Below are 57,671 nucleotides of genomic sequence, written 5' to 3' on the forward strand. Positions count from 1 at the left end.
CGAATGAAAACAAATCAAAAATCTAGAATCATGAATAAATTCAACACAATTATTGGCGCTTTTTTAGTCTTGTTCACCGTTGCCTGCGAAGGTCCCGAAGGCCCTCCAGGATTTGATGGTGCACCAGGTCTACAAGGCCCTCCCGGTGAGGACGGCATTCAAGGTCAGGTCGTAGAGGTAGATGGGGTAAACTTTGGCTACGATGGTGATGCCAATCTGTTTAACACCCTAATTACTTTTGAAGATGTCACTGATTTTGAAGTCTTTGAAGCCGATGCCGTTTTGGTATACCGTTACACTGGAACCATAGAACTGAACGATGGTAGTACCGCTGACGCCTGGAGCCAAATTCCACAAAATTATTTCTTACCAGAAGGCACCATACAATATGTCTTTGAACACACTTTTGTGGATCTGGAGCTATTCATTGATGGAAACTTTGACCTCTCTACCCTGAGTACTGATTTTACAGACAATCAGCTTTTTAGAATTGTTTTTGTACCTAGTGTGTACGCCAACGCTTCTAAAATGGATACTTCAAATATCAATAATGTAATGTCCTCCTTGGGTATTGGGGAAGATCAAGTGAAAAAATTGGAATTGCAGTGATTCCCAGTCCAAACATGATTAAAAGCCTCTTTCCGAAAAAGGGGCTTTTGTTTTTGTGTTATTTTTGAAAGGATACCAGCTAAACCTCGTCTATTCAATAAAAGAGTCGAACAATGGGAAAAAATTTGCTTTTTATTGCCCTTCTGATCTTTGCAGGCTGCAAGGGCACATCACAGGAAAAGAAAAAGGAGTCCAATAAAGAGGTTGCTTATAAAGTGACCAAAACCGATGCGGAATGGAAATCGGAACTTACCGAAGTGGAATATTATGTTTTACGGAAGGCCGCTACGGAAAATCCTTTTACCAGCGATTTGTTGGAAAATAAACAAAAAGGAACCTATGTCTGTGCAGGTTGTAGCACTCCATTGTTCAGGAGCGAACACAAATACAGATCTGGAACAGGCTGGCCCAGCTTCGATCGCGAAATAGAAGGAAATGTGGCTTATGAAGAAGACAATTCATATGGCGTTACCCGTACAGAGGAACATTGCGCTGTGTGTGGCGGGCATTTGGGACACGTTTTTAACGATGGGCCGAAAAAAACCACGGGGAAAAGACACTGCATCAATGGAGCTGCTTTGGATTTTATCCCTGATAAGAATTAATCAATCTACTTCACTTTTATGGATATGAAATACGGCATACAAAAAACAGAGGAAGAATGGAAAAAATCCCTTACTCCTGAAGAATATTACGTTCTGCGACAAAAAGGCACAGAGCGTCCCTTTACAGGACAGTATAATCTCCATTTTGAAAATGGAGACTATTTCTGCAAAGCGTGCAATGCAAAACTGTTTGAAAGCCAGCACAAGTTTGAAAGTGGTTGCGGATGGCCCTCTTTTGACCAAGCTGTTGAAGGTGCCATAGAATATATCCGTGATACCTCACATGGTATGATCCGCACCGAAACTGTCTGTGCCAATTGTGGTGGTCATTTGGGACATGTGTTCAATGATGGCCCCCAAGAGACCACGGGGCAGCGATACTGTATCAATTCCGTGAGTATAGGCTTTGACCCATCCGAAGAATAATGGACTTTCCCAAAAACTTTGTAGCCAGTGCTCTCTTCGAGTTCCATCGTTATAAAACCATGGGCGATAAAACCTTTGCCCAACTTTCCGATGACGATATCCTATGGAAGTACAGTGAAACGGATAACTCCATTGCCATCATCGTAAAACATATGGTAGGGAATATGTTAAGCAGGTGGACCAACTTCCTTACCGAAGACGGTGAGAAAACATGGCGTAATCGGGAAATGGAGTTTGAAGAACCCTATGCCTCAAAAGAAGAAATGGTGGCAGCATGGGATAAAGGATGGCAGTGCCTTTTCAATGCCGTGGAAAGTATAAATTCAAAAAACTTTGAGACCAAGGTCAAAATACGGGACCAAGAGCATACCGTTGTAGAAGCCATAAACCGCCAACTGGCCCACTACGCCAGTCACGTTGGGCAAATAGCCTTTGTGGGCAGAATGATAAAAGGAGAGCAATGGGTCTCACTTTCCATTCCAAAAGGGGGCTCCGAAGCTTTTAACCAAAAGATGTTCGGAAAAAGGCATAGCTGATTTCACAAACAAAGCCAATTTTGGCTTTTTCAAGCTTGGGATTTGGGGATTGAATTCCGTACTTTTGCACCTGCCCGCTCAAAGGCAGGCTTCAAATCTAACAACTAAAATCAAGATCTAATGAGCAAGTTCGATGTAATTGTTCTGGGCAGTGGTCCCGGTGGATATGTTACCGCAATCAGAGCCTCACAGCTAGGATTAAAAACCGCCATTGTGGAAAAGGAAAGTTTGGGAGGTGTATGTCTTAACTGGGGATGTATTCCAACCAAAGCACTTTTAAAGTCTGCCCAAGTTTTTGAGTATTTGAAGCATGCCGAGGATTACGGATTGAGCGCAAAAGAAGTGGATTACGATTTTGGCGCTGTTGTAAAAAGGAGCCGTGGCGTTGCTGATGGCATGAGCAAAGGGGTACAATTTTTAATGAAGAAGAACAAGATTGAGGTCCTGAACGGTTACGGAAAAGTACAGCCGGGCAAAAAAGTTCTAGTAAAGGGAGAACACGGTGACACAGCGGAATATACCGCAGACCATATCATCATTGCTACAGGTGCAAGAAGCAGGGAATTACCCAGCCTTCCACAAGATGGAAAGAAAGTCATTGGATACCGTGAGGCCATGTCATTGGAAAAACAACCCAAAAAAATGATTGTGGTTGGTAGTGGCGCCATTGGTATTGAATTTGCTTATTTCTATAACTCAATGGGTACCGAGGTTACCGTTGTGGAGTATCTTCCCAATATTGTCCCTGTTGAGGATGAGGATGTATCCAAGCAATTGGAACGCAGCTTCAAAAAAGCTGGGGTAAAAATAAAGACGTCTGCCGAGGTGACAAAAGTAGACACCTCTGGCGATGGTGTGAAGGCTACCGTGAAAACTTCCAAAGGTGAAGAAGTATTGGAAGCCGATATAGTCCTTTCTGCTGTTGGCATCAAAACAAACATTGAAAATATTGGCCTTGAGGATGTGGGCATTGCAGTAGACCGAGATAAAATTTTGGTAAACGATTATTACCAGACCAATATCCCCGGATATTATGCCATTGGTGATGTAACTCCAGGACAAGCTTTGGCACACGTAGCCTCTGCGGAAGGTATTCTTTGTGTTGAAAAAATTGCAGGAATGCATGTTGAGCCTCTGGATTACGGCAATATTCCCGGTTGTACCTATTGTATGCCCGAAGTGGCTTCTGTTGGTTTGACCGAGAAACAAGCCAAGGAACAAGGGTATGATATAAAAGTGGGTAAATTTCCGTTTTCTGCCAGTGGGAAAGCAAAAGCATCTGGTAATGCCGATGGGTTTGTGAAAGTAATTTTTGATGCCAAATATGGCGAATGGTTAGGATGTCATATGATCGGTGCAGGGGTTACCGATATGATTGCCGAAGCTGTGGTGGCCAGAAAATTGGAAACCACTGGTCATGAAATCCTTAAAGCTGTTCACCCGCACCCTACCATGAGTGAGGCTGTTATGGAAGCCGTTGCCGCTGCCTATGATGAAGTTATCCACCTATAATCAAGAACATGCTTAAACTTTTTAGGGCAACAGCCATTCTTGAAGGGATTTCTTATTTGGCTTTATTTGGATTGACCATGCCTTTAAAATATTGGGCAGATATCATGGAACCCAACAAAATAGTGGGATATGCCCATGGGGCGCTTTTTATTCTTTATGTGATATTGGCCGTGGTATTTTGTTGGCAACGGAAATGGAGCATTAAACGTTTTGTGATGCTATTTATAGCTTCTTTGCTCCCATTCGGAACCTTCTATGCTGATGAGAAGTATTTAAAAGGTTTAGCCTAAGAAACTCTGTATGGCCAAATCATAGCTTTGGAGTCCGAAACCTAGGATTACCCCCTTGGCTCCTGAAGATATGAACGAAACATGCCTGTATTCCTCCCGTTGATGGGTATTGGATATATGCACCTCAATTACTGGGGTGGTCACCGCTTTTACCGCATCTCCCATACCTACCGATGTATGCGTATAAGCTGCGGCGTTCAGGATAATCCCGTCATACTCAAAACCCACTTCCTGTATTTTGCCAATAAGCTCCCCTTCAATATTGGACTGAAAATATTCCAGTTCCACTTGCGGAAATTTTTGTTGTAATTCGGCAAAATAGTCTTCAAAAGTGGTGGTGCCATACACTTCGGGCTCCCGTTTTCCCAACAGGTTTAGATTGGGCCCATTGATAATCATTAGTTTCATACAGTAAAAGTACCAATAATTTTAAGGCATAAAAAAAGCGGAAGCATAGACTTCCGCTTTTTGTTCTTTTTATGGACTTGGCTTAGTTAAACCTGTAACCAGCTCCAAAAGTAAGGGTGTTGATGTCCACAACATCACCAAAATCTCCTCCTCTGGAAATCTGGAAACCGTATCTGGCTTCCACAAACCAGTTATCATCAATCTGGTATCCACCACCAAAAGCGATATCGAGACCAAACTCACCATCAGGAAGGTCTTCCAACAAATAATTGATCTGTGGACCTGCCTGAATGTTAAAGTTGTTTATTTTGTACTTGGCCATCACAGGAATGTACAATGAGGTTAAATCATCTACAAAACTAAAAAGAACAGAAGGTTCAATATCAAATTCCTCCGATGCTACAAAGTTATAGCTACCACCTAGATAGAATCCAAGCTCGCTATCGCTTATACTTCCGAAAAAGTCATCTCCCGTATCCACTTTAACGGATACATTGTTAAGACCTGCCTTGACCGCGAATCCTTCTTGGCCGTAGGTGTTTGAAACAATTACACTAGTAAAAAATACTGCTAAAACGATTAATTTTCTCACGATGTATAAATTTTAGTTGAGGGGACAAATATAGCAATGCCCCGAGGTTAAGAATAATAGGATATTCAAAATGTTTTTGCTATATGTGTATTGAAATCCTACGTTTTATCACATACAAAAAGAATGGGGAAATACCCCCATTCTCTGTTTGATTGTTTAATATAACGATTTAATTAAAGGCAAATTGTAGTCCAAATCCAAAGGCGCCTACTTCATTGTCCCCATCACTAAGTACAATGGCTGGTCGCCAATCAAAATTGGCCACAAATGGCACTCCATTTATCTTAAAATCCAATCCTAAATGGGGGCGTAATGCAAAAACATTGTCTACGTCATCCACCAAAATAATGCTTGGCCCTGCTCCTGCGTACCAACGCAATCCTCCAGCTCTGGTAAACCCTTTGTGGTAGGAATAGAGCACTGTGATCATTGTGGCACCATCCTCAAAACCCAAATCGGCCTGACCGACATGGTTACTGGTAAAAAAATACTTTCCTGTAGCGCCAATAAAAGTTGCACTATCAACGGCATCAACACCTAGCCCCAATGCTGCCTTATAACTGGTTTGTGCCTTTACGGCAACAGTGCCCAACATAGCTAAAGCTACAACAAATACAAATTTTTTCATTTTTCTGTGTTTAAGTTAATATTAATGGTTCAACTGTATCAGATTTGAGGCTGTGACCAGTTTATTTTTATGCTATCCAAGGTATCAGAAGAGGAACAAAATCCCCAAGGCTACTATAGAGAAATTCCCATCGTTGCTGATATTGATGTATGATACGTTTAGCTCCGTATTTCCAGTAATATTGTATCCTACTGAAGGTCTTACATAAAACCCGCCCTCATTTCCGTCATTGATTCCCACAGCATAGCCCACATCGGCCCCCAACTTAAAATCGTAGGTGGGGTAAAGCCTTAGCGACCCCGTTAAGGGTACAAACTGAAAATCCTCGAACTCGTTCTCCACAGTTACATTGCCTACCGTAACAGTTTTGGTTTCCCCAAAGGCATTAATGAACCCTGAGGCCAAACCAATATCAACAAGTTCCGATACGCTCCAATGGTAAGCCAAATCCAATCCAATGCTGAATTTGGATATTTCCGAAGCATCCCCAACAGGAATACCTGCATTAAACCCTGCTTTAAAACTACTTCTGTCCACATGCTGTGCCATTGCCGAAAATGTCAGTGCAAATAGTCCTAGTGTCAATAAGAATATTCTTTTCATTGTTTTGGTTTTTTATTCAGGATAAAAACGTTTCAATGCCGGATATAGTGCTTTTTGTAATAAAAAACGTATTAAATCCACTGAACGTCTCTACTTGTAACTCAAAACCTTGGCGGAAAATATTCAATCCCATCTACCCATAGACCTCTAATTTGATCAAAGGCCCGTTTCAATTGACCAATCGCCCAATAGCATTCATAATTTTCATTCTTATTGTTTCTATCTTTAACCCATGAACTGGCAACAAGCAATAAAGGATTACCAAAATTATTTGAAGATTGAGCGCGGCCTCAGCAAAAATTCCATTACCAGTTACAGCTTGGATCTTCAAAAAATGGTACGCTATTTTGACGACCATGAAGTAAAAGTATCGCCAATAAGAGTAGATATGGAAACTGTGCAGCAGTTTGTCCATGATGTTGCCAAAACTGTAAATCCACGTTCACAAGCACGTATTATTTCTGGACTGAAAGGTTTTTTCAATTATTTGGTTTTTGAGGATTACAGAAATGATAACCCCATGGATCTTATAGAAACTCCAAAAATAGGCCGCAAACTTCCGGACACTTTATCTGTTGATGAGATCAATGCACTTATTTTGGCCATAGACCTGTCCAAACCCGAAGGAGAACGCAATCGGGCCATTCTGGAAACCCTTTATGGCTGTGGACTCCGGGTTTCTGAGCTGTTGAACTTAAAGCTTTCCGATCTTTATTTTGATGAAGATTTTATAAAGGTTACAGGAAAAGGCAATAAACAACGCTTTGTACCCATAAGCGATGTCAATAAAAAATACATCAACATTTACCAATATGAGGTTAGGGTGCACCTGCCCATCATGAAAGAACACCAAGATTTTCTTTTTTTGAACCGAAGGGGAAAACAGCTCACCCGGGCCATGGTTTTTACCATTACCAAGCGCTTGGCCGAAAAAATAGGGCTAAAAAAAAATATAAGTCCACATACATTTAGACATTCTTTTGCCACACATCTCTTGGAAAATGGAGCAGATTTACGGGCCATTCAGCAAATGTTGGGTCATGAGAGTATCACTACCACCGAGGTATATATGCATGTGAACCGGTCGCATCTGGCCAAGGTCTTGAACCAATACCATCCCAGGAAATAAAATTCAATGGAAGTATTGGTGGCCAATCCGCATCAACTTCCCTTTTTCAATTGATTCTTCAATCCTTGGTTTTGTTTTTTGTAGGGTCTAATAATCAATCGGGCTTCGCGATCAAAACGAATGTAATTATATACCCAATTGATGAATACCACTACCCTATTCCGGAAACCTATCAAGAAATACAAGTGTACAAACATCCAGACAAACCACGCAAAAACCCCTTGAAACCTAAACCTGGGCAAATCCACCACAGCCTTGTTTCGGCCTATGGTGGCCATACTTCCCTTATCCTTGTAGACAAAGGGTTTCATGGGCTTACCTTCAACCAACCTCACCAAATTGTCCCCTAAATTTCTACCCTGTTGTATGGCGGGTTGCGCCATCATGGGATGTCCATTTGGAAAGGCTTTAGTTTCCATTTGGGCTACATCGCCTATGGCGAAAATATTTTCAAACCCATCAACCTGATGAAAGTCATTTACTTTTAAACGGTTACCCCTACCCAATAATTCTTTGGCGTCCAATCCTTTTATACTTACTGCACTCACTCCAGCGGCCCATACCAAAGTAGCTGACTCAAAAACGGTATCGGTGTTGGTGGTAACCATGTTTCCATCATAATCCAAAACCCTAAGGTCCTTCCACACATTTACCCCAAGTTTTTCCAAGAATTGTTCTGCTTTTCTGGAAGCCACTTCACTCATTGCCGGTAAAATACGGTCGCCACTTTGCACCAAGTTTATTTGTGCCCGTCGGGTATCCAAATCAGGATAATCCTTTGGCAAAATCCCTTTTTTTATCTCTGCCAAGGCTCCGGCCAACTCTACTCCTGTTGGGCCTCCACCCACAATCACAAAGCTCATGAGCGCATCCCGTTCGTGCAGATCATCGGTAAGTAAGGCTTGTTCAAAGTTTTCAAGAATAAGACTCCGGAGATTCAAGGACTGTGGAATACTCTTCATGGCCATGCCCTTGGTCTCTATATTTTCATTACCAAAAAAATTGGTCTCTGAACCTGTAGCCACGATCAAATAATCAAACTTGATTTCGCCAATATTGGTCTTTACCCACCTCTTTTTAGTATCTATACCGATTACTTTGGCCAACCGAAAGAAAAAATTAGGGTAGCCTTGCAATACTTTCCTAATGGGGTACGCAATGGAATCCGGCTCCAGTCCTCCTGTTGAAACTTGGTACAATAGAGGTTGAAAATTGTGGTAATTATGTTTGTCCAACAAAATTACCTGCATTTCTTTTTTACTGAGCTTTTTGGCCAGTGCGATGCCCCCAAAACCGCCGCCAATGATTACGACCCTTGGGAAGCTGGATTGTGGAATATTCATTGTAGACATGGCTGTAAATTTACACATTCCGTTAAGGGCAATACCATTTATAGGAGGCTTTTTTTAGTATCTTTAAAACCTGACCAAAAACTTGAAACAATGAAAAAAACGCTACTTCTCAGTATGGCCCTTGTTGCATTTGCCACAAATGCATTTTCACAAAAAGACCAAAAAACCGTATTAAATGGTTTGGATGCAAAAACCCAAAAGTATGGGGATATCGCCCATGAAATATGGGAACTTGCTGAAATGGGCTATCTGGAGGAAAAAAGCTCTGCCTTGCTACAAACCACATTATCCGAAGCTGGTTTCACTATAAAAAAAGGAATCGCTGGTATTCCTACGGCGTTTATGGCCGAATATGGTTCTGGATTCCCCGTAATTGCGGTTTTGGGGGAATATGATGCCCTTCCTGGGCTATCCCAGCAGGCCGTTGCCGAGAAAAAATCTGCCAACAAAGCTGCCGGGCATGCTTGTGGGCACCATCTTTTTGGGACAGCCTCAACAGCTGCAGCCATAGCTGTTAAAGATTGGCTACAGACCAATAAAATACAAGGAACCATCCGTTTTTATGGCTGTCCTGCCGAAGAAGGGGGGTCAGGAAAGGTATACATGGTTCGTGAAGGTGTGTTCAATGATGTGGACGTTGCCTTGCATTGGCATCCAGGAGCACAGAACGCAGCCAGTGCCGGTGCCGCCCTGGCCAACAAATCGGCTAAATTTAGATTCCATGGAATTTCTGCCCATGCTGCCGGTGCACCGGAAAGGGGAAGGTCGGCTCTAGATGGTGTTGAAGCCATGAACAATATGGTAAATATGATGCGGGAACATATTCCACAAGATGCACGGATTCATTATGTAATCACCGATGGCGGAAAAGCACCTAATGTGGTTCCAGACTTCGCCGAAGTGTATTATTATGCCCGACACGGAAAAAGAGATGTGGTCATCGATATTTTTGACCGTATTGTAAAGGCCGCCGAAGGAGCTGCTTTAGGAACAGGTACTACTATGGACTTTGAAATGATTGGAGGCACCCATGAACTTTTGCCCAACCTTGCCATTCAAAAAATCATGTATGATAACTTGACCAAAGTTGGAGGTATTACATATTCGGATGAAGAAAAGGATTTTGCTGAAAAAATTTCCAAATCTTTGGGGGCAACAACTCTGGATATGGAGACCGCAAAAAACATACAACCCTATAAAGAAGAAGCTCGGGCCTACGGCTCTACGGATGTCGGCGATGTGAGCTTTACGGTTCCCACAGCTGGTTTGAGTGCAGCCACTTGGGTTCCCGGAACACCCGCACACAGTTGGCAGGCCGTTGCTGCCGGGGGAACCTCCATAGGCACCAAAGGTATGATGGTTGCAGCAAAGACCCTGACCTTGACCGCCATGGACCTGTTTAAAAATCCAAAAACCATTGAAGCAGCTAAAGTAGAGCTTGTTGAACGACGGGGAAAAGATTTTAAATACATTCCATTGTTGGGTAATAGACCCCCTGCATTGGATTATCGAAAATAGGAGCTTTTTGGAGTAGTGTAACAAAAACTGCTTTATTGCTACAAATAAGCAAATCACTTACCAACCATTGAACAAAGAACTGGAACATCGTTTTGTGACGGAGCTTGAGGACAATCAGAATATTGTTCATAAAGTATGTAGCCTCTATACCAACGATAGGGATTCCCATAATGACCTCTTTCAAGAGATTACCATTCAATTATGGAAAGCCTATCCCAAGTTTAGGGGAGACTCCAAATTCAGCACATGGATGTACCGAGTGGCCCTGAACACGGCCATTACTCTGTACCGAAAATCAAAAAGAAGGGTCCAGACCCAAGATTACGATTCCGTTGTGCATAGAATCAAGGCCGATGCCTATGACGATACAGAGGAACGACAGTTGAAGCTAATGTACGATGCTGTTAGACAACTGGGTGATATTGACAAAGCGTTGGTATTTCTATACCTTGAAGACAAAGATTATTCAGAGATTGCAGAGACCTTGGGAATCACCGAAGTAAATGCAAGGGTTAAAATGAACCGTGTGAAAAATAAATTAAGAACCATATTAAATCCTTAGATTATGGTAGATGAACTGGAGCTCTTGAAAAAAGACTGGCAGAGAAAGGAAGCCCAGCTTCCCAAACTTACCTATGATGAAATCTATAAAATGATATGGAAAAAATCATCTTCCATTGTAAAATGGATCTTTTATATCAGTCTTATTGAATTTGTGTTCTGGGCTGGGCTGAATATCATCTTCAGTGATGCCGAAAGTATGGAAGAGCTCAAGGCTATGCACATCCATACTGCCATAATTGTCTTGAATTTCATCAATTATGGAATCATTTTATATTTCATTTATAAGTTTTACATCAACTATCGCAAAATATCCTTTACCGATTCCTCCAAAAAACTGATGAAGACCATCCTGAGTGTCAAAAGAACTGTTACACAATATGTCTGGTTCAATCTTGCCATATTCACCGTATCCATGATCATCAGCATTTATGGCGTTCTTATTTACGACTCCAAGGGTCAGCAAGTAGTGGATAACGCCATCCAGAATGGGAATACCACTGTTTTTTGGATATTGGTCGTAATCATATCCATAGTACTCATTGCCTTGCTTTTACTACTGATATGGCTATTTTATAGACTGCTCTATGGCATTCTTTTAAAACGACTCAAACAAAATTATAGGGAATTGGAACAATTGGAGGTTTAATCTCCTCGATAGCTATATCTCCTTTTTTGATGTTCTGCTTCATAAGCAGCCAGCTCTTGTTTGGAGATAACCTTCAAAAAAGACGGGTGTTGCTCAATGGCATACTCCAGTTTTTCCAAGATAGAGTCGATGGACTCATTGTCATAATCAATCTCCAGAGGGGGTTTAATCTGCATGGATTGCAAAATCCCTTTCTTTTTTACGCGAAGTCCTTTTTTATCGAACGATCGTCTAAATCCATCGATAACAACGGGTACCACTACGGGTTTGTACCGCTTAATAATATGGGCAGTACCTTTTCGTAGAGGCTTCCAAGGGGTTGTGGTACCTTGGGGAAAAGTAATCACCCATCCATCGTCCAAAGCCTTGGCTATATTGCTTATATCACTGAACTTCACTTGTCGGTTCACATCTTGCCCATCTGCACGCCACGTTCGTTCAATACTAATGGATCCCGCATAGGCCAAAATCTTGGTAAGCAGACTTTTCTTCATGGTTTCCTTAGCAGCAACATAATAGATGTTAAGTTTTGGATTCCAGAGATAACCCAAATTTTTAATGGAATCGTCCCTGCCCTTTAAACTGGCATTAAACACATGGAACATGGCCACAACATCGGCAAAATAGGTCTGGTGATTGCTCACGAAGAGCACATTGGTTTCGGGGAGATCCCGTATGATCTGCGAACCTTCAATCTCAAGCGTATTGAAACCCTTGTAGCGTTGATGTGTCATTGCACCCGCAACTCGAATCAGCCAACGTTTTAAAAACAGGATATGACCAAAAGGATTTCTCTTGAATAGACCCATTAGAATGTTTGTTGTCGGCAAATTTACAAAATAGCGGTCAAAGCACTTGCCGTAAAAGTTCCCTAATCTCGCTCAACATCATGGCTGTGGCTCCCCAAACAGTATAACCGTTTAATTTATAAGCAGGTACACGAATGTTTTTTGCATAAGAAGTGGTTAGCGTTTCCTCTATATGGTTGGCATCGTCCAAAAAATCCTTCAGATATACCTCCACCAAGCGTTCAACTTCACTTTCTTGGGGCACAAAGGGTTCTGGTTGAGGATAGATTCCAACATAAGGCGTTACCATAAAATTACTGGGCGGAATATAAACATTGCTCAATTCCTTAAGCACCTCAACAGCAGTAGGATTTACCCCTACCTCTTCATGGGTTTCCCTAAGAGCGGTAGCCATAAGGTCTTTATCTTGACGTTCTTCCTTACCTCCGGGAAATCCTATTTGGTTGGAATGGACCCCTTCATACGCTTTGCGGAGAATGAGCAATAATCTGGTCTGCTGCTCCGCATCTGGATAAAACAAAGCCATTACCCCCGCCTTTTTCGGGTTTCTTCCCTCAATGGAATTGTTCTTTAACCACTGTACCCTGAGTTCCGGGGACATTTTATAGTGGGATTCTTCCCCGGGTAGGGGAAGATCTTTTATTTTTAGGGCTATTTCACTAAAATCGATAAAATTCATGGTATTGAAATCATCGGCTTTGGCCACAAGTATACTATTATTTTTTCTGGTATCCTGCGGAGGAAATTCTAAAAAAGAAGCCCCCAAAGCCAAAGAAACTACTACCAAGAATGATTCCATCCCTGAAGAAGTTGACAAAATGACGGCTCAAGAGGAGGAAAAGGAAGAAGAAGCTTTTGTACTGGATGAGGAAAATGCCATCGACTTCTTTTTTGGATATGCCAAGAAGCTCAAGAAGAATAGGGTAAAACTTACCACCACAATGGGGAGTTTTACCATAGAACTCTATGACAATGTTCCCTACCACAAGGCAAATTTCATTTACTTGGCACGGAAAAAGTATTTTGATAGCACCCAATTTCATCGTGTGGTGAAGGATTTCATCATACAAGGCGGGAATTCGGATGATAGAAAAACAGCCAGAAAGCGAAGTGAAATTGGCAGATACCTTCTTCCGCCAGATACCCAAAAGGGACATAAACACCATAGAGGCACCATATCCATGCCCAGCAGTGAGCGTGACAACCCCCATAAATTGGCTTCTCCGTATGAGTTCTTTATTGTGGTCACCAATCCAGGATCCTACCATTTGGATGGTTCTTATACCCCTTTTGGCCGGGTGATTGAGGGGATGGATGTCGTGGATGCCATAAACCAAGTTCCTGTGGGTGATGGAGACTGGCCTTGGCAAAACATATATATCCTAAAGGCTGAAGTGCTCTAACCATTTGTTAGAATCGTCAAAAAGGCAAGGCTTATATTTTTAGGTTTATTCCGAATATAATCTGCCTGAACCCACCTGCAAAAATTCCTGAAGTGGCCCTGTTCAAACGTGATGCCCGATACACTCGATCCGTTATGTTCTTTCCGTTCACAAAAACTGTGGCGTCCGTTTTATCACCTATCTTAAAATCGTAGTTGACAAAGGCATCCACTGTGGTAAACGACGGCAATTTTCCTATGGCGCCATCTGCCGATTCCCACTCAAAGTTGTGGAACTCGGTAAATTGTTCGCCCACATAATGCATATTGACACCGCTTGACCATCCTTTCCAATCGTGATTCAGACCGATGCTCATGTTTATTTTGGGCGTGTAGGGTGCCTCAGCATTTGTAATGCCTCCGTCCCCAAAGGTGATAATACTCTTGGTAATGTTCGGAAAATCCGAAGCGTCCAAAGTCTCATCCGTTAACAAAGTATCTCCTCCTCCATTATCGGCATAGACCTCATAGGCATTGCGGTTTGCATTCACTTTTTGGATATATTCATTTTGGGTTGCCGTGCTATGCACCACTTGGGAGAAAAGATCCTTGTCCTCTAACCTACCTTCTTTTACCTTGGAATGCATGTAGGTAAGGTTTCCCAACAAATGGAGTTGATGCCCTCCATCGTTCAAAACTTCGGCATTAAAGGCCATTTCCACTCCTTGTACATTGATCTTACCCAACTCTTGAAACACCTCATTACGTCCCCCGGCATAAAAATTTCGACTGGCATTGTGGAAATAGGTCAATTGCCCATTGATACAATTATCAAAGAGACTGCCACGCCATCCCACTTCCTTGTTCCAACTTAATTCTGGGTCAATGTTTATACTTTGTCCTTCAAGAGGATTGGTCACCACACCATCCTGTTCCACCAAAAAACCAAATACTTTGGACGGAGCGATCATCCCCTTATAAATACTCCAAAAGAATTCTCCATTCTTATATTCATGATTGATAGTGATTCCTGGTAAAAACTGATCATACACATTGGGTTCCCTACCCTCAGTTGTGCCTTGAATAGTTGGATCCTGGGCTTGGGCAATCAAATCCTGACGATACATATCCACATGCTCAAAACGCAAAATGGGAATAACCCCTATTTTGCCAATAGCAAACTCATTACGCACATAACCATTAGCTGACCATAATCGATACCAAAGGTCTTTGGTTACTGTACCATAGCGTGCCCAACGGGTGTTATCAGCCTCCAAGAACACATCTTTAAAGGTTTCCCTGTGCAGGTTGATACTAGCTTCAAAATGACTTGGGGCATTGAATGCTTCCCATACTGTCTTGAAGGTTTCCTTAACTCCGGACACCCTGTAGATCCAACGACTATCGGTAGTACTTTCCAATCCGTTCGCTACACGGCCCACAATAACATAATCCTCATCATCAAAAGATTTTCCGTTTAGATAGCCATATCGTTGGTTAAAAATATCTGAGCCTACATAAGCCTGTACTTCAGAGGCCCTAACCTTGGTCGTGACCTGTCGCCACCAATCCCTTTCAAAATCGGAAGCATACACCTTGGTCGTGAAACTGGTCTTCTCTGTGGGCAACCATTTGTGGATGATATCTACCCCATAACGTCTCATAGTGAACTGATCGGCATCCAAAGGATTTTGTTCGGGGTCGGTTTCAAAAGTAAATGGGGTTTGGGAACTCAAAGACGCTTGGTTGTCCTCAAACTGTCCGCTCACCTTAAAATACAGGGATTGATTTTCGGATAATTTGGCAAAGATCTTGGCATTCAAGTTCAATATCTCCATAGAGGAATTGTCCGTGAATCCATCAAACTTCTTATAAACACCTTCCACCAGTCCACCAATATTGTTCCAAGTGCCTCCGTAGGAGAACAATCCTGATGTATAATTGCGCTGACCTCCCGTGAGCTTTAACCTCAATGTAGGCTTTTGGGGTGGCAGTGCCGTGATATAGTTCACAGCACCGTACATATTATTAGGTCCGTATTTAAGCATGTCTGCCCCCTTGTACACTTCTATGGAAGCGATTCGGTCACTCACAGGATTGTAGTAGGCCCCTGGAGCTATGTAAGGTGCCGGTGCAGATGGCGTACCATCCTCCATAAGCAATATCTTTTTTGATCTTCGCCCCCATGATCCCCTAATACTAATGTTGGGCCTGTTGGATAAGCCCATATCTCCAACAATATTGACTCCGGGAATGGTACGCAATACCTCTTCCGTACTCAATGGGTTGATCCTTTTTAATACAACCGGATTGATCCTAAAATTACTGCCCTTAAACTCTTTTTTGAAGCTTTGTGGCGAAGCGCTCACTATGACCTCATCCAATGTGGTATTGGCCCTGTTCAGCTCCAAGGTTCCCAAATCAGGGTTGGAAGAAGTTATTGTAATCTGCTTTTCTTCATATCCCAAATACTTTATCAGGACGCTTTGTGTTTCCGTATTGACATTGAATTCGAAGAATCCGGTCTCGTTGGTCACACCTCCCAATTGACCATTCTGCAAAATAATTTGAGCCCCGATTAAGGGTTGTAAGTCAGTAGCATCGACCACCCTGCCGCTGAGTTTGGTTTGCGAAAAAGATGAAATACTTATGAATAGAAAGCATAGGAGGGTTCCCAAAAAATGGGATTGCCTTTGTTGCATCATTTACTTTTTTTCAGATTTTTTTGATGGGTCCTTTCACCAATCACTCCCAATCTGTTTAAATCAACCAGTGATAGAATTGGATACTTGAGCTTGAGCTTGTTTTTGATATTCTCCGCACTAAAATCAACAAGATTTAAAAGTGCCGCTATAATGATGAGATTCTTAAAAATGTACTGGCCAACCAACGTTAAATAAAGTGGCCCTTCCCCAAACGCCTGTTCAGGAAAAAAAAGCAAAGGTGCAAAGGTGAATACCATATGCACTAAGGCCAATACAGCCATAGTTCTGCGCCATAGGTTAAAAATTAGGAATACCCCGATAGTTGTTTCCCAAAGGGCCAACAACACTATGGACACTGTATCTGGAATAAGTCCAAACGTAAGCATATGAATGGTACTCTTGGCCAAGCCTTCGGCCGGGCTTAGATCTGGAAAAAACTTCAATGCTCCAAACCACAGATATACTACCCCAATTGAAACCGCCAGGATATTGTGCTTTGTGCTCAGCTTCATAAGATCCCTTAGTTTTTGAATTCGTTCATCAAGGCAGGATCTACCTTTACTTTTTTGTTGGCAAACCGATAGGATACTCCAACATTGATCAAATAGTCTGCAAAAGCGGCATCCCCGTTCCTTGGATTTCCAGTATTCTCCTCAGTTTGTTTGTCGGTCACACTTTGGGGACGATCTCTCCGCACCGCGAAGGGCACATTCAGGTTCAATGAGAAATTATCTTTCATAAAAGCAATTCCTGGATCAATGGAAAGTACGTTCCCCGGTCTTCTAAACCCTTCATTACCCCCGATAAGATCCTTTACAGGTACACCTTCATATCGTGCCCCCAATGAACCGGAAATGGTATTGGAAAAGCTATGGCTCACCCCAGCTCGTATCGAGAATTGGTCCGGAACGGCCATGATGGCCTCATTTTCAAGAATGGGGCTCAAGGTTTCCCGAAACGTTCTGGTTCCGTTGGTTTCTCTAGGGTTGAGCAAATAAAATCCTCCACCATAGGCAAAAAACTTTTCGGCTATCTTTTGGTAAAATTGAAAATCCAAGGTAATCCCAAAACCACCATCACCGGGTTGAATACTTTGATCTACTGGTCTTACTTGTGGACTTCCTTCCGGGCCTACATTATAGAATATATCCGAAGCATTGTAATTTCCTGTGGGCAATTTTACACCCAGTCCCAGGGCCAAGTTTCCGTTTTGGTGCTTTTCCAAATCGAACAACCAATAGCCCACTCCAACCCTAATATCGGCAAGACCCCTAGAATATGTGGTGTTCCTTTCATCCCTGCCGTGTTCATATAATGAGGAACGTGTATTGATTACTGTTGGGATGGTGATGCTAGTGTATAATCTATCCGTTATACCATAGGTAAGGAAAAAATCCCATGAATGGGAATGGTTGATCACTTCGGTTTCGTTGGATACCCTATCTGGTTCTTCTTCTGTACCCCTGAAATGCCTAAAGGATTTAAAATATCTGTAGTTACTCCCTATTTGGATATCGCCGGGCCCGAGCAAATTATTTTCCAAGGTGTTGCCCACGCATGACGAAAAGTGCCGAATGGCTACACATCCTTGTGCTTGGATTTCTTCAGCACTAAAAAAAAGAACAACCATACTGCATATGGCAAAAAATATGTTTTGAGGTTTCATGATGGTGTTTGATTGATTGGTTCAAAAGGCCGACCAAAAGAGGACGGCCTTGAAATTATTTATAAAGACAGCTAAACTTGGAGCCAAAGTAGGGCTATATCCTATACAAGAAGATTAATGCCAATGTAAAAAAGGTTAACAAAGGATTAATCACATTAAGCAAAGACTAATACAAATTAGGATAGGCTTTTCATCCCAAATGAAACTATGACATATTGAATCAAGCTTCTTTGTTATAGATATTGGGCAACCGAATATCAAACCGTACTGCCAATAACCTAAGGGAAATCACCACAAAAATTGCGGCGATGTAGGCATAACTCTCGGGAATGGATAATCGGGTAAATAGAAAGTAACTTGCCCCACCCAAAATACAGGTAGTGGCATATATTTCCTTTCTTCTGAAAATTATGGGAATCTCATTACAGAGCATATCCCGGATAACACCACCAAAACAGGCTGTCATGGTGCCCAAGGCTATACACATTACGGGTAATAATTCTGCTTGTAATCCCTTTTCTATGCCCAGCATAGTGTAGAGTCCAATCCCAATGGTATCAAACAAAAACAGAGATCGTCTTAAATATTTGAGTTGGTTCACAAAAATAATGGCCAATACCACGGTAATGAATATGGTTGAAACATAGGTAAGGTCCCGCATCCATACAACCGGGGTATTACCAATAAGAAGATCCCGAAGGGTACCACCGCCAATTGACGTTACAAATGCAATAATGAGTACCCCAAAAAGGTCCAATTTCTTCTCCATGGCCACTAAAACCCCTGAAATGGCAAAGGCCACTGTTCCCAAGATATCTATTACCTGATAAAACATGCTTACATTTTTTGGGTATAGTAGTTATAATCCTTGATTACGACATCCACAAATTCCAATGGCCTCAAATTGGTTTGGATTTCGGTCACTTCCTTTATTCTTTTGTCCAAAGAAACTATAACATTATGATCTCCGTTCCATTTGGCCTTATCGTACAGTTCTTTAATGGTTTGCATTTCATTATCCTTGAAAACAGTTACTTGCGGAAACCTGGGTTGGTAATCCTCTGGTAATTCGCGCAACAATGTATCCCGTAAAGATACTTTCCTCTTTTCGCTGATAACCGTTGTACCTGCCGCAATATCCCCAATGCGCTGTCCCTTTCCCCTGATCAGTATAGTAAGCACCGCCCCTCCTCCAGATGTAAGGCTTACATCGATTATTCGGAGTACCCATCGGATAAAATAATTGGCAAAGCTGGGCTTGGACCCATCCAATTTTACCACCCTCAAAGACATGATTCCCTTCCCCACGGTTTTACCATTGGAAAAGGTTTCAAAAAGCAGGTAATAGAGAAATGCCGGTAAAGAACATATTAAATAGAATGCCCATTGATCTTCAAAATCCAAATCCAACGAAGCCAACAAAATGAACACCAGTATAGTATAGACCACAATTACGAAACTGTCTATGATATAAGCCAACATCCGTTCCCCCAAGTTAGAGGTGTTTTGGTTGATGGTTATATTTTGGGCTGTTTCTATTTGAAATTGTTCCATATTTTAGTTTCTTTACTTACAAACCAAAAGATTTAATGCGAGAGGCCGCTTTTGTTAAGCAAAATAAGGATAAATGGGCCGCTTTTGAAAATGCCCTCAACAATAAAGGTCGGCTTCATCCTGATGAACTTTCGGATCTTTACATTGAGATTACGGACCATCTGAGCTACGCAAAGACTTTTTACCCTAACAGCAACACACAACTTTATCTTAATTCGCTTGCCTCGCAAGCGCATCAAAAAATCTATAAGACCAAACGGGAATCCAAGAATCGTATTGTAAGCTTTTGGAAAACTGAATTTCCGCACATGTTCCATAGCCATCATCGGGAACTGTTGATTTCTTTTCTGGTATTTGCCTTTTTTGTGGTGGTAGGTGCTTTTTCATCGGCCAATGAAGGTAATTTTGTTCGCTCTATTTTGGGAAATGGTTATGTGAACATGACCTTGGAAAATATAGAAAAGGGGGATCCCATGGCCGTATACAAACAGCAGGGAGAATTTAATATGTTTTTAGGGATTACCATCAACAACATAAAAGTTGCCATTTATGCGTTTGCCTTTGGAATATTTTTGGGAGTAGGCACCCTTATGATTTTACTCCAAAATGGAATAATGTTGGGAAGTTTTCAATATTTCTTTTATGAAAAAGGGCTGTTATGGGAGTCTGCTAGGACCATATGGATCCATGGTACCATAGAAATAGCGGTCATTATCATTGCCGGATGCGCTGGATTGGTTCTGGCCAATGGGATTCTTTTTCCTGGAACCTATACCCGCTTGGAGTCCTTTAAAAGAGGGGTGAAAAATGGACTTAAAATTATGATCAGCACGGTTCCATTTTTTATTGTTGCCGGCTTTTTGGAAGGCTTTGTAACCCGCCATACCGAGATGCCCGATTGGCTGGCCATCCTGATTATTCTTAGCTCTTTGGGGTTGATTATTTACTATTACATTGTATATCCATACCAAATCAAAAGAAAAATAGCTTATGCAGACAAACAACTACATTGAGTTCAAAAAACAACGCGAATTGGGAGAAATCCTCTCCGATTCGTTCAGTTTTATCAGAAGCCAATTCAAGCCCTTTTTTGGAACCATTCTAAAAATAGTGGGGCCTTACTTATTGGTAATGTTGATTTCCATGGGGTTTTATCTGTACACCATTGGTGATATTTTCAATATCACGGCCATAGGTAATGGCGCCATGGACACACTATCCCCTTTTATAATGGTCATTGCCATTTTGGCCTTGCTGCTAAGTTCCATTGCTGCTTATGTATTGGCTCAGGGAACGGTTTTACATTACATCAAATCATACATAGATCATAGGGGCGAACCTGTTTATGAAGAAATCAAGCAGCAAGTATACAGTTCATTTTGGTCCTTGATCGGATTGGGTATTTTGGTGGGACTCTCTGTTGGTGTCGGGTTTATATTTTGCCTTATTCCAGGGATTTACTTGGCGGTTCCCCTATGCCTCTCTTTTGCAATTCTCGTATTCTTAAAAAAAGATGCCATGGATTCCTACCAATATAGTTTTACCCTTGTAAAAGAAAATTGGTGGATCACATTTGCCACTTTAATGGTCGTTTATATTATTGTGGCGGTTGCCTCCTATGCGTTTACTTTGCCATCCGTGATCTATATGTGGATTAAAATGGGGGTCTTTTCAGGTGAAATGGATGCAGAAAACCTGAATATCTTCAACGATCCCGTATACCTAATCCTAAATGTTTTGGGGACTATGGTTCAGTTCCTTATGAACATCATATTTTTGGTGACCACTTGTCTTATCTTTTTCAATCTCAACGAAAAGAAAAATTTTACGGGCACCTACGAGCGTATTGAAAATCTTGGTAAATCTACTGAGGACTAAATGCAACAAAAGTGGCTTTTCGCTTTATTCCTGTTTTCTTGGACAATTGGTTTTGCCCAAAACGATTCCATTGTAAAATTTGATGATTCCAGCAGACAGCCCGTTGCGGTTTCGCAAGAAGAAATTGATGCTTATTTGACGGATAGTGCTTTTGATTATGAGGTAGTGCAGCAAGAAGAAATTGGATGGTGGAACGATATCACCAACTGGTTTTACAATGTCCTCATACAATTTTTCGAATGGCTTTTTGGGGTGGAAAGTGCCGTGGGTTACTTGGCCATATTCCTAAGAATATTGCCATATATCTTGTTGGCCATTTTTTTGTACCTCATCATTCGCTTTTTCCTAAAGGTAAATGTCCGTTCCCTTATCCATAACGAGAAAAATCCCAACACGGTGGTTTTGTCGGAAGAGGAACGCATCATAAAAACAGAGGATATTCAGCAATTGATCAAAAATGCACTTGCAGAGAACAATTACCGCCTTGCCATACGGTATTATTATCTCTTCATTCTAAAATTACTGTCTGAACGTGAACTGATAGATTGGCAGCGTCAGAAAACTAATGACGACTACAGCAATGAGCTCTCCAACAGCCCTTTAAAGGATCATTTCAACAAAGCCACATGGCTGTATGATTATATTTGGTATGGCGAATTCAACATAGACCAAGAGCACTATACCAAGGCAGAGACTGTATTTGCTTCTTTAAAAAAATCAATTCTGGGGAATGCTTAAAAAGGGATGGATTTACATAGCAATCGGTGTTCTGGCCATAGCAGGTATTTTACTCTTGGAGTACAATAAACCCAAGCAGGTAAATTGGTTTCCATCTTTTGTATCCCACCATAAAATCCCTTATGGGACCTATGTCCTGAACGATTTGATGGAAAAAAAATTTCCCGTACAACAGGTCCATGTACCCCCTTTTGAGTTCCTAATTCGAAACGATTCTATAAAAGGCACCTATTTTTTTGTAAATGAAACTGTAAACTTTGAGGAGGCAGAACTGAACGCTCTCTTGGACTGGGCAGATCGTGGAAACACCCTGTTCATTGCTTCCGATAGCTTCGAGGAGCGACTTATGGACACTCTTCATCTAGAGCAGACCAACCTTTATAACAATGGTCAGTTAAAACCTGCTTTCTTTTATGAACTGGTAAATGCCAACCTTGGCAAAAAGGCTATTTCTTTTGAAAAAGACTACTACACCTCATATTTTGATAAGCTTGATACCCTACAAACCATTGTTTTGGGACAAGTTTACGAGCAAGCGGACAGCACACGTGCCATCAGTAAAAATGTGAATGTAATTCAACAAACCTTTGGCCAGGGCAAGATTATATTATCCAGTTTTCCCAAGGCCTTTACCAATTATTTCATCCTAAAGGATGACAATAGGGAATATACCGCCGGGCTTTTGTCTTATTTGGATGTCAATGGACAGGTTTATATGGACAACTTTCACAAATCGGGAAAATCTTTTTACACTTCCCCCATGTATCTTTTCTTGAATACCAAAGAGTTAAAATGGGCTTATTATTTGGCACTTATCGGCGCCCTTATTTATGTGATTTTTGAAGGAAAACGAAAACAAAGGGCCATTCCAGTGGTAACCCCTTTGAAAAACCAGACCCTGGCATTTACTAGAACCATTGCCGATATGTACTATGAAAATGGGGAACAAGATCTTATAACCAAACATAAAATAGCTTATTTTCTGGAGTATATACGTACCAGATTACACATGCCCACAACGGAAAGGAATGACGAATTTTTACGAACCTTGGCGCTGCGAAGCAACAACTCCATAGAGGATATCAGGGAATTGTTTGGATTGATTGACAAATTGGAAACAAAAAATGGGATTACCAATACAGAATTGGAAAACCTGAACCATAAAATAGAAGCATTTAAAGCAAAAATTGATGGAAAATAACGATTTAAACTTTGACAATAGAGTACCCCTTGAAGAGCTCCGCAACACCGTAGGGCAAATAAAACAGGAACTCTCCACCGTAATTGTGGGGCAAAAAGATTTTATTGAACTGCTCATTGTTTCGGTTTTGGCAGATGGCCATGCTTTGATTGAAGGTGTGCCCGGGATTGCAAAGACCATTACCGCCAAACTCTTCGCAAAAACCTTAAAGACCAACTTTAGCCGTATTCAATTTACGCCAGACCTAATGCCCAGTGACATTTTGGGCACCTCGGTGTTCAATGTAAAAACGTCTGAGTTTGAATTCAAGAAAGGACCAATATTTTCCAATGTCGTTCTTATTGATGAAATCAACAGAGCTCCTGCAAAAACCCAAGCGGCCCTGTTCGAAACCATGGAAGAAAGGCAGGCTACCATCGACGGCACCACCTATACTATGGTAGAGCCCTTCATAGTATTGGCTACTCAAAACCCTATAGAGCAAGAGGGCACCTATGCACTTCCCGAGGCACAATTGGACCGTTTCTTATTTAAAATCAAGGTAGACTATCCCAGTGCTGAAGAGGAAGTTTTAATCTTAAAGACCCATCATGAGCGAAAAGGAGAAAAGCCCCAAGACCAAATCAAGGCGGTTTTAACCCCTAAAAAACTAGCCGAGTTTAAAAAGAACATCCATGAAGTTGTCGTGGAACAAAAGATCATGGATTACATAGCACAAATCATTACCAATACAAGAAATCACCCGCATTTGTACCTTGGTGCCTCACCAAGAGCTTCCATTGCTACGCTTACCGCCGCCAAAGCCTTTGCAGCCATATCGGGCCGAGATTTTGTAATTCCGGAAGATGTCAAAAAAGCCTTGGTTCCCGTACTTAACCATAGAGTAATCTTAACCCCTGAACGGGAAATGGAGGGAATGACCACGGAGAATGTGGTAAACATGATTATGGAATCTGTTGAAATTCCACGTTAGCCATGCGATTTCTGAAATCGTTCTACATACACAATAAATTCTTCTGGTACATAGCCCTACTGGCGGCTGGTTTTGTAATCTCTTACTGGATGCCAGTTTTGTATCCCATTATCTGGGTATTGGTGTTCGTATTGATGACTCTTTTCCTGTTGGACATCTACCTTTTGTACAACACGGCCCAAGCCGTAAAGGCTGAACGCGGTCTACCCCAAAAACTATCAAATAGCGATAACAACCTACTTTCAATTCGACTGGATTCCAAATACCCTTTCAAAATTGAAGTCTCTATTATTGATGAGCTACCCAATCAATTCCAAAAAAGGGATTTTGAGCACAAAACCCAATTGGTAAAAGCAAAACCCTACATCTTTGAATATATGGTAAGGCCCGTGGAGCGTGGCGAATATATTTTTGGGAACCTCAACGTATACGCTTCAACCTCCTTGGGAATCATAAAACGAAGATTTGTATTCCTAAAGAATCAAATGGTACCGGTTTACCCCTCCATCATACAAATGCAACAGTACGATTTTTTGGCTTCCAGTAACCATCTAACGGAATTTGGATTAAAAAAAATCAGACGAATAGGGCATACACAGGAATTTGAGCAAATAAAGGAATATATAAAAGGTGATGATATCCGTACCATCAATTGGAAAGCTACCGCAAAGAAAAATCAGTTAATGGTAAACCAATATCAAGATGAGCGTTCACAACCCATTTATTCCATCATAGACACTGGAAGGGTCATGAAGATGCCCTTTAATGGTCTTAGCCTTTTGGATTACGCCATCAATTCCTCTTTGGCTTTTTCCAACGTGGCCTTAAAGCGTAATGACAAAACGGGTTTGCTTACATTTTCCAAAAACATTGAAACCTTTGTCCCTGCTGTCCAGAAAATTACCCACCTCAATACCATTTTGGAGAGTTTGTACAACATTTCAACGGCTTTCTCCGATTCAGATTTTGGATTGCTCTATGCCCAGGTCAAAAGAAAAATAAACCAAAGAAGCCTACTCCTACTTTACACTAATTTTGAACACATATCAGCCTTGAAAAGGCAATTGCCCTATTTGGCGGCCATTGCCAAAAAACATGTATTGGTGGTCATTTTCTTTGAAAACACCGAATTGGAATCTTTAATTGCCACTGATGCTGAAAACCTTCAGGCCATTTATCATAAAACCATTGCAGAAAAATTTTCTTTGGAAAAAAGGCTTATGCAACGGGAGCTTCAACAACATGGTATCCAAACCATTTTGACCAAACCGGAAAGCTTGACCATCAACACCATCAACAAATATTTGGAGATAAAAGCGAGGGGATTGATCTAGTAGGAAACTTTACTTTCCAAAAAATCTGGTGAGAGTACCAGTGAATTTAGTGACAGTGGCATAGATTGTAGAGCCAGAGTCCTAGACTTCTTTTTGAAAACCTGAAAAGATGTTTTTTCCAATTCTACAGCTGCATAACTGCCCCGAAGTCTTCTCTTATCCCTTTTCTTTGAAACCAAATCAATGGTAATGCCCACGGTTACTCCTCCAAGAATAGTGGCCGCCAAATCATCATTATCCCATCCATTCCCGTCCTGCCCGGAATCCACAGCTTCCTTGGCAACACCGATTAAGGTACTACTGGCAACTGCTCCTACAAAAGTCCATACACGGTTACCTTCAGAAATATTTTTTGCGATACCAGCTCCGGCCAGACCAAATAGGCCGCCACCTAAAAAGTGAAGTGCTTTATCCCGCTCAATTTGGCCATAACCATTAGAGACGAGCATAAAAAAGACCAATGTGGGGATTAGTGTTCTCATGCGGGGTAAATGTATGAAAAGTTGCGGATTTATGCCGTTAAACTACTAATACTCTTGCGTAAAATGTTTGGCCTCGTTGAATTCCCTAACGATTTCTTCCATAATCTGGGCTGCTGGCTTAATATCATGTATTAAACCTGATACTTGCCCAATTTCCAATTCGCCTTCTTCCACATCTCCTTCAAACATGCCTCGTTTGGCCCTTGCCCTACCCAATAAAGCTTTAAGTTCGGTAACCGAAGCTCCTTGGGCATACGCTTCTTGAACATCTTGGTAAAACTTGTTCTTCAACAGTCTCACAGGAGCTAACTCCTTTAAGGTCAATTGGGTGTCTCCTTCTTGGGCCTTTACGACCCATTCCTTGAAAAGTTGATGGGAAGATGCCTCTGGACTGGCTACAAAACGACTTCCGATTTGAACACCATCAGCCCCTAAAATCATAGCTGCGAGCATTGCTCTTCCACTGGCAATTCCGCCTGCGGCAATCAGCGGGATTTCTATTTTTTCCTTCACCGAAGGAATCAAAACCATGGTTGTGGTCTCGTCCCTTCCATTATGCCCTCCCGCCTCAAAACCTTCAGCCACTATGGCGTCCACTCCAGCTTCTTGGGCTTTCAACGCAAACTTTACACTACTTACCACATGTACCACGGTTATCCCTTTCTCTTTGAGAAAACTAGTCCATGTCTTGGGATTTCCTGCAGAAGTGAAGACGATTTTCACCCCGCCGTCCACAATAATCTGCATTAACTTGTCTATATCGGGATAGAGCATGGGAACATTGACCCCAAACGGTTTATCCGTTGCCTGCTTGCACTTTTCAATATGCTCTTCCAAAACATCGGGATACATGCTGCCAGCGCCCAAGAGCCCCAAACCACCAGCATTGGAAACCGCAGAGGCCAAGCGCCATCCACTCGCCCAAATCATTCCTGCTTGGATAATGGGATATTCAATTCCGAAAAGTTCAGTGATTCTATTGCGCATTTATAATCTATCAAAAAAAAGCATTGTTGACACATAAGCCATAAAAACTACTCCTGCCAGAGTAATAATCCAATTCCACTCATTTGCAAAAATGCGTGTCAACAAATAAATTATGATTGTAAAAACTCCTATCAGACCAGGAAAAAAAAGATTAGCCAGTCCACCTAATCCCGCTCTATCAAGGTCCGGTGCGGACATGGCAAAAACTGTAAAAACAAAAATCGAAGTACACACTATACCAATATTCCACCATACATCTTCTAGTATACTTTTCAATTTAGGATTCATTCAATCATTTTTTTGATTATGATATCACTCCCGACCCCACTAGTTCATCGTTGATGTACCAAGCCACAAACTGGCCTTCGGTTATAGCGGATTGTTTTTCTTCAAAATCCACATACAATCCTGTATTGGTTTTGTACAAGGTGGCTTTCTGCAAAGGTTGTCTGTACCGTATTCGTGCCATGACCTGCATGGTCCCGTCCACATCCAAGGCCAAATCGGGGCGTACCCAGTGTAATTCGTCCTCTTTTACAAACAAAGTATGACGGTACAATCCGGGATGGGATTTCCCCTGTCCGGTATAAATGATATTTTTATCCACATCGGTTTCAATAACAAACAAAGGTTCCTTGGTACCCCCTACATTAAGCCCTTTTCGTTGACCAATGGTAAAATAATGTGCGCCTTGGTGCTGGCCCACAACTTTTCCATCTGCTTCTGAGTAAACGGGTTTTTCGGCATTGAAGGCCAGTTCTTCCTGTTTGTTCTTAAAATTGGGAACAGAAACCGAAAATTGGGATGCGGTTTGGGGCACTTCAACAATGACACCTGCTTTAGGCTTTAATTTTTGTTGAAGAAATTCCGGCAAATGCACTTTTCCAATAAAACACAATCCTTGTGAATCTTTCTTATCCGCAGTGATCAAATCATTTTCAGTGGCTATCTGTCGAACTTCTGGTTTGGTAAGCTCGCCAATGGGAAACAGTGTTTTTGAGAGTTGCTCCTGAGAAAGCTGACATAAAAAATACGATTGGTCCTTATTAGTATCCTTTCCTGCCAAAAGTTGATACGTTTCAGAGCCATCTTCGTTTATAATGGTTCCTTTGCGACAATAGTGACCCGTGGCCACATAATCTGCACCTAGTTGCAAGGCAATTTTTAGAAAAACATCAAACTTAATTTCCCTGTTGCACAAAACATCTGGATTCGGGGTCCTTCCTTTTTCGTATTCATTGAACATATAATCCACAATACGCTCTTTATACTCGGCACTTAAATCCACTGTCTGAAATGGTATTCCCAGTTTTTCGGCTACAATAAGCGCATCATTGCTATCCTCAACCCAAGGACATTCTTCGGATATGATTACGGAATCATCTACCCAATTCTTCATAAAAAGTCCAATGACCTCGTACCCTTGCTCCTTCAACAAGTAAGCCGACACACTGGAATCCACTCCGCCCGAAAGTCCTATAACTACCTTTTTCATCACCTATAAATAAGATGCAAAATTACAAAATACCAATTAGTAAACCATGAAACAATCAGTAGCTAATTTCTATTAGAACTTACTGAAAATGATACCGATATATTTTTTTGTTAAACTTTTTGTAAAAATTTTTAAACACAATTAATTTATTTTGTTTAACTTTATATTAGTAACATTAAACACTTTTAAACAGCAATCCCATGAAAGCACTAATTAAATGTATTCGATTACCCTTGTTGATTTTTACATTATTGTTCGTGTCCTGTTCGGACGACGATAATGGAACGACCCCTCCTCCCGAGACTACGACAACCATTGTCGATGCCGCCCAAGCCACAGCAGAACTGAGCAGCTTGGTAAGTGCTCTACAAAAAGCCGATGAAAGTGCCAACAATAACTTGGTTAGTGCTTTAAGTGGCGAAGGGCCTTTCACGGTCTTTGCACCTACCAATGCTGCTTTTTCAGATTTGTTGACCCAATTGGATGGTTTTGATTCTTTGGACGATTTTAATTCTGAGCAACTTCAAGACTTGCTCGCTATAATTCTTACGTATCATGTAATTAGCGGAACGGCCGCCACGTCTTCCGATTTAAGTAACGGTCAAACCTTAACCACTTTGCAGGGTGCCACACTCACGGTAAGTACCGAAGGTGGTGTATTCATTGGTGACGCTACCGATACTCCCGCTCAAGTAACTACTGCCGATGTTACCACCAGCAATGGAGTGGTTCACATCATAGACAAGGTTCTTCTTCCACAAACCATTCTAGATGCATTGTCCGATATTCTTTTGGTTCCCATCACCGATTTGGCCATTGGAAATGAAAATCTTGAAAATCTTGTTGCCGCTCTAATTGCTGCGGATGGCGATCTACCGAATGCCTTGCGAGGCAATGGTCCATTCACTGTACTTGCCCCAACCGATGAGGCTTTTGAAACCTTCTTGGATGGTGCGTCTTTGGATGATGTTCCTGTTGAAGTACTTACCCAAATTTTATTAAACCATGTTATTGAAGGTGCTATCTACAGTACAGACCTCACAGGTCTTGGTTCTGGGTATACCTCAACATTGGCCAGAGGTGCACAAGATGCCAATATGAGTATCTTCTTTGATACTTCTGATGGAGTAACTTTCAACGGAGTTTCCTCTGTAGTGATTCCTGATGTAAAAGCGCTCAACGGTGTAGTACATGTAGTTGATGCGGTAATTGATCTGCCCAATATTGTAGATCATGCAGTAGCCAATCCCAACTTAACTTCTTTGGTAGCTGCCCTTACCGATGGAGGAAACACCACCTTCACAGATTTGCTGTCCAATGAAGAAGAGGAATTTACCGTTTTTGCACCAGTCAATGATGCGTTTGCAGCATTTACCAATCCCAATTCCAATGATTTGAATGCCATTCTATCCAATCATGTTGTGGTAGGTGCTTCGGCCTTCTCTTCCGGATTGACCAACTCGTATGTAAACACGGCTGCTGAATTTGACACTGACGAGAACCTAAGTTTGTATATCAATACAGATGATGGTGTTACCTTAAATGGTGTGAGCAACGTAGCCATTGCCGATATTGTGGCCACCAACGGGGTGATACATGCCGTAGATGCAGTTATTGACCTTCCAACAGTAGTAACTTTTGCCGTTGCAGACCCTAATTTCTCCACTTTGGTACAAGCCCTGACTGAGCTTACCCCAAGTGTTGATTTTGTTAGTGTACTATCTGCCCAAGGTGGGGCTGGCGATGATCCATTCACCGTATTTGCTCCAACCAATGATGCCTTTGCTGCTCTTGCGTCCATTCCAGCAGAAGGTGACTTAATTCCTATTTTGCAACATCACGTGGTTGCCGGCGCCAATGTACGCTCTGGAGATTTAACCGATGGTATCATGGCCACAACTCTGGAAGGGGATGATATTACCATTAATTTACCCGGAACCGGAGATAATATAGCCGATGTAACCGATGGTTCAGGAAATACAGGCATTGGTATTGATGCTGTTGATGTACAAGCCATAAACGGTGTAATCCATGTTTTGGACGGGGTACTTGTTCCCGATACCATGAATTAGCATATACAAGTAAGCTGATTACTACAAAAAAGCCCCCAAGGAATTCTTCTTGGGGGCTTTTTATCGATATACGTTTACCGTTCATCGATGACACATCAAAAGGGGTTCTTTTACCATACAAAAACACCCATTTTGACAACTATTAATTTTTTACCCAACAGTAATGCCGCATCTTTGAAGTCCCAAATCTTTCCAAACTATACCTGCAAATGGAAAACTCCCCCAAAGTTCTTGAGGGAGTTTTTTTATTTACTTCTATAACCTTTCGAAGGTCTTAAGGATTTTAAGCTTAAAAGGACATACCATTTATAGGTAACGTCAAGTGATAATTTTCATAGCTATTATCTTTTTCCGGTCCTTTTCTGCTCTTCGGCCTGTTCCATCATTTCGCGCATCTTGCGCTGGAACTTGTTTTCCTTTTTTGGTTTCTTTTTGTTTTCCTGAATCTGCGCGTGGATCTTGTCCTCGTCCAAGATGTAGTTCTTAATGGCCAACATGATAAAGATGGTAATCAGGTTGGAAATAAAGTAATACAAACTCAAACCACTGGCGTAGTTGTTGAAGAAGAACAGCATCATAATGGGAGACAGATACATGATAAATTTCATGTTGGGCATACCCGGTTGTTGTTGCATCTGCATGCTCTGTCCCGTAGTCATCATCATATAGAAAAAGATAGCCACAGATGCCAAAATTGGAAACAAACTCACGTGGTCACCATAAAATGGAATGGTGAACGGCAAATTGAAAATAGTATCGTAGGAAGAAAGATCTTCGGCCCACAAAAATGGCTTTTGACGCAACGCAAAAGAAGTTGGGAAAAACATGAACAAGGCATAGAAAATAGGCAACTGCATCAACGCTGGAATACAACCGCTCATTGGGCTCACTCCCGCCTTGTTGTACAGCTTCATGGTCTCTTGCTGCTTTTTCATGGCGTTGTCCTTGTACTTCTCGTTGATTTCTGTGATCTCAGGCTTCAACACTTTCATTTTAGCTTGTGAGAGATAGGATTTATAGGTAACAGGCGATAATGCCAAACGTACCAAAATGGTCATCACCACAATAGCGATCCCGAACGGAAGGAACGAGCTTAAGAAACCATAAAATGGTGTAAATATATATCGATTGATCCATCCAAAAATTCCCCAACCAAAGGGAATAGAGTCAGCCAAGCCCAAATCTTTATAATCATCCAATACTTTAACATCGGTGGGGCCATAATACCAATGCATGTTCTGCGACAGTTCTCCACCTTGCAGCTCTAGGGGTGCTTTGGTGCTGTATGCCTTAGTGAACATAACATCTTTGCCTTCTTCTTCCACTAGATTTTTGGAACTGAGTTCCGCAGTTTTAAAGTGGTTGTCCGAAGCCAAGATGGAGCTGAAGAAGTGTTGTCGATAAGAAAGCCATTTGATATCCTCTTCGGTTTCTTCATCCAAATCGCTACTCTCGGAAAGTTTACTGATCTTACCATCTTCATGGTTGTACGTCAAACGGGTATAGCGGTTCTCGTACTGTACACTTTTGTTGTGTCGTATTCCATTCATTTCCCAATTGAGGGTAATGGGCCTAGTGCTATTGATAACCCCATTTAACCCTTGGGAACGAATGGTAAAATCCACCAAATAATCATTGGGCTTCATTTCATATCGGTATTCCAAAAAACGATTGTCGGCCACCTTGGCCTTCATGGAAAGTACCTGATTGTCTCCATTTTTGGATAGTGAAGGCTCAAAATACAGGTCTGCCGTATTGAGCACCCTATTGTCATTGGCCGAAAAGTTGAGGGCAAAATTGGCGTTGCCATCCTTTACCAAGTAAACAGGGACGGAGTCGTAGGTGACAAAATTTTTAACCCTTGCCTCTATAATCTGACCACCTTTATTGGCCACCTCCAAGAAAAGTACTTCGTTCTCCAGTTTTGTGGTTCCTTCAGTAGCTTGGGTAAAGCCAAATGCCCCAACGGCGCTCTTGTAATTGGCAACCGCAGTGGAATCGTTTAAATCTACGCTCTGTGCTTGTTGTACCGGGGTTGGGGTTACCTCAACCTGTTCTTCCTGTTTTGCCGCAGCCTCAATCTTTTCTTGCTCTGCTTTCTGTGCTTCCAGCTCTTCTGGTGTAGGCTGATTCTGGTAAAACATAAAAATAAGTATCCCAAAAATCAGTACAAATCCAATAATGGAATTGATATCCAGCTTCTTTTCTTCCATGAAAATTATTTAGTAGAAATCTTCTTTATCGGTATTCAGCTCGCAAATATATGCCCAAAACCGCACTTTATGCCAAACTGGCATTCTTTTGTTTCTGTTTCTGTTCCAGTACGGCCTTTACAAAACCCACGAACAAGGGATGTGGGCTGGCCACCGTACTCTTGTACTCTGGATGATATTGTACACCAATGAACCAAGGGTGCGAAGGTATTTCCACGACCTCCACCAAACCGGTCTTGGGGTTAAACCCAGTAGGTACCAATCCAGCTTCTTCCATCTGCTGTTTGTAGGCGTTGTTAAACTCATAACGGTGACGGTGGCGTTCCGCAATATCCGAAGTGCCATACACCTCATGTACCAAACTACCCTCGGTAAGATGGCAATCCCAGGCACCCAAACGCATGGTCCCGCCCATATCGGTCACGGATTTCTGCTCTTCCATCAAACTTATGACAGGATAAGCCGTTTCCTTATCCATTTCGGTGGAATTGGCACCTGCCATATCCAAAACGTTACGTGCAAATTCTATTACGGCCATCTGCATGCCAAGGCAAATGCCTAAAAATGGCATATCGTTCTCCCGGGCATACCGCACTGCCATCACTTTACCTTCAATACCGCGTTCCCCAAATCCAGGTGCTACCAAAAGACCGTCCAATCCCATCAATTTTTTGTCGATATTCTTGGCAGTAAGATGCTCCGAATGGATGGAACGCACCTCAACCTCAACTTCATTGGTCGCTCCAGCGTGGATAAATGCTTCTTGAATGGATTTATAGGAATCTGGAAGTTCCACGTATTTTCCAATCAACCCAATAACCACTTTGTTTTTTGGATTTTTGTGTCGTTTCAAGAACTCTTTCCACTGATCCAAATTGGGTTCGGTATCTTTTGGTAAAGCCAATTTCTCCAAGGCAACAGTATCCAACCCTTCCTCCTGCATTAAAATGGGAACATCATAAATAGTAGATGCATCAATCGACTGAACTACAGCTTCTTTCTTTACATTACAGAACAGGGCCAATTTTTCTTTGATGTCCTCAGAAATGTTATGCTCGGTACGGCAGACCAAGATATCGGCCTTTATACCACTTTCCATCAAGGTTTTTACGGAGTGCTGTGTGGGCTTGGTCTTCAACTCACCGGCTGCGGACAAGAACGGCACCAAAGTAAGGTGTACCACAATACCGTTGTGCTCACCCAACTCCCAAAGCAGCTGACGTACAGCTTCAATATAAGGTAAGGACTCAATATCCCCCACGGTACCCCCTATCTCGGTGATCACGATATCATAATCGCCACTTTTGCCCAAAATCTGGATACGCTCTTTAATTTCATTGGTAATATGGGGTACCACCTGTACGGTCTTCCCCAAAAACTCCCCTCTTCGCTCCTTCTCGATCACACTTTGGTAAATACGTCCCGTGGTAACGTTATTGGCTTGGGAAGTACGCACGTTCAAAAAACGCTCGTAGTGTCCCAAGTCCAAGTCAGTCTCTGCACCATCATCGGTCACATAACACTCGCCATGCTCGTAAGGATTCAGGGTCCCTGGATCTACGTTGATATAGGGATCTAATTTTTGAATGGTGGTCCGGTAACCCCTGGCCTGTAGCAATTTGGCCAAGGATGCGGCGATGATTCCTTTACCCAAGGATGAAGTTACGCCTCCCGTAACGAAAATGTACTTGGTCTGTGACATATTAATCTTTCTATTACGGGGCGTAAAGGTACAAATTGCAGCTCAGAAATCAGGAGGATTCCTTCGGAAATTCTTTTTGAAGTTTTCTGATGAGCGGTTCCAGGTTGTTGTCCTTGATGGTGAGCATGGTGTTCAGGTAGTTGCCCAGCTTCCCTTCGGGAAAACCTTTTTGCCTGAACCACACCAAATAAGGCAGCGGCAGATCTACCAAATACCGGCCCTTGTACTTGCCAAAGGGCATTCTGTAATGGGCCATTTCCAACAGCTGTTCTCTATCCGGTTGCATTTCCATTTGTAGGGGCAATGTACTATCTTTCCCGGAACAATCACTCCGAAAACATGAAGCGAAGAAATTTTATTGCCACGGCGGCCGCTGGTTCAGCGGGTTTGGCATCGGTTTCCGGCCTTGCGCACGACCAAACGCCACAGAAAGAATTCAAACTGAAGAACAACATCAACCACAGTGTGTGCCAATGGTGCTTTGCCGATATTCCCTTGGAGGATTTCCTAAAGACCCTGAACAGTTTGGGCATCAAGGCCGTTGACCTTATCGGTCCCAAGGATTGGCCCTTATTGAAAAAATACGACATCCACTGCTCCATGTGCAACGGGGCCGAAATAAGCCTTACCGAAGGGTGGAACGACCCCAAATACCACGAACAGCTCATTAAAAATTATACGGAGATGATCCCCAAGGTGGCCGAAGCCGGTTACACCAACCTCATCTGCTTTAGTGGCAACCGCAGGGGCATGAACGATTATGTGGGACTGCAAAACTGTGTGGACGGACTGTCACAGATCATCCCCTTGGCCGAAGAGCACGGGGTGGTCATCCAGATGGAGCTGTTCAACCAGGTGGACCATAAGGATTATATGTGCGACAACTCCCTTTGGGGCGTGGAACTCTGCAAGCACTTGGGCAGCGACAATTTTAAGTTGTTGTTCGATATTTACCATATGCAGATCCAAGAGGGTGACATTATCCGAAGCATACGCAACTACCATCCCTATTTTGGGCACTACCATACCGCAGGGGTTCCGGGTCGCAACGAAATCGATGAGACCCAAGAGCTTTACTACCCCGCCATTATCAAGGCCATTCATGAAACCGGGTTTACAGGCTATGTGGCCCAAGAGTTTATCACCACTTGGGAGGACAAAATTGCAGCCCTGAAAGATGGATTTTTGCGATGTGACATCTAAACCAGACCACCATGATACTACTGATCGTTAAAGTAAAGAGCCCTTTGTCCGAGGAAGAATTGTTGCGCCGGGCCAAGGAACGCGAACCGCAGTTCAAGGCTTTTCCCGGACTGGTGCAAAAATACTACGTGAAGCGGGGCGAAGGCCTGTACAGTGGCATCTATATCTGGGAATCCAAGGAAGCGTTAATGGCCTATAAGGAATCTGATCTGGCCAAGAGTATTCCAGCGGCCTATGAAATGTCCGAACCGCCCGAAATCGAGGTTATGGATTTGCTGTTTCAGTTGAGGGATTGAGTTCCCTTCAACACCCACCACCACATCCTTAAAGATCAAGGTTACCTGAAAGGATGAAATCCCTTCTAAAGGAATGAATTTTTAGGTACGATATCTGGCCACATCTTTTTTATAAGCAGTGTTCGCGCTGGCTCTAAACACATACTTTACAATAACATAAAACCATCGCAAACATATAATCCGTTGTAATTCACTACATTTATACACACATAAAGCTCCCCAAACTGCACATTGAATAAGAAAACCTCTGTACCATAATTTTGGTCAGTGTACATTTTGATGCCAATGGACAAGAGATATATCATTACGGCTCACGATTACCCAGAGCAGCTCAAAAGAATGATTGATAGGCTCAGCGATGAAAATTCAACCTTTTATATCCACGTTGACCTTAAGAGCGATATTACCCGATTTAAGAACATCGTCTCCAACACTAATGTGAGATTCATCAATACTAGGGTAGATTGTATCTGGGGCGATATTTCCCAAGTAACAGCAACACTAAACTTATTGGAGGTTGCCATGAAGGACGCTCCCAAAAATTCCATGATCATATTTATAAGTGGGCAGGACTACCCCATTAAAAGCCCAAAATACATTGATGCCTATCTGGAGTCCCATGGAGAATACGATTTTTTGGACTATACCACTACCCCAATTCCCAAAGACAGTGACATATACAGAACCCGGGTTAAAAAGTATAAAATCAACCTATCGTCCCAGCGGGAAGATTTTGTTATTCTGGACAGCATTTTTTCATTCAATCCCGGAAATCTAAAAACCATTCTACAATTGTTGGTCAAGGGCAAGCTGAGGGCCAAGGATTTTTTTATGTTGTTCAACCCCAAGCGTAAATCCATCTTCAAAGAACACTACAAGGGCACCAATTGGTTCTGTCTTACCCGTGCCACGTTGGAGAAAATCATGGCATACTTAGATCTGCACAAGGACAGACTGCTCAAGTATTACAGGTACACTTTGTGTCCAGATGAGCAAATCTTTCATACCATACTCCATGAAATCATGAAAGAAGATAAGACCATTAAGCTTATGGACAATCTTCACTTTGTGGATTGGGAACGAAAAAATGTACCCCTACCCGTTACCTTTTCCAAAGAAGACAAAGGCTTACTTCTAGACCAACCTGAACACAAATTGTTTGCGCGCAAGTTTAGAATGGATGTGGATGGGGAAATATTGGACTTAATAGACCAAAAAGTACAAAGCCGTTCAGTGGCTCCATGAAAAATTATATTTATTTGCCCTGTAGCACCCGCATTACACTCATGAGCGCCGAAGCCACTTCCTGCAGTTCCCTTCGGGAAAAGGTATCCTCTTCCACATAAAACAGCATTTCCACCGCGAGATCTAACTGTTGGGCAAAGGCTTCAGGAGAGCCGTAGGTGTCCTCTATAAAATTAGATAGTTCGATGAATGGATTATTGGATGGCATATTGGCTTGTATTAATTCGTTTCCGCAAGTTCTCGAATTGTTTTCAAAACAGTAGCCCTATCTATCGTACCATTTGAATTTGCTACCTTTAAATTTTCAAACCCATCCAACACCATGAGGTCTAAACCTGTATTTATGTTACCCCTTCTTCTTATCTCCTTCCTTATTGGATGTAAGGACACCCCAAAAGAACAAGCCGAAACCACAAAGCCCACAAGGCCCAATATCCTGTTCATCATGAGCGATGACCATGCCTACCAAGCCATCAGCGCCTATGACACCACCTTGATACAGACCTCCAACATAGACCGGTTGGCCAAGGAAGGGATGTTGTTCACCAATGCCTCGGTCACCAACTCCATCTGTGCGCCTTCGCGGGCCACCATTTTAACCGGGAAGCACACCCACATCAATGGAAAAATAGATAACCTCTCCCCTTTTGATACCACACAGGTGACTTTTCCGCAGTTATTGCAAAAGGCGGGCTACCAAACGGCCATGTTTGGCAAGTTGCATTTTGGCAACAGTCCCAAGGGTTTTGATGAGTTTATGATCGTACCCGGACAGGGACGCTACATGAATCCGGATTTTATCACGCCCAAGGGCGATACCATCCAAAAAATGGGTTATGCATCGGACATTATCACCGATATGACCTTGGAGTGGCTGGACCAAAAACGGGACCCTGAAAAGCCCTTTTTGATGATGTACTTGCACAAGGCACCGCACCGCCCATGGTGGCCCAAAGCGGACAAGTTCAAAGCTTATCTGGAAAAGGAAATCCCTGAACCTGCCTCCCTTTTTGATGATTATTCCGGAAGGGGCACCGCGGCACGTACCGCCGAGATGAACATTTTTAAACACATGCTCCTCAGCTATGATTGCAAGGTCTATCCCGAGCTTGCCGATGAGCTGGGCATGAACACCGACCCTAGAAACGGACCGCTTTTCAGTCGTGGGGAAGTGGCACGCCTCACCGAGGAACAACAAGCGGAGTATATTCCCATTTTGGATGCTATCGCTGAAGATTTCAAGGCAAAGTGGCCAAACATGGACGATACCGAAAAGACCCGCTGGAAATACCAACGCTATATGCAGGACTATCTGGCCACCATCGCCTCCGTGGACGACAATGTGGGTCGGGTGTTGGACTATTTGGATGAGTCTAATCTGGCCGAGAATACCTTGGTGGTCTATACCTCGGACCAAGGGTTTTACCTAGGAGAGCACGGATGGTTCGATAAGCGGTTCATGTACCAAGAATCCTTTGGAACTCCATTGTTGATTCGTTGGCCCAACACCATAAAACCGGGAATCACCAGTGATGAAATGGTTCAAAACCTGGATTTTGCCCAAACCTTCTTGGAAGCTGCCGGGGCCGCTATCCCTGATGATATGCAAGGAGAAAACCTAATGCCCATCTTGACCGGGAATTTGGAACAGTGGGACAGGGAAAATGTGTATTACCACTACTACGAGTATCCTGCCGAGCATGCCGTAAAAAGGCATTATGGTATGGCCAATAAACAATATAAGTTGATTCATTTCTATCATGATGTGAACGAATGGGAGCTGTACGACCTTGCCAAAGACCCCCACGAAATGCAAAATGTATACGATGACCCGGCCTATGCCGAAATTCAGGAGAAATTGAAGGAAGAATTAAAGGCCCTGCGGGTGAAGTACAAGGATTCTGAGGAACTGGACCAGAAGTTTATCGATAAATACAAGAAATAAAGTCTAGCGTCAGCTCTTCAGTTCGAGTGGTTTCCAAAGGAAACGTATCGAGAATTGATTTGGTTCTCGATACAATTTTTGACGTGGAACGTCAAAAATCACTCGAACTGACGGTTGCGAAACTATTCCACTGCCTGAAGTTCCTTGGCAATTTTGGCGTTCCACTCCAATTGCTTTTCCACATTCCGGGAAAAGTTGGTCTCCCAATCGTAGGCTTCCTGAAATTCTTTGAGTTCCTGTAAAATCTCTTGATAGATTTCCCGAACCTCAGCCTTTACATTATCTGAAAAAGAAGTGCGGTCCAATCGGTTTCGCATCTTACGGGCAAAGAGCTCCGCAATGTCAAAATGCAACTGTTCGTGGCTCAATATGGTATCGTTGGCCAGCGATGGTTTGTACCAAGACTCGTTGGGATAAAAATAAGCGGTAACCTCATAATCCAGTTCTACCTCATGGTGCATTAAATTGGCAGAGTAGGTATAACTGATGCCACTGGCCGTTGTGGCCGCAGGTACTGCAGCTGGAGGTACTTTCCCCTTAAAATCGGCCCATGTAAGACGCTTGTTGGCATCCCAAGGGACCCCCTCCTCAATTTCCTGTGCAAAACCAAAAAAACCAAGGAACAACAAACATCCTATGGCTGCTATTTTACCCAATGAAAATCGATTATGCGTTCAATGTCGGGATGCAAGCTGTAATGCACAGGACATGTATTGGCTGTATGGACCAAAATTTTTCGGTGCTTTTCCGAAACATGGGCCGGCAGCTCCAATTTCACCTCTATCTTTGAGATTCGCCTTGGATTGGCAGCCATATGCTTGGTCACTTCAGCGGTGGAACCTGTTAAATCCACCTCCATATCCCTTGCCTTGATTCCCATCATTGTCATCATGCAATTGGCCAATCCTGTGGCCACGGTATCTGTGGGTGAAAAGGCTTCCCCCTTCCCATTATTGTCTATGGGAGCATCTGTAATATATTCACTTCCGGACCTGATATGTGTACAAGTGGTCCGAAGATTTCCATTATAGGTTACTTTTGAGGTCATCCAACTTTACTTCTTTGATTTGCAAACTATCGTACTCCATGATGTAACAGGCTCTATTGAAATATCCAGAGGACCAATCATTGATATAGTCAAAACTGTTCCCTGTATATTCAGTCTGACCTATAATCTTTGAAGTTTCAAAAAGATTGTTCTTATGGGCCAATTTCAGCAAAATATCATAAGTCACATCAAACCCACGTACGGCGTACCGATCGGGACTTAATCCATTGTATCGTTTCTCATAAGCTCGGGTAAAGAAATCGTTGCCCGTTTCCCTATAAAATGAAGGATAGGTAAACCTTAAATTGGACAAATGCGTGTTGGAGACTGCATCGTCTTCATAGGCATTGTTGTTATAGCTTGTGGTGAACATACGCACTTTAACGTCTTCCGTAATGGCCGAGTTAAGGATGGATGTGACACTTGAAATCATATTGGGCTGGTCGGTTTCCAAAAACACCCAATTTTCCTTCGTTTCAGATAGTTTTAATAGAAACTGATCTAAATGCAAGGATTTATTGTCGATGATTTTTGCAATCTGGGCCGCTGGAAACTTGCTCAAAATGGAATCGTGGGCCACTTGATGGGTAGAATCCGCAATAATGATCACATTCTCGTTCTTATGGATTTTCTTTACATAAGAAAGCATCTTCTCCCTGAGTATTTCTTCCTTGGGCACCGAAAAGAACACATTACTATGGCTCAATTGACTATCTGAAGCCACTGGGGCAATCACAGGGATATTTTTGGCTGCCGCCACAACAGCAACTTCACTCAAAGCACCGGAAGCAATAGGGCCAATAATGGCATTTACGCCTTGTAGGTTTTCCCTAAAAAGAATCTCCTTCACTTTGGCCTGACTCAACTCGGTATCGTAAGTTTTCACATCAACAGAAACCCCCATCTTTTTAATGGAATCAAGAGCTACCAAAGCCCCGGAATAAAACCCAAGACTCAAGGCCATATCCCGTCTGGTCTTGATCTGACTTTCAGTTTTTTCTTTGTTGTTCACTTCAACCCTATCCAATCGGAATGGCAGCATAAAGACGAGTTTGGGTTTATTTTCAACATTGATACTATCCACCAAGTTAACTCTGTCCAATACCAAAGCGTTCTTCACTTGAAGTCCTGCAGCTTTCTCTTTTGGAAGTTTGAGCACCATCCCAGCCTTTAAGCCATTTTCCAAATCAGGGTTTAAACGGAAAAGTTCTTCCCTCGAAATCTTTAAATTTTGGGTTAGCCTGAATATATTTTGCTTAGGTTTTACCTCATAAAAGATGAAGTTATCTGTATTCACTACTCCAGTATTATCCCTCTTTTTAGGGAGACGGATGACCATTCCCTCCTTTAATCCCCCTTGCTTCATGATTTCGGGGTTAAGCTTGACAATGGAATCTGAAGGAACTCCATACTCCTTGCCCAGACTATACAAAGTCATTTTTGGGGGCACCGTATATGACGTAAACAAGTCTACTTGTTGCTCCTTGAGACTATCCCCTTTTGGACGTGGCAATTTTAGTTCTTGCCCTGCTGCCAAATAGTTGGATGTTTTGCTCAAATCAGGGTTCAATACCAATAGACTATCTACGGAAATACCATATTTATGGGCAATGCTCCACCTAGTTTCCTTAGGTTGAACGGTATAGGTTTCAAAATCCAGTTCACGCTCATCGGCAGGGTCCGTCTCCGGAAATTTGGGAATCTGTAACACCATTCCTTTTTTAAGAGGTTCGGAATATAAATCCCGGTTGTAGCGTTTCAATTGCTCTTCGGTGATTTCGTATTTCTGGGTAAGTCCAAAAAGGGTTTCCTTCCTTCTTACTCTATGACGGGTAAACCCTAAGGGTTTGATTTCCTCCTGCTCTTCTTCTTTCGGCTTTTCTTTTTGAACAATGGGACCCTTCAACGGTATGACCAAAATGGTATTTGGCTTTACATCCGAAGCACTTTTGATTTCCTTATTGGCCTGTAAAATACTATAAGGCGTAACCCTATACTGTTGGGAGATACTCTGTAAGGTCTCTCCCTCCTTTACGGCGTGTGTTGCATATTCTTGCGCGAAAACTTGGAAAGAGGTCATAAAAATAACCGCCAAGCCCAGTTGTAAGATATATTTTTTCATTCCCATTCTATAGTTGCAGGTGGCTTTGAGCTAATGTCGTACACTACTCTATTAACGCCCTTGACCTTATTTATTATATCATTTGAGGTCTTTTGTAAAAATTCATAGGGTAGATTTACCCAATCTGCCGTCATTCCGTCCGTGCTCTCCACAGCCCTGAGCGCCACACACTTCTCATAGGTACGCTCATCTCCCATGACTCCTACACTATTTACGGGCAAAAGCATGGCTCCGGCCTGCCAGACCTTATCATAAAGCCCCCATTTTTTCAAACCATCAATAAAAATGGCGTCAACTTCCTGTAAAATGGCCACTTTTTCTGCGGTAATATCCCCCAAGATACGGATTCCCAGACCAGGTCCGGGAAAAGGATGTCTCCCCAAGATAAAATCTTCCATACCCATACTTGCTCCAACTCTTCTTACCTCATCTTTGAACAACATTTTTAAGGGCTCCACAATTTTTAGTTTCATATAATCTGGTAATCCGCCTACATTGTGGTGGCTCTTGATCACTGCCGAAGGGCCTCCACTGGCCGAAACGGATTCAATCCGATCGGGATATATAGTACCTTGGGCCAACCATTTTGCGTTTTCCACTTTATGGGATTCGTCATCAAAGACCTCAATAAAGACCCTTCCAATGATCTTTCGTTTCTTCTCTGGATCCGATTCTCCTTTCAATGCTTCCAAAAAACGTGCCGAAGCATCTACTCCTTTTACATTGAGCCCCATGTGCTCGTATTGGTCCAACACACTTTCGAACTCATTTTTTCGCAATAATCCGTTGTTCACAAAAATGCAGTGGAGATGACTGCCAATGGCCTTGTGCAACAACATGGCCGCTACGCTGGAATCCACACCTCCTGAAAGTCCGAGAATTACCTTTTCGTCCCCAATTTCTTTCTTTAGTTCCTCCACGGTGGTCTCTACAAACGCATCCGGAGTCCAATCCTGTTTCAATCCGGCTATGTTCACCAAAAAGTTCTCCAACAGTTTAGAGCCATCGGTAGTATGGTATACTTCGGGGTGAAACTGGATTCCGTAGGTATTCTCACCTTCAATTTTATAGGCTGCGTTCTCCACATCATGGGTGCTCGCCAGTCGGACCGCCCCATCGGGAAGCTCCTTGATGGTATCACTATGGCTCATCCACACTTGGCTTCCTTCTCCCAGGCCTTCCAAAAAGGCTTCCCCTTCTTTTACAAAGGAGAGATTGGCTCGGCCATACTCCCGGGTAGCGGAAGGAGCCACATTCCCACCATTGAAATGGGACAGGTATTGGGCACCATAGCAAATTCCGAGCAAAGGTTTTTTCCCCTTGATTTCGGATAGATCGGGATGTGGGGCGTTTTCACCTCTTACGGAAGACGGTGACCCCGATAGGATAACTGCCTTATACTCCGATAAATCCTCGGGCAACTTGTTGTATGGTTTTATTTCTGAGTAAATGTTCAGTTCCCTAACGCGTCTCGCGATCAATTGTGTGTACTGGGAACCAAAGTCTAGGATGAGTACGTTGTTATGCATGGGCAAAAATAGCAATTTGGTTTTTTTGGAAAGGGATCTTTTAAAGGATATTTATGACAAGTTTTCAAAAGTTTTCAGGTGTGAAATGCTAATTGCAGATTTTCAGTAAAGTGTATTCTTTTTTCTAAACGGAAACCCATTAGGGCTCAACAAAAATTATTCCCCTGAACTGAACATAACGTTTTGTAGTTTTTTTCTTAACACTTTTCGTCATTTCTTTGCATTTCTTTAAAACACTGAACCATGATCAAAGGTTTCATCTTCGATTTGGATGGAGTAATTACCGATACTGCAGAATTACATTACGAAGCTTGGAAAAAGCTATCTGATGAAATGAGTTGGGATTTTGACCGGGAACTCAATGAAAAACTTCGGGGCATCTCCCGAATGGATTCCATTAAAGTTATTATGGACCATAACAAGGTTACCCTGGAAGAACAGACGGTAATTGATCTAGCCACCAAAAAAAATGACCTCTACGTGGCCAGTTTGGACCATATGACCCCGGAAGATTATCTACCTGGAGCAAAGGAATTATTAACCCACCTAAGAACAGAAGGTTTCAGCGTAGCCTTGGGAAGTGCCAGTAAGAATGCCCTTAAAGTATTGCAGCAGTTAAATGCCATGCCCTATTTTGATGTTATTGGGGACGGCAATAGCGTAACCAAAAGCAAACCTGAGCCAGATATTTTCCTTTACGCCGCAGAAAAGTTAAGGCTACCCCCCAATAACTGTATTGTGGTGGAAGATGCCGAAAAAGGTATTGATGCTGCCAAAGCAGGAGGTTTCCATAGTGTGGGTATTGGACCCGAAGACCGTGTGGGCCATGCAGATTTAAGGTTTGACACCATGAAAGAGGCCACTTTGTTTGAGGTGAAATCCCACTTCGCTGATTTGTTCTAATAGCTTAAGCCATAAAAAACAAAAAGCCCTGAGAACCACTCCAGGGCTTTTTAAATAAAATCAAAACCAACCTAAACATATGAGTTAACCAACTCATTCATTTAAATTCTTCATAGCAATTTTCACTAGTAAAACAACTACAAGGAAAAATACCCTACTTTGTTTTTGATTTTTTTTTTGCTGATTGAAAAATACTTGACCCAGTTAGTATTTTAAAATTGAAAACGTCCCCGAAAATGGATCAAGGGAATCCAAAAGATTGGGAATCAGATTTTCTCCCAGCTCTAGATATAGTTCTGAGAAATTGAGTTGGCGCTCTTGAAGGGATTTGTTCGGGAAGAGTTCATTCTGGATGTCAGTCATTCTGACCACATGATCTCTCAACTTTCGTTTTTGTGCCTTTAAAAGTCTTTTCTCCAAAGCATCCAGACCCTTTTTTTGCTTGATTTCTTGGGCCTTTACCGCACCCAAAAAGCTTTTATCGGTTTCTTCAGCAAGTTGATACATCTGCTCGAACTGCTCTTCCAAATATTTTTTCTGGGGAGAGAAATCAATATCGATATTGGAAATTTCCCTGATCTTTTTGTTAATGAACGTATTCTGTTTCAAAAAAAGATGGGATACTTTTAAATCCAGCCTGTTTATTTTATCGGCCTGTTTTTTTGTAATCACCAAAGCAGAGTTACGGAGCATCAACATAGGAAAAGTGATGTCCATTTCATCAAAATACGATTTCAGTTCCAACCAATAGGCCAATTCCCCTCCACCACCAATGTAGGCAAGATTGGGCAAAATCACTTCTTGGTACAAAGGACGGGCAATCACATTTGGGGAAAATCGCTCAGGGTGTTTATGCAGTTCCTCGCTAAGTTCTTTTTTGGAAAATTCTATTTCGGTATTCACCACATGAAATTTCCCATGCTGTTCCACAATCCGTTCCCGGAGCCCTTCTTTAAGGTAGAAATAATTGATTTCCCTCGGATTTACTTGTATTGTATAGTCAGAAGACACCTTTTCCAGTTCTCCTATGGATTCCGTTACCTTGTTATAAGGGATTTGTTCAAAAATGTCCTTTTCGGCATAGGGAACCAGTAGTTTTTTAAGCGATGGGTCATCCCCATCCACGATCACCAATCCATGTTCACCAAACAGTTCGTTCACCAAATACCGGGTGGCCTTTGCCAAATTTGAATGCTCCAAATATGCTTTTTTGAAAAGCACTTTTAAAGTTTCTGCATTTCCGGTTTTCCCCAATTCGGCCGATAAAGTCTCAAACACCGCATCTAGACCTTTCGTATCCAACATGCCTACAGCTCCAGAGGACGACCTGCTCCATTGCACCTTTTTTCCATGAAGATTGAAGTAATTGATCTCCTCAAAATCGTGGTCTTCGGTAGCCATCCAATACACCGGCACAAATTGATGTGCGGGATATGTGCGCTTTAGTTCCTTGGTAAGATTAATGGTTGATACAATCTTGTACAAAAAGTACAGAGGTCCTGTAAAAAGGTTTAACTGATGCCCTGTGACCACCGTAAACGTATTTTTTTCCTCTAAAGAGGTTACATTGGCCTCGGTCACCTCTGAGATTGCCATACCCTTATATTGTTCTCGCAAAGCTTGTACAAGTATCGCCCGGTTCGAAAAAGTGTAGGCATCACTCTTCTCCTTGATCTGTTCCACAAAATTTTCAGGTGAGGGGAATCGGTTATAAAATTGTTCTAAGTCTTTCCGCTGGTCTAGATAATCGCAAATAAGCTTGGAAAAATAACCGGTTTCCTTAAAGGGTATACAATCTACTTCCATTAAAACTGTAATGAGGTGATCAAAGATAAACCTCTTCTTTTTTTCTCATCCTAAAAATACGTTAATTACGTTTTCTTGGATACCCTTCTCCGCACAGATACAAAAAAGTAGGTCTGTCATCCAATTTATTGTTAGATTTGATTACGACTAATTGACCCATACATGACAAAATTTTTATTTTTTCTCACAGCATTATTCACTTTAGCAATATCAGCCCAACAGTTAAAATCCCCTTCTGAGTTTTTGGGGTACGAATTGGGCACAGAATTTACCCGTCATCATGAGGTGGTGGATTACTACGAGTATCTGGCCGAACAAGCCCCTGACAGGGTGAAGCTTACCGTTTATGGCCAGACCAATGAACGACGCCCTTTATTGTTGGCTTATGTCACGTCTGCAGCCAACATGTCCAATTTGGAAACCATCCGACAACAACACTTGAAGGATATGGACGGAACCGGAACCAGCACCAAGGCAATTGTTTGGTTGAGCTACAACGTTCATGGCAACGAAAGTGTGAGTACCGAAGCTTCCATGAAGACCATTTATGAGCTTTTGACCAGCAAGAGTTCTTATCTTGAAAACACCGTCGTCATCATGGACCCTTGCATAAACCCTGATGGAAGGGATCGTTACAGCAATTGGTACAATCAATATAAAAACACACCCTATCAAGTAGACCCCAATAGTAAGGAACACCATGAAGGTTGGTGGAATGGAAGGAGCAATCACTATATGTTTGACTTAAACCGTGATTGGGCATGGCTTACCCAAATTGAAAGCCAACAACGTATAGAAGTCTATAATGACTGGTTGCCCCACGTGCATGTGGACTTTCACGAACAGGGTGTGGACAATCCATACTATTTTGCCCCTGCAGCGGAACCTTACCACGAAGTGATCACTGATTTTCAGAGAAATTTCCAAATTACCCTTGGACGAAACCACGCCAAATATTTTGATGCAAATGGTTGGTTTTATTTCACCAAGGAAGTATTTGACCTTTTCTATCCAAGCTACGGGGACACCTACCCCATGTACAATGGAGCCATTGGAATGACCTACGAGCAAGGAGGGAGCGGACGCGCTGGTTTAGGCATCATTACCAGGATTGGCGATACCCTTACCCTAAAGGATAGGATTGCACACCACTTTACCACAGGACTTTCCACAGTGGAAGTATCTTCCCAAAATGCCGATAAATTGAACACCGAATTCAGGAAGTTTTATCAAAATCAAAATTTCAAGTACAAAAGTTATGTCTTAAATGGGGATAAGGATAAAATAGATGCGCTTAAAACGTTATTGGAAAAGCATAGGATTACTTTTGGGCACCCTTCAAATGGGTTGGTAAAAGGCTTCGATTACAGTACAGGCTCCAACGGCAGTATGGCAACCTCCTCCAACAGTGTTGTTGTCTCCACCAATCAGCCTAAGGGTACCTTGGTAAAGGTTCTGTTTGAACCCAATGCCAAGCTTACCGATTCGCTCACCTATGACATTACGGCCTGGTCCCTGCCCTATGCCTATGGGTTGGATGCTATTGCTTCTACCTCGTTGATCGATGCAACACCAGCAAATACGAACAAAGATTCTGTGGCAAGTATTAGTGTTGGAGGACCTAATGATCAAGCATACGCCTATCTGTTTGATTGGAACAGCATGAAAGATGCCCGTTTTTTGGCAGAATTGCTCACAAAAGGAATTCGCGTGAGAAAAGCAGACCATCCATTCACCTTGGATGGGAAATCTTTTGAAAGGGGAACATTGATTGTTACCCAGGGAGACAATCAACACAAATCTGACTTTTACACCTCCCTCTTGGAATTGATGTCCAAGCACCAAAAAGACTTCACCTTGGCCAATACTGGCTTTGTGGATTCTGGTAAGGATTTCGGATCTAGTTATGTAAAAATGATTTCTAAACCCAAGGTGGCCATTTTATCGGGGGGACCAACCTCGACCTTAAGGTTTGGAGAAATCTGGCATTTCTTTGAGCAACAATTGCACTATCCCTTAACGGTTATAGACGACTCATATGCACAAAGGGTCAATTTGGACGACTACAACATTTTAATCTTGCCCGATGGAAGATATGGGAACTATTTTGACGAAAAACAACTGAAAAGACTTCGCGAATGGGTACAAAAGGGTGGTAAGCTCATTGCCATGGGCGATGCTATTGGCGCCATTGATGGCGAAAATGGATTTGGTATTGAAAAAAAGGAGATGGATACCGACTCAACCAGCAATGTCCCGAGTCCACATGAAAATTTGGAAAGAGAACAGATAAAAAGGGCCATCACCGGTGCTATTTTTAAGACCAAGGTAGATAACACCCATCCTTTGGCCTATGGGTACGGTAAAGATTATTTCACGCTAAAACTTGGAAATGCCAGCTATAACTATCTGAAAAATGGCAATGCCGTTTTCTTGGAAAAAACTACGAAACCTTTTTCGGGATTCGCGGGAAGCGATGCTCAGGCCCAAGTGGCAGAATCTCTTATTTACGGCGCGGAAAACCTTGGTTCAGGCCAAGTGGTCTACATGATAGACAACCCACTTTTTAGAGGCTTCTGGGAAAATGGAAAACTGTTTTTCGCCAATGCACTTTTTATGGTAGACTAATCTCTTTTTATCTGATTTAAAACCAATTAGTACTGATATTTTAAGAATTTTGAACGCACCATAAACTTCAAAATTTTGTATCTTTAAAGGTAACAACAAGTATACGGTTATGGGTACAAAACGTGCTATTAGGTGTTTTTTCAAGGAAAAATTAGTGAAGGGAACCTTGTTTTTGGTACTCATTGCTTTACAGTGGAATCCATCCAAAGTGCTGGCCTTTCAGGAAAATGTGGACACCACTGTCGACTTTAATCAGTATCAAGGTGAAGTGGTAGACGAGTCTACAAACAACCCTTTGGTATTTGCCACACTTGCGGTTGAAGGCACCAACATAAGTACCATAACCAATACGGAAGGTGGTTTTTTGCTCAAGGTTCCAAAAAACATAACCGATGGCAATGTGATTGTATCCTTTTTGGGATACAAAAACAAGACAATCCCACTATCAAGCTTACAACCTGAAAAAAACAGAATTTCATTGTCGGTCTCCATTACCGAGCTTTCGGAAATCAACATCAACGTGCCCAAAGATGCTGCAGCATTGGTTAAGGAAACTTTGGCACGAAAAGGTGATAACTATTTCAGCGACCCTACTTTGATGACCGCTTTCTATAGGGAAACCATTAGGAAGCGCAGAAAAAATGTATCGCTGTCCGAGGCCGTTGTCAGTATCTATAAATCGCCCTATAATTCTGCACGCAATGATGCCCTGGAACTTTACAAGGCTCGAAAAAGTACAGATTACAGCAAATTGGACACCGTTGCCCTTAAGTTACAGGGGGGGCCATTCAATACACTGTATGTGGACATTATGAAATACCCAGAGTTTCTATTTGGGGAGGGATCCCTTTCAGATTACACGTTTTCTTTTGGTCGGTCTACCCGAATTAATGACCGCCTGATCTATGTCATTAAATTCAATCAGCGGGAAACCGTAACCGCTCCTTTGTACAATGGCGAACTTTTTATTGATGTAGAAAACAAAACTTTGACGAGTGCCGTGTATTCCCTGAATATTACAGACAAGGATTTAGCTTCGCAGCTTTTTGTCAGACGAAAACCTATGGGTGTGGATGTTTGGCCTACTGAGGTCGCCTATCGTGTGGATTACCGCGAAAAAGGTGGGAAATGGTATTATGGGTATAGCAGTGTTATGCTGGAATTTAAAATAGATTGGGAAGACCGTCTGTTCAATTCGGTATACAGCATGACCGCTGAAATGGCCGTTACGGATTGGGAAAGAAACGAGAGCGGGCAATTACCCAAAAACCGGGAACGCATAAAAAAATCCATTATTCTCAGTGATGAAGCAATTGGGTTTTCAGACCCAGACTTTTGGGGCGAATATAACATCATAGAACCCGAAAGGTCCATTGAGTCTGCCATCAAGAAAATCCAAAGACAACTACGTCGCATAGAACGTCGAAGCAAATAGTTGTCAAAACCATCCATTCCGTTTACTTTTATAGCAATTCCATGGCTCAGCCAAGGATTCTTTATACCATAATCCAAACTTCATGTCAAAAAGAAGAACCTTTTTAAAATCTGCTTCCGCCTTGGGAGCTACTTTTATGTTGCCAAAAATTGGTATGGGAAATGAAAATCGACCTACCACTCCTACGCCAACAAGAATTAAACCCAAAAAATTAAAAAAAGGAGACACGATAGGTTTGGTCGCTCCCGGTTTTGCCATAAAACCGGACGTATTGCAAAAAGCATTGGAAACACTTCACAAAATGGGGTTTAAGACCTTTCATACCAACCGAATCATAGGAAACCACGGATATTTTAGCAATACGGATGTAGAGCGTGTAAAAGATTTGCATGAAATGTTCGCCAATCCAGAAATAGATGCCATTCTATGTGCAAGAGGAGGGTATGGTTGCACCCGAATTCTTACTCATTTGGATTATGATATCATCCGGAACAACCCCAAGGCCCTGATTGGTTTTAGTGACATTACCGCATTGATTCAGGGTATTTACAAAGAAACAGGGCTTATCTGCTTTCATGGTCCAGTAGGTAGTACCATTGACGATGCCTATAGTCAGAAATACTTTAAAAAAGTGCTGATGAAGGGCAAGGATTCCCAAATCATAGAAAATGTGAAGTTAAAGGACCCTGAACTTTTGAACCATAGCGAGTACGAACGGTATACCATTACCTCGGGAAATTGCAAAGGCGAGTTGGTCGGGGGAAGCCTTACCTTGGTCAATGCATTGGTGGGAACCCCCCATGAAATCGATTTTACGGATAAATTGGTTTTCTTGGAAGATGTGGAAGAAGCTCCCTACCGAATGGACCGTATGCTCACCCAACTCATTGAAGGCTCTACTTTTTCAAAAGCCAAGGGAATTGTATTTGGAGTATGCAAAGGTTGTGATCGAGAAAAGAAGCCCGATAATTTTACTCTTAAAGAGGTTATCATGGACCGTATTGCCCCACTGGGATTGCCCTCGGCCTATGGAATGAGCTTCGGGCATGTTCCCAATAATTTTACTGTTCCAGTAGGCATTCATGCTGCTTTTAATGCAGACGATATGACTTTGGAACTGTTAGAGGCAGCGGTGATATAACCACTTCTTTTATCCTTCGAAGTCTTGAATCGTTTTGGTAATAATGGAAATACAATCCATCAATTGCTCGCGGTTCATCACCAAAGGTGGTGCAAATCGAATAATGTTCCCATGGGTTGGTTTGGCCAAAAGACCATTTTCCTTCAGGGCCATACAAATATCCCATGCCGTTGAGCTTTCCTCGGAATCGTTGATCACAATGGCATTCAGAAGACCTTTTCCCCTAACCTTCAACACTAAATCCGAAGTTGCCACGAACTTGTTGAGCTCTTCCCGGAACAATTCACCTAATTCTTCTGCATTTTGGGCCAACCCTTCCTCTTTAACTACCTCTAAGGCCGCTATGCCAACGGCTGCGGCTACCGGGTTACCACCAAAGGTGCTTCCATGGCTTCCTGGGGTAATCACTTCCATGATGGAATCATTGGCCAAAACGGCCGAAACTGGATAGGCTCCCCCAGACAATGCCTTTCCTAAAATCAGAATATCCGGTTTTACATTTTCATGGTCTACCGCCAAAAGCTTTCCGGTACGTGCAATACCAGTCTGCACCTCATCTGCTATAAAAAGAACATTATACTTTTCACAAAGGGCCTTGGCGGCAGCCAGATATCCTTCAGAAGGTACATAGACGCCGGCTTCACCTTGAATGGGTTCCACCAAAAACCCAGCTACATGCGGATTGCCCTGCAATGCATTTTCCAAAGCGGATAAATTATCATATTCTATTTTGATAAAGCCTTCGGTATACGGCCCATAATCTGTATTGGCCACTGGGTCGTTTGAAAATGAAATGATAGTGGTAGTCCTTCCATGAAAATTGTTTTCGCAAACCACAATTTTGGCCTGGTTTTCTGGAACATTTTTCTTGCGATATGCCCATCGCCTACAAATTTTCAGTGCAGTCTCCACGGCCTCGGCCCCTGTGTTCATGGGCAAAAGCTTATCAAATCCAAAAGTGGTCGTGGCATATTTCTCAAAGTTCCCCAACATATCGTTGTAAAAAGCGCGGGAGGTCAAGGTCAAGGTCTTGGCCTGTTCCACCATGGCACCAACAATTTTGGGGTGGCAATGCCCCTGATTCACTGCAGAATAGGCCGACAAAAAATCATAGTACTTTTTACCTTCCACGTCCCAAACGTAGACACCTTCACCTCTACTTAAAACCACAGGAAGTGGGTGGTAGTTATGGGCGCCATACTTGTTTTCCAAATCTATCGCTTGCTGCGATGTTAAATGCTCTAAAACAGCCATTTTAGTTTAAATTAAAATTATAAAACAACCATTCCTACAGTACCTTTTTTCTTTCGAGGTCTCGAAAAAGCAGCGTGGGAGAGAAATCATCCCTTGAAGTGCCCGCAAATTACAAATTATTGTGCAAAAAAGAGGCTTCCCCTACCCGATTCCTTGTCCAAAATCCCTCAAAGTTTTAAGTCAATTTAAGAAGCTTGGCAATGTCAAATAGCAAAAAGAAGTTACTTTTGCCCCATGCGTAGAAAAAGTAGGCGACAAACCTTTGAACAGGTTGAAGTGATTGATGCAGGAGCCAAGGGAAAAACTGTAGGCAAAGCCCCGGACGGTCGGGTCATTTTTTTATCCAATGCCGTTCCCGGCGATGTGGTCGATGTAATGACCACCAAAAAACGAAAGGCCTATTTTGAGGGTGTAGCCACCCATTTTCATACACTTTCCGATAAGAGAACCGAACCAAAGTGTGAACATTTTGGAGTTTGTGGTGGATGCAAATGGCAACACATGGCTTATGAGCATCAACTTCATTTTAAACAAAAAGAGGTGGAGAACAATTTAAAGCGTATTGGCCATTTGGACCTTCCGGATACCAATCCTATTCTGGGTTCCAAAAAACAATATTTCTATCGCAACAAAATGGAGTTTTCGTTCTCCAATAGTAGATGGCTTACCCAAGCCGAAATTAATTCTGAAAAGGATTTTGAAAATAGAAATGCCCTTGGTTTTCACATTCCGGGCATGTGGGACAAAATTTTGGACATAAAAAAATGCCATTTACAGGAAGATCCTTCCAATGCTATTCGACTGGAAGTTAAAAAGTTTGCCTTGGACCATGGCATGCCTTTTTTTGACCCACGAAAACAAGAGGGTCTATTGCGCACCTTGATGATCAGAACGTCATCAACCGGTGAGATCATGGTGCTCTTTCAATTTTTTGAGGATAATACGGAACAACGAGAATTATTATTGAACCACATTCAACAAAATTTCCCGAAGATTACCTCCTTACTCTACGTTATCAATTCCAAACAAAATGACACCATTTATGATCAAGAGGTGATTTGCTTTTCTGGAAGAGATCACATTTTTGAAGAAATGGAAGGGCTTCAGTTTAAAATCAATGCAAAATCTTTTTATCAGACCAATTCAGAACAAGCTTATGAGTTGTACAAGGTAACCCGTGATTTTGCCAATCTTAGTGGCCATGAACTGGTATACGACCTGTATACGGGAACTGGCACTATTGCACAGTTCGTTTCCAAACAAGCCAAAAAAGTAATTGGAGTGGAGTCTGTTCCGGAAGCTATTGCAGATGCCAAAGCCAACGCTGAGCACAACCAAATTTCCAATGTGGAGTTTTTTGTGGGTGATATGAAGAATGTCTTCAACTCGGAATTTATAGCACAGCACGGACAACCCGATGTGATCATAACAGACCCTCCCCGGGATGGCATGCACAAACTGGTAGTGGAGCAGTTGCTCCAAGTTGCCCCAAAAAAAATAGTCTATGTAAGCTGCAATAGCGCCACACAGGCACGGGATCTGGCCTTAATGAAGGAATTGTACCACGTGGCCAAAGTACAGCCCGTTGATATGTTCCCCCAGACCCATCACGTTGAAAATGTTGTACTTTTGGAAAAACGGGTATAGTCTTTGATGAAAAATCTGCTTTATACACGAATGAAAAAAATTCTCCCCATTGTATTGATTGCCACTGTGCTCGTTTATTTCTCCTCTTGCGAGAAAGATGATATCTGTGTGGAAGGTGACACTCCACTCTTAGTCATTGGTTTTTATGATATTGATGATACAACAGCAACCAAAGATGTTCCTTTGATGCGTATCAAAGAAATTATTTTGGATGAAACGGTAAACACTTTTACCGATCGCTCAAGCAATCTGGATTCCATAGGAATACCCCTCCGGGCCAGTACAAGTAGCACCCAATTTGCATTTATTACCAATTCTGCCGATGATGCTGAAACTGGTGTGGAAACCGGCAATATAGATACGTTGACCGTATCATACCAAAACACTGAAGCATTCATATCAAGGGCTTGCGGTTTTGTTGCCAACTATGGAGACCTTACCGTAACATTACCAGAAAGCGCCAATAACTGGATCCAGGATATCCGAATCGTCCAACAAACCGTAGAAAATTCCAACAGCGTCCATGTCAAAATATTTCACTAGCCTTTTTATCCTCCTTTTACCATTGTTGGTAATGGGGCAAAGCAAACCTATTGACTTACAGGCCAAGGATACCATAGAGTACAAGGATGAATATGGTTTACGTATCGGTGCCGATCTTAGCAGGTTGGTACTTTCATTTGCGGACGAAGATTATACGGGAATCGAACTGGTTGGGGACTACAGGCTTACCCAAAAACTTTATCTGGCCGCAGAAATAGGCAACGAAACAAAAAAACAATCCGAGGATTTGGGTGGAACCGAACTATATAGCTTTGAAACAGCTGGAAGCTACATTAAAGCTGGGGTTGACCTAAATACCTATCAGAATTGGTTTGGAATGAACAACGCCATTACCATTGGAGGCCGATATGCCTTTGCCAGTTTTAGCCAAACCTTGAATGATTACAGTCTTTTCAATAGCGACCGCTTTTATGAACCGGGTTTTTTACCAGGACCCAACCCGAATGTGGAGTTCAGTGGGCTAAGTGCCTCATGGCTAGAGTTTGTGGTAGGTATAAAAGCAGAGCTTTTTGCCAATATCTATCTTGGTATGAGTGCCCGTTTGGGCTTTTTGGTCACCAATAAGGAAGATGAACGTTTTCCCAACCTTTGGATTCCCGGATTTAACAAGGTAACGGAGGGCAGTAACTTTGGGGTAGGTTACAACTACTCCATCTCATATTTTATCCCCTTGTACAAAAAATCCAAGAAGAAAAAAACAGAACCGCAAGAACCCTAGAAATAGCTTAGTCTACGGAATACAAATAAAAAGAGCCTGATGATTCAGGCTCTTTTTTTGGTAATTGAATTGAGTTAGTCTAGAATTTTCCTTCTATTTTTTTGAGTTAATTGCCAAAACTTTCAAGAAAACCCAAACTTTTGTTAGGGTAAAGTTAACTAAATTTTAATTGATTGTAAAAAAGTCCGAATACTTAGACATTGTCTTTTTGATATTTTGCCTTTTTGCTACCCTCATACATTTCATAATATACAAGCCTAGCTTCCAGTTTTCCATTGAATGCCTTGATCTTTCTTGAAGGTTTGAGTCCCACATGCTTTAAAGCCTCTAAATTGGACGTGATCATCCAAGCATCCGTTCCGGGATAGTTTTGCTTTAACGTATCCCCTATTTTGCTGTAAAACTCTTCCATTTCTATGGGCAATCGTTCCCCATAAGGCGGGTTAAACACCATATGAAGCCTAGAATCAACCGGTTTTTCTGTTCTAAAAAAGTCTTTCCGCTCCACGGTAATGTATTCAGAAAGATTTGCATTATCAACGTTCTCTTGGGTCTTTCGTACCGCAGATGGGGCCTTGTCATACCCTAATATCTTATGGTGAAATTCCCGGACCTTATTCAAACTGGCATCAACAATCTTTTGATACAATTCCGCATCATAATCGCGCCAATGCATAAAAGCGTACGACTCTCTGTTAATGTTGGCCGGAACATTACAGGCTATCATGGCCGCTTCAATCAAAAAAGTACCGCTTCCGCACATAGGATCTAAAAAATCTGTTCGGCCATCCCAACCGCTTTTCAATAAAAGCCCAGCCGCCAAAACTTCGTTTATCGGGGCAATATTCGTCAACATACGGTAACCTCTCTGGTGCAATGAACTACCTGAACTATCCAATGAGACAGTACAATTATGGTCATGAATGTGGATGTGGATCCTAACATCCGGGTCTTGGGTACTCACATTGGGCCGTTCGCGTTCCACCCGTCTGAACTTGTCCACGATGGCATCCTTGGCCTTGAGCGAAACAAACATGGAATTGTTGAAAATCTCGGTGTTCATGTTGGTATCCACCGCAAAAGTCTGGTTCGGGCCAAAGATGGAGGACCAATTGATGTCATACACCGCTTTATACAGATCTTTCTCATTATACACCTTAAAGGTTCGCAAAGGCTTATAGATCTTCAATGCGGTCCTCAAACACAGGTTGGCCTTGTACATAAAACCCGTATCCCCTTCAAAGGATACATTGCGCACACCTTCCTCAACATTTCCCGCCCCCAAGTTCCGAAGCTCTTTGGCCAAAAGGGGTTCAAACCCGTACAAGGTTTTGGCCAACATCTTAAAATTTCCTGCCATGTTTTCCTGAAATCTTTCCACAAAAATAGGCTATTTTTGCCCCCTGAACCTTTTTTATGGATTTTCCGGCATACATCGTGTACATTGCTCCCATTCTAGCTGTTTGGGCCAGTTTTGCCTTTGCTTTTATTGTACGCCCAAAAAACAACAAGAACATAAAATTGTTGCTGGCCTTTAGTGGGGCTTTCCTTTTATCGTTGACCTTTTTGGAATTGTTGC

Annotated in this window: 57 protein-coding genes (1 of these 57 only partly in view); 30 read left to right on the forward strand and 27 right to left on the reverse strand. The window is 42.3% G+C overall.

All coding sequences use genetic code 11. The features are described 5' to 3' along the window. Positions 1-30: 30 nt before the first annotated feature. From EZV76_RS11990 to EZV76_RS12015, 6 genes are all read left to right on the forward strand, one after another. Complete coding sequence (locus tag EZV76_RS11990) at positions 31-609, forward strand: collagen-like triple helix repeat-containing protein (RefSeq protein ID WP_136566802.1); 579 nt, start codon at positions 31-33, stop codon at positions 607-609. A 113-nt stretch (positions 610-722) separates the two neighbouring features. Next, the gene (msrB, locus tag EZV76_RS11995) at positions 723-1,214 is read left to right on the forward strand and encodes a peptide-methionine (R)-S-oxide reductase MsrB (protein ID WP_136566803.1); all 492 of its coding nucleotides are present in this window, start codon (positions 723-725) and stop codon (positions 1,212-1,214) included. An 18-nt stretch (positions 1,215-1,232) separates the two neighbouring features. Next, positions 1,233-1,640: a peptide-methionine (R)-S-oxide reductase MsrB gene (gene msrB, locus EZV76_RS12000; protein ID WP_136566804.1), complete on the forward strand. Its 408-nt coding sequence runs from the start codon at positions 1,233-1,235 to the stop codon at positions 1,638-1,640. Beyond that, the gene (locus EZV76_RS12005; protein ID WP_136566805.1) at positions 1,640-2,176 is read left to right on the forward strand and encodes a DUF1572 family protein; all 537 of its coding nucleotides are present in this window, start codon (positions 1,640-1,642) and stop codon (positions 2,174-2,176) included. Before msrB (EZV76_RS12000) ends, EZV76_RS12005 begins: the two co-directional genes overlap by 1 nt. 120 nt (positions 2,177-2,296) lie before the next feature. Further along, positions 2,297-3,688, forward strand: coding sequence for a dihydrolipoyl dehydrogenase (gene lpdA / locus EZV76_RS12010; RefSeq protein WP_136566806.1), 1,392 nt, complete (start codon positions 2,297-2,299; stop codon positions 3,686-3,688). An 8-nt stretch (positions 3,689-3,696) separates the two neighbouring features. Further along, positions 3,697-3,978 carry a DUF3817 domain-containing protein gene (locus tag EZV76_RS12015; protein WP_136566807.1) on the forward strand — a complete coding sequence of 94 codons (282 nt, stop codon included), beginning with the start codon at positions 3,697-3,699 and terminating at the stop codon, positions 3,976-3,978. Here the strand turns inward: EZV76_RS12015 and aroQ are convergent. From aroQ to EZV76_RS12035, 4 genes are all read right to left on the reverse strand, one after another. Beyond that, entirely contained in the window at positions 3,970-4,386 is a 417-nt protein-coding gene (gene aroQ, locus EZV76_RS12020; RefSeq protein ID WP_136566808.1) for a type II 3-dehydroquinate dehydratase, read from the reverse strand. The genes EZV76_RS12015 and aroQ overlap by 9 nt on opposite strands. A gap of 82 nt (positions 4,387-4,468) precedes the next feature. Next, positions 4,469-4,978, reverse strand: a complete 510-nt coding sequence (locus EZV76_RS12025; RefSeq protein WP_136566809.1) for an outer membrane beta-barrel protein — start codon at positions 4,976-4,978, stop codon at positions 4,469-4,471. A 169-nt stretch (positions 4,979-5,147) separates the two neighbouring features. Then, entirely contained in the window at positions 5,148-5,606 is a 459-nt protein-coding gene (locus tag EZV76_RS12030) for a hypothetical protein (RefSeq protein ID WP_136566810.1), read from the reverse strand. A gap of 84 nt (positions 5,607-5,690) precedes the next feature. Then, positions 5,691-6,209 carry a hypothetical protein gene (locus tag EZV76_RS12035; RefSeq protein WP_136566811.1) on the reverse strand — a complete coding sequence of 173 codons (519 nt, stop codon included), beginning with the start codon at positions 6,207-6,209 and terminating at the stop codon, positions 5,691-5,693. A 232-nt stretch (positions 6,210-6,441) separates the two neighbouring features. Between EZV76_RS12035 and xerD the strand changes: the two genes are divergently transcribed. Continuing rightward, positions 6,442-7,338, forward strand: a complete 897-nt coding sequence (gene xerD / locus EZV76_RS12040) for a site-specific tyrosine recombinase XerD (protein ID WP_136566812.1) — start codon at positions 6,442-6,444, stop codon at positions 7,336-7,338. Between the two features lie 32 nt (positions 7,339-7,370). On the opposite strand, the gene EZV76_RS12045 is transcribed toward xerD, so the two are convergent. After that, on the reverse strand, positions 7,371-8,681 hold the full coding sequence (locus tag EZV76_RS12045; RefSeq protein WP_136566862.1) for an NAD(P)/FAD-dependent oxidoreductase: 1,311 nt from the start codon (positions 8,679-8,681) through the stop codon (positions 7,371-7,373). Positions 8,682-8,780: 99 nt separating this feature from the next. On the opposite strand from EZV76_RS12045, the gene EZV76_RS12050 reads away from it, so the two are divergent. From EZV76_RS12050 to EZV76_RS12060, 3 genes are all read left to right on the forward strand, one after another. After that, complete coding sequence (locus EZV76_RS12050; protein ID WP_136566813.1) at positions 8,781-10,208, forward strand: amidohydrolase; 1,428 nt, start codon at positions 8,781-8,783, stop codon at positions 10,206-10,208. 67 nt (positions 10,209-10,275) lie between these two features. Beyond that, positions 10,276-10,770, forward strand: coding sequence for an RNA polymerase sigma factor (locus EZV76_RS12055; RefSeq protein ID WP_136566814.1), 495 nt, complete (start codon positions 10,276-10,278; stop codon positions 10,768-10,770). 3 nt (positions 10,771-10,773) lie between these two features. Then, positions 10,774-11,418: a DUF8845 family protein gene (locus tag EZV76_RS12060; RefSeq protein ID WP_136566815.1), complete on the forward strand. Its 645-nt coding sequence runs from the start codon at positions 10,774-10,776 to the stop codon at positions 11,416-11,418. Here EZV76_RS12060 and EZV76_RS12065 read toward each other — a convergent pair. Together EZV76_RS12065 and EZV76_RS12070 are read right to left on the reverse strand one after the other, a co-directional pair. After that, positions 11,415-12,227, reverse strand: coding sequence for a lysophospholipid acyltransferase family protein (locus EZV76_RS12065; protein WP_136566816.1), 813 nt, complete (start codon positions 12,225-12,227; stop codon positions 11,415-11,417). The two genes, EZV76_RS12060 and EZV76_RS12065, sit on opposite strands and share 4 nt — an antisense overlap. 37 nt (positions 12,228-12,264) lie before the next feature. Continuing rightward, the gene (locus EZV76_RS12070) at positions 12,265-12,906 is read right to left on the reverse strand and encodes an NUDIX hydrolase (RefSeq protein WP_136566863.1); all 642 of its coding nucleotides are present in this window, start codon (positions 12,904-12,906) and stop codon (positions 12,265-12,267) included. Between EZV76_RS12070 and EZV76_RS12075 the strand changes: the two genes are divergently transcribed. Beyond that, a complete protein-coding gene (locus tag EZV76_RS12075) occupies positions 12,905-13,630 on the forward strand; it encodes a peptidylprolyl isomerase (protein WP_136566817.1) in 726 nt (241 codons plus the stop codon). The genes EZV76_RS12070 and EZV76_RS12075 overlap by 2 nt on opposite strands. Positions 13,631-13,661: 31 nt before the next feature. Here EZV76_RS12075 and EZV76_RS12080 read toward each other — a convergent pair whose 3' ends face one another. From EZV76_RS12080 to EZV76_RS12100, 5 genes are all read right to left on the reverse strand, one after another. Further along, positions 13,662-16,313 (reverse strand): TonB-dependent receptor, encoded by a 2,652-nt coding sequence (locus EZV76_RS12080; protein ID WP_136566818.1) that lies wholly within the window; start codon positions 16,311-16,313, stop codon positions 13,662-13,664. Beyond that, positions 16,310-16,825, reverse strand: a complete 516-nt coding sequence (locus tag EZV76_RS12085) for a DoxX family membrane protein (protein ID WP_136566819.1) — start codon at positions 16,823-16,825, stop codon at positions 16,310-16,312. Before EZV76_RS12085 ends, EZV76_RS12080 begins: the two co-directional genes overlap by 4 nt. An 8-nt stretch (positions 16,826-16,833) precedes the next feature. After that, complete coding sequence (locus EZV76_RS12090; RefSeq protein WP_136566820.1) at positions 16,834-17,979, reverse strand: hypothetical protein; 1,146 nt, start codon at positions 17,977-17,979, stop codon at positions 16,834-16,836. Positions 17,980-18,199: 220 nt separating this feature from the next. Continuing rightward, complete coding sequence (locus tag EZV76_RS12095) at positions 18,200-18,814, reverse strand: trimeric intracellular cation channel family protein (RefSeq protein ID WP_136566821.1); 615 nt, start codon at positions 18,812-18,814, stop codon at positions 18,200-18,202. A 2-nt stretch (positions 18,815-18,816) separates the two neighbouring features. After that, a complete protein-coding gene (locus EZV76_RS12100; protein ID WP_136566822.1) occupies positions 18,817-19,533 on the reverse strand; it encodes an RDD family protein in 717 nt (238 codons plus the stop codon). Positions 19,534-19,568: 35 nt separating this feature from the next. Between EZV76_RS12100 and EZV76_RS12105 the strand changes: the two genes are divergently transcribed. The 6 genes from EZV76_RS12105 to EZV76_RS12130 are packed head-to-tail and all read left to right on the forward strand — an operon-like array spanning position 19,569 to position 25,657. Then, positions 19,569-20,546: a stage II sporulation protein M gene (locus tag EZV76_RS12105; protein ID WP_136566823.1), complete on the forward strand. Its 978-nt coding sequence runs from the start codon at positions 19,569-19,571 to the stop codon at positions 20,544-20,546. Next, positions 20,524-21,411, forward strand: coding sequence for a hypothetical protein (locus EZV76_RS12110; protein WP_136566824.1), 888 nt, complete (start codon positions 20,524-20,526; stop codon positions 21,409-21,411). The genes EZV76_RS12105 and EZV76_RS12110 overlap by 23 nt, the downstream gene beginning before the upstream one ends. Next, positions 21,412-22,149 carry a DUF4129 domain-containing protein gene (locus tag EZV76_RS12115; protein WP_136566825.1) on the forward strand — a complete coding sequence of 246 codons (738 nt, stop codon included), beginning with the start codon at positions 21,412-21,414 and terminating at the stop codon, positions 22,147-22,149. It begins immediately after the preceding gene. Continuing rightward, positions 22,142-23,350 carry a DUF4350 domain-containing protein gene (locus EZV76_RS12120; RefSeq protein WP_136566826.1) on the forward strand — a complete coding sequence of 403 codons (1,209 nt, stop codon included), beginning with the start codon at positions 22,142-22,144 and terminating at the stop codon, positions 23,348-23,350. The genes EZV76_RS12115 and EZV76_RS12120 overlap by 8 nt, the downstream gene beginning before the upstream one ends. Further along, on the forward strand, positions 23,340-24,323 hold the full coding sequence (locus EZV76_RS12125) for an AAA family ATPase (RefSeq protein ID WP_136566827.1): 984 nt from the start codon (positions 23,340-23,342) through the stop codon (positions 24,321-24,323). The genes EZV76_RS12120 and EZV76_RS12125 overlap by 11 nt, the downstream gene beginning before the upstream one ends. Before the next feature lie 2 nt (positions 24,324-24,325). Then, positions 24,326-25,657: a DUF58 domain-containing protein gene (locus tag EZV76_RS12130; RefSeq protein ID WP_136566828.1), complete on the forward strand. Its 1,332-nt coding sequence runs from the start codon at positions 24,326-24,328 to the stop codon at positions 25,655-25,657. Here EZV76_RS12130 and EZV76_RS12135 read toward each other — a convergent pair. Genes EZV76_RS12135 through mnmA form a run of 4 tightly spaced genes read right to left on the reverse strand, consistent with a single transcriptional unit; the run spans position 25,654 to position 28,621 of the window. Beyond that, on the reverse strand, positions 25,654-26,139 hold the full coding sequence (locus EZV76_RS12135; protein ID WP_136566829.1) for a hypothetical protein: 486 nt from the start codon (positions 26,137-26,139) through the stop codon (positions 25,654-25,656). The genes EZV76_RS12130 and EZV76_RS12135 overlap by 4 nt on opposite strands. A gap of 45 nt (positions 26,140-26,184) precedes the next feature. Further along, positions 26,185-27,126, reverse strand: a complete 942-nt coding sequence (locus tag EZV76_RS12140) for an NAD(P)H-dependent flavin oxidoreductase (RefSeq protein WP_136566830.1) — start codon at positions 27,124-27,126, stop codon at positions 26,185-26,187. Beyond that, positions 27,127-27,414, reverse strand: a complete 288-nt coding sequence (locus tag EZV76_RS12145; protein WP_136566831.1) for a hypothetical protein — start codon at positions 27,412-27,414, stop codon at positions 27,127-27,129. A 16-nt stretch (positions 27,415-27,430) separates the two neighbouring features. Beyond that, positions 27,431-28,621, reverse strand: coding sequence for a tRNA 2-thiouridine(34) synthase MnmA (gene mnmA / locus EZV76_RS12150; RefSeq protein WP_136566832.1), 1,191 nt, complete (start codon positions 28,619-28,621; stop codon positions 27,431-27,433). Between the two features lie 200 nt (positions 28,622-28,821). Between mnmA and EZV76_RS12155 the strand changes: the two genes are divergently transcribed. Then, positions 28,822-30,693: a fasciclin domain-containing protein gene (locus tag EZV76_RS12155; RefSeq protein WP_136566833.1), complete on the forward strand. Its 1,872-nt coding sequence runs from the start codon at positions 28,822-28,824 to the stop codon at positions 30,691-30,693. Positions 30,694-31,034: 341 nt separating this feature from the next. Here EZV76_RS12155 and yidC read toward each other — a convergent pair whose 3' ends face one another. The 3 genes from yidC to EZV76_RS12170 form a co-directional block, all read right to left on the reverse strand. After that, a complete protein-coding gene (gene yidC, locus EZV76_RS12160; RefSeq protein WP_136566834.1) occupies positions 31,035-32,906 on the reverse strand; it encodes a membrane protein insertase YidC in 1,872 nt (623 codons plus the stop codon). Between the two features lie 67 nt (positions 32,907-32,973). Beyond that, a complete protein-coding gene (pyrG, locus tag EZV76_RS12165) occupies positions 32,974-34,608 on the reverse strand; it encodes a CTP synthase (protein ID WP_136566835.1) in 1,635 nt (544 codons plus the stop codon). Between the two features lie 49 nt (positions 34,609-34,657). Continuing rightward, the gene (locus tag EZV76_RS12170) at positions 34,658-34,900 is read right to left on the reverse strand and encodes a DUF3820 family protein (protein ID WP_136566836.1); all 243 of its coding nucleotides are present in this window, start codon (positions 34,898-34,900) and stop codon (positions 34,658-34,660) included. Between the two features lie 47 nt (positions 34,901-34,947). Here EZV76_RS12170 and EZV76_RS12175 point away from each other — a divergent pair, with 47 nt between their 5' ends. The 3 genes from EZV76_RS12175 to EZV76_RS12185 all read left to right on the forward strand — a co-directional run bounded on the left by EZV76_RS12175 (position 34,948) and on the right by EZV76_RS12185 (position 37,352). Next, on the forward strand, positions 34,948-35,811 hold the full coding sequence (locus EZV76_RS12175) for a hydroxypyruvate isomerase family protein (RefSeq protein WP_136566837.1): 864 nt from the start codon (positions 34,948-34,950) through the stop codon (positions 35,809-35,811). Positions 35,812-35,822: 11 nt separating this feature from the next. After that, on the forward strand, positions 35,823-36,107 hold the full coding sequence (locus EZV76_RS12180; protein WP_136566838.1) for an antibiotic biosynthesis monooxygenase family protein: 285 nt from the start codon (positions 35,823-35,825) through the stop codon (positions 36,105-36,107). 285 nt (positions 36,108-36,392) lie between these two features. Then, complete coding sequence (locus EZV76_RS12185; RefSeq protein ID WP_161594415.1) at positions 36,393-37,352, forward strand: beta-1,6-N-acetylglucosaminyltransferase; 960 nt, start codon at positions 36,393-36,395, stop codon at positions 37,350-37,352. A gap of 10 nt (positions 37,353-37,362) precedes the next feature. On the opposite strand, the gene EZV76_RS12190 is transcribed toward EZV76_RS12185, so the two are convergent. Beyond that, positions 37,363-37,560 carry a hypothetical protein gene (locus EZV76_RS12190; protein WP_136566840.1) on the reverse strand — a complete coding sequence of 66 codons (198 nt, stop codon included), beginning with the start codon at positions 37,558-37,560 and terminating at the stop codon, positions 37,363-37,365. A 135-nt stretch (positions 37,561-37,695) separates the two neighbouring features. Here EZV76_RS12190 and EZV76_RS12195 point away from each other — a divergent pair, with 135 nt between their 5' ends. Further along, the gene (locus tag EZV76_RS12195; protein ID WP_236640916.1) at positions 37,696-39,297 is read left to right on the forward strand and encodes a sulfatase family protein; all 1,602 of its coding nucleotides are present in this window, start codon (positions 37,696-37,698) and stop codon (positions 39,295-39,297) included. A 122-nt stretch (positions 39,298-39,419) separates the two neighbouring features. On the opposite strand, the gene EZV76_RS12200 is transcribed toward EZV76_RS12195, so the two are convergent. The 4 genes from EZV76_RS12200 to guaA are packed head-to-tail and all read right to left on the reverse strand — an operon-like array spanning position 39,420 to position 43,996. After that, complete coding sequence (locus EZV76_RS12200; protein ID WP_136566842.1) at positions 39,420-39,953, reverse strand: DUF922 domain-containing protein; 534 nt, start codon at positions 39,951-39,953, stop codon at positions 39,420-39,422. Then, the gene (locus tag EZV76_RS12205) at positions 39,941-40,345 is read right to left on the reverse strand and encodes an OsmC family protein (protein WP_136566843.1); all 405 of its coding nucleotides are present in this window, start codon (positions 40,343-40,345) and stop codon (positions 39,941-39,943) included. The genes EZV76_RS12200 and EZV76_RS12205 overlap by 13 nt, the downstream gene beginning before the upstream one ends. Continuing rightward, complete coding sequence (locus EZV76_RS12210; RefSeq protein ID WP_136566844.1) at positions 40,323-42,467, reverse strand: LysM peptidoglycan-binding domain-containing protein; 2,145 nt, start codon at positions 42,465-42,467, stop codon at positions 40,323-40,325. The genes EZV76_RS12205 and EZV76_RS12210 overlap by 23 nt, the downstream gene beginning before the upstream one ends. After that, positions 42,464-43,996 (reverse strand): glutamine-hydrolyzing GMP synthase, encoded by a 1,533-nt coding sequence (guaA, locus tag EZV76_RS12215; protein ID WP_136566845.1) that lies wholly within the window; start codon positions 43,994-43,996, stop codon positions 42,464-42,466. Before guaA ends, EZV76_RS12210 begins: the two co-directional genes overlap by 4 nt. A gap of 243 nt (positions 43,997-44,239) precedes the next feature. Between guaA and pgmB the strand changes: the two genes are divergently transcribed. After that, on the forward strand, positions 44,240-44,899 hold the full coding sequence (gene pgmB, locus EZV76_RS12220) for a beta-phosphoglucomutase (protein ID WP_136566846.1): 660 nt from the start codon (positions 44,240-44,242) through the stop codon (positions 44,897-44,899). Positions 44,900-45,103: 204 nt separating this feature from the next. On the opposite strand, the gene bshC is transcribed toward pgmB, so the two are convergent. Then, entirely contained in the window at positions 45,104-46,705 is a 1,602-nt protein-coding gene (gene bshC, locus EZV76_RS12225) for a bacillithiol biosynthesis cysteine-adding enzyme BshC (RefSeq protein WP_136566847.1), read from the reverse strand. A gap of 162 nt (positions 46,706-46,867) precedes the next feature. Between bshC and EZV76_RS12230 the strand changes: the two genes are divergently transcribed. From EZV76_RS12230 to EZV76_RS12240, 3 genes are all read left to right on the forward strand, one after another. After that, positions 46,868-49,333 (forward strand): M14 family metallopeptidase, encoded by a 2,466-nt coding sequence (locus EZV76_RS12230; protein ID WP_136566848.1) that lies wholly within the window; start codon positions 46,868-46,870, stop codon positions 49,331-49,333. A 109-nt stretch (positions 49,334-49,442) separates the two neighbouring features. After that, complete coding sequence (locus EZV76_RS12235) at positions 49,443-50,768, forward strand: carboxypeptidase-like regulatory domain-containing protein (RefSeq protein WP_136566849.1); 1,326 nt, start codon at positions 49,443-49,445, stop codon at positions 50,766-50,768. An 82-nt stretch (positions 50,769-50,850) separates the two neighbouring features. Next, positions 50,851-51,909, forward strand: coding sequence for a S66 peptidase family protein (locus EZV76_RS12240; RefSeq protein WP_136566850.1), 1,059 nt, complete (start codon positions 50,851-50,853; stop codon positions 51,907-51,909). Between the two features lie 9 nt (positions 51,910-51,918). Here the strand turns inward: EZV76_RS12240 and rocD are convergent, their stop codons facing one another. Further along, a complete protein-coding gene (gene rocD, locus EZV76_RS12245; protein WP_136566851.1) occupies positions 51,919-53,163 on the reverse strand; it encodes an ornithine--oxo-acid transaminase in 1,245 nt (414 codons plus the stop codon). Positions 53,164-53,397: 234 nt separating this feature from the next. On the opposite strand from rocD, the gene rlmD reads away from it, so the two are divergent. From rlmD to EZV76_RS12260, 3 genes are read left to right on the forward strand one after another with little or no spacing between them, the layout of a single operon-like run. Continuing rightward, positions 53,398-54,810, forward strand: coding sequence for a 23S rRNA (uracil(1939)-C(5))-methyltransferase RlmD (gene rlmD, locus EZV76_RS12250; protein ID WP_136566852.1), 1,413 nt, complete (start codon positions 53,398-53,400; stop codon positions 54,808-54,810). Between the two features lie 30 nt (positions 54,811-54,840). Continuing rightward, on the forward strand, positions 54,841-55,353 hold the full coding sequence (locus EZV76_RS12255) for a DUF6452 family protein (protein ID WP_136566853.1): 513 nt from the start codon (positions 54,841-54,843) through the stop codon (positions 55,351-55,353). Beyond that, positions 55,334-56,092: a DUF6048 family protein gene (locus tag EZV76_RS12260; protein WP_136566854.1), complete on the forward strand. Its 759-nt coding sequence runs from the start codon at positions 55,334-55,336 to the stop codon at positions 56,090-56,092. Before EZV76_RS12255 ends, EZV76_RS12260 begins: the two co-directional genes overlap by 20 nt. A 193-nt stretch (positions 56,093-56,285) precedes the next feature. On the opposite strand, the gene EZV76_RS12265 is transcribed toward EZV76_RS12260, so the two are convergent. After that, a complete protein-coding gene (locus EZV76_RS12265) occupies positions 56,286-57,452 on the reverse strand; it encodes a THUMP domain-containing class I SAM-dependent RNA methyltransferase (protein ID WP_136566864.1) in 1,167 nt (388 codons plus the stop codon). Positions 57,453-57,508: 56 nt separating this feature from the next. Here EZV76_RS12265 and EZV76_RS12270 point away from each other — a divergent pair, with 56 nt between their 5' ends. Next, positions 57,509-57,671, forward strand: the beginning of a protein-coding gene (locus tag EZV76_RS12270) for a ZIP family metal transporter (RefSeq protein ID WP_136566855.1). It continues 530 nt past the right edge of the window; only the first 163 of its 693 coding nucleotides appear in the window; the start codon lies at positions 57,509-57,511; the stop codon falls past the right edge of the window.

Origin of the sequence: Flagellimonas alvinocaridis (genome assembly GCF_004916895.1) — a bacterium.
Taxonomy (GTDB): Bacteria; Bacteroidota; Bacteroidia; order Flavobacteriales; family Flavobacteriaceae; genus Flagellimonas; species Flagellimonas alvinocaridis.

Excerpts from the sequence above, each read along its gene's own strand:
- EZV76_RS11990 (WP_136566802.1), top strand. The coding sequence starts at position 31 with ATGAATAAATTCAACACAATTATTGGCGCTTTTTTAGTCTTGTTCACC.
- msrB (WP_136566803.1), top strand. The coding sequence starts at position 723 with ATGGGAAAAAATTTGCTTTTTATTGCCCTTCTGATCTTTGCAGGCTGC.
- msrB (WP_136566804.1), top strand. The coding sequence starts at position 1,233 with ATGGATATGAAATACGGCATACAAAAAACAGAGGAAGAATGGAAAAAA.
- EZV76_RS12005 (WP_136566805.1), top strand. The coding sequence starts at position 1,640 with ATGGACTTTCCCAAAAACTTTGTAGCCAGTGCTCTCTTCGAGTTCCAT.
- lpdA (WP_136566806.1), top strand. The coding sequence starts at position 2,297 with ATGAGCAAGTTCGATGTAATTGTTCTGGGCAGTGGTCCCGGTGGATAT.
- EZV76_RS12015 (WP_136566807.1), top strand. The coding sequence starts at position 3,697 with ATGCTTAAACTTTTTAGGGCAACAGCCATTCTTGAAGGGATTTCTTAT.
- aroQ (WP_136566808.1), bottom strand. The coding sequence starts at position 4,386 with ATGAAACTAATGATTATCAATGGGCCCAATCTAAACCTGTTGGGAAAA.
- EZV76_RS12030 (WP_136566810.1), bottom strand. The coding sequence starts at position 5,606 with ATGAAAAAATTTGTATTTGTTGTAGCTTTAGCTATGTTGGGCACTGTT.
- EZV76_RS12035 (WP_136566811.1), bottom strand. The coding sequence starts at position 6,209 with ATGAAAAGAATATTCTTATTGACACTAGGACTATTTGCACTGACATTT.
- xerD (WP_136566812.1), top strand. The coding sequence starts at position 6,442 with ATGAACTGGCAACAAGCAATAAAGGATTACCAAAATTATTTGAAGATT.
- EZV76_RS12045 (WP_136566862.1), bottom strand. The coding sequence starts at position 8,681 with ATGAATATTCCACAATCCAGCTTCCCAAGGGTCGTAATCATTGGCGGC.
- EZV76_RS12050 (WP_136566813.1), top strand. The coding sequence starts at position 8,781 with ATGAAAAAAACGCTACTTCTCAGTATGGCCCTTGTTGCATTTGCCACA.
- EZV76_RS12060 (WP_136566815.1), top strand. The coding sequence starts at position 10,774 with ATGGTAGATGAACTGGAGCTCTTGAAAAAAGACTGGCAGAGAAAGGAA.
- EZV76_RS12065 (WP_136566816.1), bottom strand. The coding sequence starts at position 12,227 with ATGGGTCTATTCAAGAGAAATCCTTTTGGTCATATCCTGTTTTTAAAA.
- EZV76_RS12075 (WP_136566817.1), top strand. The coding sequence starts at position 12,905 with ATGGTATTGAAATCATCGGCTTTGGCCACAAGTATACTATTATTTTTT.
- EZV76_RS12070 (WP_136566863.1), bottom strand. The coding sequence starts at position 12,906 with ATGAATTTTATCGATTTTAGTGAAATAGCCCTAAAAATAAAAGATCTT.
- EZV76_RS12080 (WP_136566818.1), bottom strand. The coding sequence starts at position 16,313 with ATGATGCAACAAAGGCAATCCCATTTTTTGGGAACCCTCCTATGCTTT.
- EZV76_RS12085 (WP_136566819.1), bottom strand. The coding sequence starts at position 16,825 with ATGAAGCTGAGCACAAAGCACAATATCCTGGCGGTTTCAATTGGGGTA.
- EZV76_RS12090 (WP_136566820.1), bottom strand. The coding sequence starts at position 17,979 with ATGAAACCTCAAAACATATTTTTTGCCATATGCAGTATGGTTGTTCTT.
- EZV76_RS12095 (WP_136566821.1), bottom strand. The coding sequence starts at position 18,814 with ATGTTTTATCAGGTAATAGATATCTTGGGAACAGTGGCCTTTGCCATT.
- EZV76_RS12100 (WP_136566822.1), bottom strand. The coding sequence starts at position 19,533 with ATGGAACAATTTCAAATAGAAACAGCCCAAAATATAACCATCAACCAA.
- EZV76_RS12105 (WP_136566823.1), top strand. The coding sequence starts at position 19,569 with ATGCGAGAGGCCGCTTTTGTTAAGCAAAATAAGGATAAATGGGCCGCT.
- EZV76_RS12110 (WP_136566824.1), top strand. The coding sequence starts at position 20,524 with ATGCAGACAAACAACTACATTGAGTTCAAAAAACAACGCGAATTGGGA.
- EZV76_RS12115 (WP_136566825.1), top strand. The coding sequence starts at position 21,412 with ATGCAACAAAAGTGGCTTTTCGCTTTATTCCTGTTTTCTTGGACAATT.
- EZV76_RS12120 (WP_136566826.1), top strand. The coding sequence starts at position 22,142 with ATGCTTAAAAAGGGATGGATTTACATAGCAATCGGTGTTCTGGCCATA.
- EZV76_RS12125 (WP_136566827.1), top strand. The coding sequence starts at position 23,340 with ATGGAAAATAACGATTTAAACTTTGACAATAGAGTACCCCTTGAAGAG.
- EZV76_RS12130 (WP_136566828.1), top strand. The coding sequence starts at position 24,326 with ATGCGATTTCTGAAATCGTTCTACATACACAATAAATTCTTCTGGTAC.
- EZV76_RS12135 (WP_136566829.1), bottom strand. The coding sequence starts at position 26,139 with ATGAGAACACTAATCCCCACATTGGTCTTTTTTATGCTCGTCTCTAAT.
- EZV76_RS12140 (WP_136566830.1), bottom strand. The coding sequence starts at position 27,126 with ATGCGCAATAGAATCACTGAACTTTTCGGAATTGAATATCCCATTATC.
- EZV76_RS12145 (WP_136566831.1), bottom strand. The coding sequence starts at position 27,414 with ATGAATCCTAAATTGAAAAGTATACTAGAAGATGTATGGTGGAATATT.
- mnmA (WP_136566832.1), bottom strand. The coding sequence starts at position 28,621 with ATGAAAAAGGTAGTTATAGGACTTTCGGGCGGAGTGGATTCCAGTGTG.
- EZV76_RS12155 (WP_136566833.1), top strand. The coding sequence starts at position 28,822 with ATGAAAGCACTAATTAAATGTATTCGATTACCCTTGTTGATTTTTACA.
- yidC (WP_136566834.1), bottom strand. The coding sequence starts at position 32,906 with ATGGAAGAAAAGAAGCTGGATATCAATTCCATTATTGGATTTGTACTG.
- pyrG (WP_136566835.1), bottom strand. The coding sequence starts at position 34,608 with ATGTCACAGACCAAGTACATTTTCGTTACGGGAGGCGTAACTTCATCC.
- EZV76_RS12170 (WP_136566836.1), bottom strand. The coding sequence starts at position 34,900 with ATGGAAATGCAACCGGATAGAGAACAGCTGTTGGAAATGGCCCATTAC.
- EZV76_RS12175 (WP_136566837.1), top strand. The coding sequence starts at position 34,948 with ATGAAGCGAAGAAATTTTATTGCCACGGCGGCCGCTGGTTCAGCGGGT.
- EZV76_RS12180 (WP_136566838.1), top strand. The coding sequence starts at position 35,823 with ATGATACTACTGATCGTTAAAGTAAAGAGCCCTTTGTCCGAGGAAGAA.
- EZV76_RS12185 (WP_161594415.1), top strand. The coding sequence starts at position 36,393 with ATGGACAAGAGATATATCATTACGGCTCACGATTACCCAGAGCAGCTC.
- EZV76_RS12190 (WP_136566840.1), bottom strand. The coding sequence starts at position 37,560 with ATGCCATCCAATAATCCATTCATCGAACTATCTAATTTTATAGAGGAC.
- EZV76_RS12195 (WP_236640916.1), top strand. The coding sequence starts at position 37,696 with ATGTTACCCCTTCTTCTTATCTCCTTCCTTATTGGATGTAAGGACACC.
- EZV76_RS12205 (WP_136566843.1), bottom strand. The coding sequence starts at position 40,345 with ATGACCTCAAAAGTAACCTATAATGGAAATCTTCGGACCACTTGTACA.
- EZV76_RS12210 (WP_136566844.1), bottom strand. The coding sequence starts at position 42,467 with ATGAAAAAATATATCTTACAACTGGGCTTGGCGGTTATTTTTATGACC.
- guaA (WP_136566845.1), bottom strand. The coding sequence starts at position 43,996 with ATGCATAACAACGTACTCATCCTAGACTTTGGTTCCCAGTACACACAA.
- pgmB (WP_136566846.1), top strand. The coding sequence starts at position 44,240 with ATGATCAAAGGTTTCATCTTCGATTTGGATGGAGTAATTACCGATACT.
- bshC (WP_136566847.1), bottom strand. The coding sequence starts at position 46,705 with ATGGAAGTAGATTGTATACCCTTTAAGGAAACCGGTTATTTTTCCAAG.
- EZV76_RS12230 (WP_136566848.1), top strand. The coding sequence starts at position 46,868 with ATGACAAAATTTTTATTTTTTCTCACAGCATTATTCACTTTAGCAATA.
- EZV76_RS12235 (WP_136566849.1), top strand. The coding sequence starts at position 49,443 with ATGGGTACAAAACGTGCTATTAGGTGTTTTTTCAAGGAAAAATTAGTG.
- EZV76_RS12240 (WP_136566850.1), top strand. The coding sequence starts at position 50,851 with ATGTCAAAAAGAAGAACCTTTTTAAAATCTGCTTCCGCCTTGGGAGCT.
- rocD (WP_136566851.1), bottom strand. The coding sequence starts at position 53,163 with ATGGCTGTTTTAGAGCATTTAACATCGCAGCAAGCGATAGATTTGGAA.
- rlmD (WP_136566852.1), top strand. The coding sequence starts at position 53,398 with ATGCGTAGAAAAAGTAGGCGACAAACCTTTGAACAGGTTGAAGTGATT.
- EZV76_RS12255 (WP_136566853.1), top strand. The coding sequence starts at position 54,841 with ATGAAAAAAATTCTCCCCATTGTATTGATTGCCACTGTGCTCGTTTAT.
- EZV76_RS12260 (WP_136566854.1), top strand. The coding sequence starts at position 55,334 with ATGTCAAAATATTTCACTAGCCTTTTTATCCTCCTTTTACCATTGTTG.
- EZV76_RS12265 (WP_136566864.1), bottom strand. The coding sequence starts at position 57,452 with ATGGCAGGAAATTTTAAGATGTTGGCCAAAACCTTGTACGGGTTTGAA.